Annotated in this window: 36 protein-coding genes and 4 pseudogenes (1 of these 40 cut by a window edge); 21 read left to right on the top strand and 19 right to left on the bottom strand. The window is 57.1% G+C overall.

Features of this window, described 5'->3' with window-relative positions; all coding sequences use genetic code 11:
• Positions 1-73: 73 nt before the first annotated feature.
• Both MAIT1_RS21345 and MAIT1_RS21340 read right to left on the bottom strand, forming a co-directional pair.
• A complete protein-coding gene (locus tag MAIT1_RS21345) occupies positions 74-370 on the bottom strand; it encodes a transposase (RefSeq protein ID WP_085447202.1) in 297 nt (98 codons plus the stop codon).
• A 44-nt stretch (positions 371-414) separates the two neighbouring features.
• Positions 415-1,182 (bottom strand): prepilin peptidase, encoded by a 768-nt coding sequence (locus MAIT1_RS21340; RefSeq protein WP_085447201.1) that lies wholly within the window; start codon positions 1,180-1,182, stop codon positions 415-417.
• 309 nt (positions 1,183-1,491) lie between these two features.
• Between MAIT1_RS21340 and MAIT1_RS22690 the strand changes: the two are divergent.
• A pseudogene (locus MAIT1_RS22690) lies at positions 1,492-2,252 on the top strand (YggS family pyridoxal phosphate-dependent enzyme).
• Between the two features lie 258 nt (positions 2,253-2,510).
• Here MAIT1_RS22690 and MAIT1_RS21330 read toward each other — a convergent pair.
• On the bottom strand, positions 2,511-2,783 hold the full coding sequence (locus tag MAIT1_RS21330; RefSeq protein ID WP_085447200.1) for a hypothetical protein: 273 nt from the start codon (positions 2,781-2,783) through the stop codon (positions 2,511-2,513).
• A 114-nt stretch (positions 2,784-2,897) separates the two neighbouring features.
• A complete protein-coding gene (locus tag MAIT1_RS21715; RefSeq protein ID WP_143814999.1) occupies positions 2,898-3,077 on the bottom strand; it encodes a hypothetical protein in 180 nt (59 codons plus the stop codon).
• Between the two features lie 245 nt (positions 3,078-3,322).
• Between MAIT1_RS21715 and hemE the strand changes: the two are divergent.
• The 4 genes and pseudogenes from hemE to MAIT1_RS21305 all read left to right on the top strand — a co-directional run bounded on the left by hemE (position 3,323) and on the right by MAIT1_RS21305 (position 8,795).
• Positions 3,323-4,386: pseudogene (gene hemE, locus MAIT1_RS22610) on the top strand (uroporphyrinogen decarboxylase).
• Entirely contained in the window at positions 4,383-5,789 is a 1,407-nt protein-coding gene (hemN, locus tag MAIT1_RS21320; RefSeq protein WP_085447198.1) for an oxygen-independent coproporphyrinogen III oxidase, read from the top strand. The pseudogene hemE and the gene hemN overlap by 4 nt, the downstream one beginning before the upstream one ends.
• Before the next feature lie 523 nt (positions 5,790-6,312).
• Positions 6,313-7,986, top strand: a complete 1,674-nt coding sequence (locus MAIT1_RS21315; protein ID WP_085447196.1) for a hypothetical protein — start codon at positions 6,313-6,315, stop codon at positions 7,984-7,986.
• A gap of 437 nt (positions 7,987-8,423) precedes the next feature.
• Positions 8,424-8,795, top strand: a complete 372-nt coding sequence (locus MAIT1_RS21305; RefSeq protein WP_143814998.1) for a hypothetical protein — start codon at positions 8,424-8,426, stop codon at positions 8,793-8,795.
• Positions 8,796-9,253: 458 nt separating this feature from the next.
• Here the strand turns inward: MAIT1_RS21305 and hemW are convergent, their stop codons facing one another.
• Both hemW and MAIT1_RS21295 read right to left on the bottom strand, forming a co-directional pair.
• Complete coding sequence (gene hemW / locus MAIT1_RS21300) at positions 9,254-10,438, bottom strand: radical SAM family heme chaperone HemW (RefSeq protein WP_085447190.1); 1,185 nt, start codon at positions 10,436-10,438, stop codon at positions 9,254-9,256.
• Between the two features lie 287 nt (positions 10,439-10,725).
• Complete coding sequence (locus MAIT1_RS21295) at positions 10,726-11,664, bottom strand: ankyrin repeat domain-containing protein (protein WP_158089676.1); 939 nt, start codon at positions 11,662-11,664, stop codon at positions 10,726-10,728.
• A 306-nt stretch (positions 11,665-11,970) separates the two neighbouring features.
• On the opposite strand from MAIT1_RS21295, the gene MAIT1_RS21290 reads away from it, so the two are divergent.
• Positions 11,971-12,402, top strand: coding sequence for a hypothetical protein (locus MAIT1_RS21290; RefSeq protein WP_085447186.1), 432 nt, complete (start codon positions 11,971-11,973; stop codon positions 12,400-12,402).
• 253 nt (positions 12,403-12,655) lie between these two features.
• On the opposite strand, the gene gyrB is transcribed toward MAIT1_RS21290, so the two are convergent.
• From gyrB to MAIT1_RS22360, 5 genes and pseudogenes are all read right to left on the bottom strand, one after another.
• On the bottom strand, positions 12,656-15,103 hold the full coding sequence (gene gyrB / locus MAIT1_RS21285; protein WP_085447185.1) for a DNA topoisomerase (ATP-hydrolyzing) subunit B: 2,448 nt from the start codon (positions 15,101-15,103) through the stop codon (positions 12,656-12,658).
• Between the two features lie 424 nt (positions 15,104-15,527).
• Complete coding sequence (gene recF, locus MAIT1_RS21280) at positions 15,528-16,655, bottom strand: DNA replication/repair protein RecF (RefSeq protein WP_085447183.1); 1,128 nt, start codon at positions 16,653-16,655, stop codon at positions 15,528-15,530.
• A 10-nt stretch (positions 16,656-16,665) separates the two neighbouring features.
• Positions 16,666-17,787 (bottom strand): DNA polymerase III subunit beta, encoded by a 1,122-nt coding sequence (dnaN, locus tag MAIT1_RS21275; RefSeq protein ID WP_085447182.1) that lies wholly within the window; start codon positions 17,785-17,787, stop codon positions 16,666-16,668.
• 26 nt (positions 17,788-17,813) lie between these two features.
• Complete coding sequence (gene dnaA, locus MAIT1_RS21270) at positions 17,814-18,782, bottom strand: chromosomal replication initiator protein DnaA (protein ID WP_414673653.1); 969 nt, start codon at positions 18,780-18,782, stop codon at positions 17,814-17,816.
• 235 nt (positions 18,783-19,017) lie between these two features.
• Positions 19,018-19,128: pseudogene (locus MAIT1_RS22360) on the bottom strand (hypothetical protein); the annotation flags it as partial.
• Positions 19,129-19,435: 307 nt separating this feature from the next.
• Here MAIT1_RS22360 and rpmH point away from each other — a divergent pair.
• The 10 genes and pseudogenes from rpmH (at position 19,436) to MAIT1_RS21220 (ending at position 27,527) form a co-directional block, all read left to right on the top strand.
• Positions 19,436-19,570: a 50S ribosomal protein L34 gene (gene rpmH / locus MAIT1_RS21265; RefSeq protein ID WP_085447180.1), complete on the top strand. Its 135-nt coding sequence runs from the start codon at positions 19,436-19,438 to the stop codon at positions 19,568-19,570.
• A 4-nt stretch (positions 19,571-19,574) separates the two neighbouring features.
• The gene (gene rnpA / locus MAIT1_RS21260; protein WP_085447178.1) at positions 19,575-20,021 is read left to right on the top strand and encodes a ribonuclease P protein component; all 447 of its coding nucleotides are present in this window, start codon (positions 19,575-19,577) and stop codon (positions 20,019-20,021) included.
• Positions 20,022-20,036: 15 nt separating this feature from the next.
• Positions 20,037-20,246, top strand: coding sequence for a membrane protein insertion efficiency factor YidD (yidD, locus tag MAIT1_RS21255; protein ID WP_085447176.1), 210 nt, complete (start codon positions 20,037-20,039; stop codon positions 20,244-20,246).
• 41 nt (positions 20,247-20,287) lie between these two features.
• Positions 20,288-20,635 (top strand): hypothetical protein, encoded by a 348-nt coding sequence (locus MAIT1_RS21250; RefSeq protein WP_085447174.1) that lies wholly within the window; start codon positions 20,288-20,290, stop codon positions 20,633-20,635.
• An 18-nt stretch (positions 20,636-20,653) separates the two neighbouring features.
• Positions 20,654-21,985: pseudogene (gene yidC, locus MAIT1_RS21245) on the top strand (membrane protein insertase YidC); the annotation flags it as partial.
• Between the two features lie 27 nt (positions 21,986-22,012).
• Positions 22,013-23,404, top strand: coding sequence for a tRNA uridine-5-carboxymethylaminomethyl(34) synthesis GTPase MnmE (gene mnmE / locus MAIT1_RS21240; RefSeq protein WP_085447171.1), 1,392 nt, complete (start codon positions 22,013-22,015; stop codon positions 23,402-23,404).
• Between the two features lie 111 nt (positions 23,405-23,515).
• A complete protein-coding gene (gene mnmG / locus MAIT1_RS21235; RefSeq protein ID WP_198947981.1) occupies positions 23,516-25,285 on the top strand; it encodes a tRNA uridine-5-carboxymethylaminomethyl(34) synthesis enzyme MnmG in 1,770 nt (589 codons plus the stop codon).
• Complete coding sequence (gene rsmG / locus MAIT1_RS21230; RefSeq protein WP_085447168.1) at positions 25,278-25,853, top strand: 16S rRNA (guanine(527)-N(7))-methyltransferase RsmG; 576 nt, start codon at positions 25,278-25,280, stop codon at positions 25,851-25,853. Before mnmG ends, rsmG begins: the two co-directional genes overlap by 8 nt.
• On the top strand, positions 25,850-26,608 hold the full coding sequence (locus tag MAIT1_RS21225) for a ParA family protein (protein WP_085447166.1): 759 nt from the start codon (positions 25,850-25,852) through the stop codon (positions 26,606-26,608). Before rsmG ends, MAIT1_RS21225 begins: the two co-directional genes overlap by 4 nt.
• A 22-nt stretch (positions 26,609-26,630) precedes the next feature.
• Positions 26,631-27,527, top strand: a complete 897-nt coding sequence (locus tag MAIT1_RS21220; protein WP_158089675.1) for a ParB/RepB/Spo0J family partition protein — start codon at positions 26,631-26,633, stop codon at positions 27,525-27,527.
• A gap of 75 nt (positions 27,528-27,602) precedes the next feature.
• Here MAIT1_RS21220 and MAIT1_RS21215 read toward each other — a convergent pair whose 3' ends face one another.
• From MAIT1_RS21215 to bioA, 6 genes are all read right to left on the bottom strand, one after another.
• Positions 27,603-28,676 (bottom strand): glycosyltransferase family 4 protein, encoded by a 1,074-nt coding sequence (locus MAIT1_RS21215; protein WP_085447246.1) that lies wholly within the window; start codon positions 28,674-28,676, stop codon positions 27,603-27,605.
• 498 nt (positions 28,677-29,174) lie between these two features.
• Entirely contained in the window at positions 29,175-29,534 is a 360-nt protein-coding gene (locus tag MAIT1_RS21710; protein WP_143814997.1) for a hypothetical protein, read from the bottom strand.
• A gap of 49 nt (positions 29,535-29,583) precedes the next feature.
• The gene (gene proC, locus MAIT1_RS21205; protein WP_198947980.1) at positions 29,584-30,405 is read right to left on the bottom strand and encodes a pyrroline-5-carboxylate reductase; all 822 of its coding nucleotides are present in this window, start codon (positions 30,403-30,405) and stop codon (positions 29,584-29,586) included.
• A 32-nt stretch (positions 30,406-30,437) separates the two neighbouring features.
• Positions 30,438-31,316 carry a shikimate dehydrogenase gene (aroE, locus tag MAIT1_RS21200; protein WP_085447157.1) on the bottom strand — a complete coding sequence of 293 codons (879 nt, stop codon included), beginning with the start codon at positions 31,314-31,316 and terminating at the stop codon, positions 30,438-30,440.
• Positions 31,317-31,526: 210 nt separating this feature from the next.
• Complete coding sequence (ald, locus tag MAIT1_RS21195) at positions 31,527-32,645, bottom strand: alanine dehydrogenase (protein ID WP_085447156.1); 1,119 nt, start codon at positions 32,643-32,645, stop codon at positions 31,527-31,529.
• Between the two features lie 52 nt (positions 32,646-32,697).
• A complete protein-coding gene (gene bioA / locus MAIT1_RS21190; protein ID WP_085447154.1) occupies positions 32,698-34,059 on the bottom strand; it encodes an adenosylmethionine--8-amino-7-oxononanoate transaminase in 1,362 nt (453 codons plus the stop codon).
• Between the two features lie 281 nt (positions 34,060-34,340).
• On the opposite strand from bioA, the gene MAIT1_RS21185 reads away from it, so the two are divergent.
• Positions 34,341-35,285, top strand: coding sequence for a PP2C family protein-serine/threonine phosphatase (locus MAIT1_RS21185; protein ID WP_158089674.1), 945 nt, complete (start codon positions 34,341-34,343; stop codon positions 35,283-35,285).
• Positions 35,286-35,786: 501 nt separating this feature from the next.
• On the opposite strand, the gene rpmE is transcribed toward MAIT1_RS21185, so the two are convergent.
• Positions 35,787-36,008 (bottom strand): 50S ribosomal protein L31, encoded by a 222-nt coding sequence (gene rpmE, locus MAIT1_RS21180; protein ID WP_085447151.1) that lies wholly within the window; start codon positions 36,006-36,008, stop codon positions 35,787-35,789.
• A gap of 126 nt (positions 36,009-36,134) precedes the next feature.
• Complete coding sequence (rho, locus tag MAIT1_RS21175; protein WP_085447149.1) at positions 36,135-37,388, bottom strand: transcription termination factor Rho; 1,254 nt, start codon at positions 37,386-37,388, stop codon at positions 36,135-36,137.
• A gap of 372 nt (positions 37,389-37,760) precedes the next feature.
• Between rho and truD the strand changes: the two genes are divergently transcribed.
• The 4 genes from truD to MAIT1_RS21155 form a co-directional block, all read left to right on the top strand.
• On the top strand, positions 37,761-38,879 hold the full coding sequence (gene truD / locus MAIT1_RS21170) for a tRNA pseudouridine(13) synthase TruD (RefSeq protein ID WP_085447147.1): 1,119 nt from the start codon (positions 37,761-37,763) through the stop codon (positions 38,877-38,879).
• 72 nt (positions 38,880-38,951) lie between these two features.
• On the top strand, positions 38,952-39,314 hold the full coding sequence (locus MAIT1_RS21165) for a hypothetical protein (protein WP_085447145.1): 363 nt from the start codon (positions 38,952-38,954) through the stop codon (positions 39,312-39,314).
• 233 nt (positions 39,315-39,547) lie between these two features.
• The gene (locus MAIT1_RS21160) at positions 39,548-40,183 is read left to right on the top strand and encodes a YggT family protein (protein ID WP_085447143.1); all 636 of its coding nucleotides are present in this window, start codon (positions 39,548-39,550) and stop codon (positions 40,181-40,183) included.
• Positions 40,183-40,397, top strand: partial view of a DUF167 domain-containing protein gene (locus MAIT1_RS21155; RefSeq protein ID WP_085447141.1) — the 5' portion only. The gene runs 91 nt beyond the window's last position; 215 of the gene's 306 nt are visible here — the first part of the coding sequence; it begins with the start codon at positions 40,183-40,185; the stop codon falls past the right edge of the window. Before MAIT1_RS21160 ends, MAIT1_RS21155 begins: the two co-directional genes overlap by 1 nt.

Below are 40,397 nucleotides of genomic sequence, written 5' to 3'. Positions count from 1 at the left end.
CTTGTCTGACCAAGACGCCACGAAATCCACCACCGAATCCCGTATGTCCGGCTCCACCCAGCAGCCGTTCAGCTCACCCCAAGACTTTTTTTAGCGCAACATGCGCCTCAAGAAGCTCGGACATAACCTCATTTTTGGTTGCCAACTTCGCTTCTAGTTCGGCAATCTGTCGATCACGAGCCTTTTGGCCGCGTTTGTCAGCCAAAGCCGCTTCGCCATTCTCAAACAAAGCCTTTTGCCAGCGATAGTACTGGCTGGGCTGAATGCCCGCCTCGTCACACAGATCCGAGAGAACCACCTTCTCGACCAGGTGACGGCGCACATAGCCTACCTTCTGCTCAGCCGTAAATCTCCGCTTCTTCCGTTCCATACAAACCTCCGCTTATTATCTACACATTATAAACGGCTTGTTTGTCATTTTCCAACTGAACCGAAACACCCGTAGAACAGATAGATCCAACCCATCACCGCCAGATAGGGGCCAAACGGAATAGGATGCTCACGTCCGCGCTTGGTGGCGGTGAGCCAGATAATCCCCACAATGCTGCCGATCAGCGCCGCGCCGAAAATGGTGAAGGGCAACCCCTCCCAGCCCAGCCAGGCGCCCAGCATCGCCACCAGCTTCACATCGCCAAAGCCCATGCCCACACGGCCGGTGATCTTCTCGAACAGCCAGGCGAATAGCCACAGTCCACCACCGCCCGCCACCACGCCAATCACAGCGTCCCGCCAGTGGGGAAACGGCTCGCCTACGGCAGGAATCACGCTGATGATCAACCCCGCCACAATGCCCGGCAGAGTGATCACATCAGGCAGGATGTAGTGATCAAAATCGATCATGGAGAGGGTGATCAATGCCATGCCCAGCGTTGCCACCAGCGCCATTTCCACTGTTAATCCAAAATGATACAGCGAGAACAGCGCGCACAGACCGCCTGTCAGCTCCACCAGAGGATAACGAATGCTGATGCGCTCTGCGCACTTGGCGCAGCGGCCTTTGAGCATCAACCATCCCAATAACGGCACATTGTGTTGAAACTTTATCGGCGTTTTACAATGAGGACAGTGGGATGATGGGAATATAATGCTCTCTTCATTGGGTAAACGGTGGATGCAGACATTGAGAAAACTACCAATGACCGCACCAAGTACGAAGACAAATAGGGCAACGACCGGATCCATGAAGATGCAAACCTCGTATTGTCAAAGGCCGGACGCCCAACAGAACGCGGGCGGAAGCAGAACAAATCCATCTTTTTTAGAGAATTGATAAAAAATCGTTGTAGCTTTTGTCTTTGAGGAATTGTGGATAATAACGACAATATACTGATTTTATTTATTTTTTTATTGTATAAATTGGGGATAAAGTACATTTGATCAAACGATTCTTTTGGGGAGAATCGTCCGATGAGCGCTACAAGGCAGGGTTATTCCCGCACTCTGTACAGCCTCCCCTCGCCACTTTCCACAAGGCGCCGTGGATAAATTCCGATGGAGCATACCCTGTCTGGGCCACGCGCGCCATGCGGCTTTCCTCTGTGCGCGCAAACCGCTAAACTCGCGCCTATGAGTGACATCGTTTCCAACTTCGCGACGATTCGCGCCCAGATCGCTGAGGCTTGTGACCGCGCGGGCCGTTCGGTGGCGTCCGCGCGTCTGGTGGCGGTCTCCAAAACCAAGCCCGCTGAGGCGGTCACCGCTGCGTTGACCACTGGCCAGACGCTGTTTGGCGAGAGCCGGGTGCAGGAGGCGCGCGATAAGATCCCCTTGGTCAACGATGCCCGTGCGCACTGGCATCTGATCGGTCCGTTGCAGAAGAACAAGGTCAAATACGCGGTCAACCTGTTTGAGATGATCCACAGCGTCGATTCGGTGGAGCTGGCCCAGGCCATTGGCGCGCGTATGCCCGAAGCGGCGCCCATGTCGATTCTGATTCAGGTCAATGTGGGACGGGAGCCGCAGAAGAGCGGCTTTTTGCCTGAGGATCTGCCTGAGGCGCTGCGACGCATGGCCGATGCGCCGGGGGTGCGATCAAAGGATTGATGACGGTGCCGCCTCGCTGCGCCGACCCGGAGCAGGCGCAGCCCTATTTTGCCCAACTGCGCCAATTGGCTGAACAGGCGGCGGGGTGGAATCTGCCCGGGGTGGAGATGAATGAACTCTCCATGGGCATGAGCGGGGATTTCGCCGTGGCCATTGCCGAGGGCGCGACGCTGATTCGTATCGGCAGCGCGCTGTTTGGTGGTCGTTAATCTACTGGGAGAAGCTCTAAACTTGGAAAAGTCGGACATTTATGGCCGACTTTTCCGGGGTCTGGGGTCCGCGACCCCAGCGGGGTGTGGGGCGGCGCCCCACGGTTTGGCTTTTGATCTTCAGGGGAGTTTGAGGGCGCAGCTCTCAATATCTTTCATCTCCCTCTTATTTCTCCAAATCCTCATCTCACTCTATGCTCAACGACAAAGCCCGCCAAATGGCGGGCTTTGTGTTTTATCGGATGAGAGCGCGGCGGATTAGTTGGCGCGAAACTCATCGGGCAGACAGCAACTGGGGACATAGACTGAGGAGAACACCTTCTCCTCATTAAGTTTGGGTTTGGGCGCCAAGGCGCGGGGCTGCGGCTTGAACGCTTTGCGCTTGCGCTCTTTGGCCACCACGAAGATCTCGCGGTCAAACCAATCGCCGCTGGCCGACCACTCATCAGCCATGCTAAAGGCGCTCGCATTGGCCGCGCCTGTCATCAGGCAAACGCCCAGCGCCATGACAAACAACGAAATCCGACGCATCCTGCTTCTCCTGCTGTTGGAACTGTTGACGCCGCAGCGTCATAAATCAGTATTTCCTTATATTGATATCGGGGAATATAGAATGTTCCCGGCCAGAAGGCCAGAGCGTTCATTTCAATGCGCACTATTTTCTTCGTTAATAGCAAACCCCTTTTGCAGACGTGGTTTTTTTATCCACAACGGGGTGTTGAAGAGTGCAAGAAATCCGGCGCCGCTGTGTGTGGGATTCGCCTGCTTTGCAGCGGCAATCGCAACTCCTCCCCAGACGGCGCCTGCAGGAACCAGACCATCCATCCCCGTCTGATGAGTGCATTCAACCGTGTATTATCAAATGGTTGTCAGGGTTACTCCCGTTATCCACAGGGACCAAAAACGTCTACAATCTTTTTCTTTCTCTAAAAACCCTGATAAATGAAACGTTCGCCACGCGGTTTGACACTCCGGCGCCCCCTTCCGTATAGTCCATGCATCGTAAGCGACATCCCTCTGAACGCTTTTCCCCATCGCCGCCTGCCCGACCGATTCGGTGAAGGAGCCCCATGACATCCGATCATCTGTTTTTGCGCGCCTGCTTCCGTCAACCCGTTGAGCGTACGCCGATCTGGTTGATGCGCCAGGCGGGCCGCTATCTGCCCGAATATCGTCAAACCCGCGCCAAGGCCGGGGACTTCATGAGCTTGTGCAAGTCCACCGATCTGGCTACGGAAGTGACGCTGCAGCCGCTGGAACGCTACAAGCTGGATGCGGCGATTCTCTTCTCCGACATTCTGGTGATCCCTGAAGCCATGGGCATGGGGGTGCGTTTCGCCACCGGCGAAGGGCCGATCCTGGAGCCGCCGCTGCGGCGCGCAGCGGATATCGACGCGCTGAAGATGACCGATCCGGAGGATTCGCTGGATTACGTCATGCGCGCGGTGGCGTCGATTCGCAAAGCGCTCAATGGCCGCGTGCCGCTGATCGGTTTTGCCGGCAGCCCGTGGACCCTGGCCACCTACATGGTGAGGGGGGCTCCAGCAAGACCTTCGGTCTGGTCAAAGGGATGCTCTACGACGATCCCGAGAGCATGCACAAGCTGTTGGATATGCTGGCGGATATGGTGGCGGCCTATCTCAATGCGCAGATTCGCCACGGCGCCCAGGCGGTGCAGATCTTCGACACCTGGGGCGGAACTCTGGCGCCGCCGCTGTTCAAGGAGTTCTCCTTGCGCTCCATGCAGCGCATCGTTGAACAGATCGAGCCGCCCGACGGCGCGCCGGTCCCCATCATCCTGTTCGCCAAAGGGTGCGGGCATATGCTCGACGATATCGCCGCCTCCGGCTGCGACGTGGTGGGCATGGATTGGACCGCCGATATCGGTGCGGCGCGGGAGCGTCTGGGCAATCGGGTGGCGCTGCAGGGCAATATGGATCCGGCGATTCTCTACGCTTCGCCCGAGCGCATCCGCGCCGAGGTCAAGAGTCTGCTGGAGAAGTTCGGCCCTAACCCCGGCCACATTTTCAATCTGGGTCACGGCATGGCGCCGGATATGGATCCGGAGCGGGTGGCGGTGCTGGTGGACGCGGTGCATGAGGAGTCGCGCCGCATCCATGGGGGCGGCGCATGAGCAGCGTCGTCTCCCAAGTGGTCAAATTCGATCGCGAACTGATCGACCGCTACAACGTCTCTGGGCCGCGCTACACCTCCTACCCCACGGCGCCGCACTTCAAGGAGGGGTTTACGCCGGACGACTTCCGCGCCGGGGTGGCGCGCTCCCAGGCGGCGGACCCGGATAAGCCGCTATCGCTCTACTTCCACATCCCGTTTTGCGACACGGTGTGCTACTACTGCGCCTGCAACAAGGTGATTACGCCGGTGCGGGAAAAGGCGGTTCCCTATCTGGAGAACCTGTTCAAAGAGATCGAGCGCATGGGGCGGCTGTTCGACCGCAAGCGCAAGGTCGCGCAGCTGCATCTGGGTGGCGGCACCCCCACCTATCTGGACAATGACCAGTTGCAGGCGTTGTGGGACAAGGTCGCGGAGAACTTCACCCTGGCGCCCGACGACGAGGGCGAATACAGCATCGAGTGCGACCCGCGCGAGTTGCCCGTTGGCGCCATCGCCAAACTGCGCAAAACCGGCTTCAATCGCCTCTCGGTGGGGTTGCAGGACCTCGATCCGGTGGTGCAGAAGGCGGTCAACCGGGTGCAATCCCTGGAGCTGACCAAGCGGGTGGTGGATGAGGCGCGCGAAGCGGGCTACGTCTCCATCAATCTAGATCTGATCTACGGCTTGCCATTCCAGACCGAGGCGGGTTTCGCCAACACTGTGGAAGCCTCTATTCGCGATCTGGATCCGGACCGGCTGGCGGTGTTCAACTACGCCCACCTGCCGCAGTACTTCATGCCCCAGCGGCGCATCAACGACGCAGATCTGCCGCATCCGGACGTAAAGCTGAAGATCCTGGAGAACACCATCAATCAGCTCACCGACGCCGGGCACGTCTACATCGGCATGGACCACTTCGCCAAACCCGACGACGAACTGGCCATGGCCCAGCGCAATGGCGTGTTGCATCGCAACTTCCAGGGCTACACCACCCATGCCGAGTGCGATCTGGTCTCCATGGGGGCCACCTCCATCAGTCAGATTGGCGATATCTACGCGCAGAACCGCAAGGAGCTGCCGGAGTATTATGAGCTGATCGAGGCGGGGGATCTGGCGATCTTCAAGGGCATGCGTCTGAGCGACGACGACATGATTCGCCGCGATGTGATCATGCGTCTGATCTGCGATTTCCACTTGGATCGGGCGGCGACTTCCGAGCGGTTGGGGATCGATTTCTCCGACTACTTCGGCGCCGAGGAGGCGGACGTCAAGCGCATGGTGGGCGAGGGTTTGCTGACCGACGATGGCAACCGCATTGAGGTGACGCCGGGCGGTCGCTTGTTGATTCGCAACATCTGCATGCCGTTTGACTGGCATCTGCGCAACGCCCAGCAGACCAAGACGTTCTCGAAGACGATCTAAAGTTCCGAATATATTTGGAATAGAAAAGGCGGCTTTCACTCGAAAGCCGCCTTTTTTTACGTGGTGAAGCCGAAACTGTACAGAACGGCCAATGTTTGCGTGACATAGGCGGAGCTAGCGCTGTCTCGTTGGCCGCCGACTGGTCGGCGGCGGGGTCTGGGGGCCGCTGCCCCCAGCGGGTGTGGGCGGCGCCCACGGTGTGGCAGTTGTCTTTGGCCGTTTCCCCATAGAACAGAGGTCGAGCCAGTAAGGAGTTAGGGGGTGCTGGGAGCGTCGAACCAGCAAGGAGGCCGTCGGGGAAACGGCAGTGAGCGATATGTCGGCAAAGCCGACAGGAGCGAATGCTCTAAAAGCCTCAAGCTCAGAAAAGCCAAAAAGTGTGTGCGGCAGGAGGTCTGAGAACCCACAGTGTGCATAACGATATCATATCAGTATCGACGTATACATACTATTATGATATTTTTATGCCGCATTCTGGTTCTCTTCAGTCCATCCCACCTCCATATCTGCGAGGCATTTCCCCATGAGCAACTGGTTCACCTCCCTTGGAGATCACTTCTCTTTTGAAAACCCCTACGATACCTGGGGCGTCGCCAATGACGAAAAGACGCGCCAATGGGATCAACAGAATCAATACGAAGCCGAACAGCGCTGGTCCTGGGAGAGCGACCAGGGCAACGCCATGAACGGCCCAGAAGACTACAAAGGCGGTGTAATCTCCGAGCGCATGGAGAACGACCCCATGGCCGCGCCGGGCTATCGTCCGGCAGCTGGGGAGGTTGATCCCCATCTGGTGGAGCCTGCGGCCAACCGTCTGGCGCGCAACACGGTGGATCAGGCGGTGAGCTATTTGAGTCAGCCCCGCGTGCGTGCGCCGCGCTCCATCAACGACGTTCTCACCAAGGAGAATCGCGAAAACTACATCGACATGCGACGTGAGGATCTCATGGCCAATGAGAACCGCTATGGGTTGATGCCCCACGACCGCATGAGCGCCGGTTCTAAAGCGCGCGAAGAGTGGTTCACCAACCAGTTCCACAGCCCCACGGTGAACGCCATGGCGCAGCGGCAGTCCGACTGGGCCATGCAGGATGATCAGCAGCGCACTCTGATCAGCAATACCTTCGGCCTGCACCCCGACACCGGCGCGTTGCTGGACCCCAGCTATATTCCCCGTAACATGCACGATCAGGGGACCGCCCCGCCCATTGCCGGAACCGAGGCGTTGGGCCTCATGCGCCCGTTTCTCCAACAAATTGGGGCCGCCACCTTCACCCCAGGCATCGCCCCGTCCGAAGCCAAGGCCCAGTTGCAGAGCGGCGGTTTTCATCTGCCGGATTACAGCAACGCCTTCGGGGGCAATATCGCGCAGCCCGGCGTTATGCAGGCCACGCAGCAAATGGCGCCCGCTGTGGGCGTGAGCCCGCATCAGGCGCACAAGCCGCCGTTGCCGTTTGAGTCGGTGTTGAACACGCAGCAACCGGCTATGCAGGATATGATGTACCGTCCCGATCCCAATGATCCCACCGGGATGAATTCCCGGCAGACCATGGAGTTTTACCCAGGGCGCGACAATCCGGGCGCGATGACGCCCTTGGCGGCCAACGCGCAAACACCTTTCGCTGCAAACTCCGCCATCGATCCAGACGCCATGGCGGCGCTGCAAGCCCAGGTTGGGCCGCGCGAGTCGCTCATTGCGCCCAACGGGCCGACTTATCAGGTTGCCGATGCTTCTGGGGGGCTCTTCCCGAGTGGTGCGGGCTATGCCAATGAAGCTGCTAAACGGTTAGGCTGGGAGGACACCAGCGAAAAGGAACGCCGGGAGAAAGCGGAGTGGGAGAAAAATGATCCAGCTTATCGCGCCGCTGAAAACAGATGCCCTGGCTCGCCGCCGCGTGGAAATTCCAGTTGGAAACCCTATGCAGGGCCATCCTCTGTATTCCATTGTGGATATGAGGGATATCACGAGCAGGGGTTTACGCCGACACCAGAGAAACCGACAGCAGAGTGTTTCTATGATGAAACTGGTAAATTGGTCAATCGCAATCATCCCTACGCTGGATGTGGAGGAACCCCCAATCAGTATCCTGATCTAGACCCAAGACACACAACACAGGACAGAGGTGGTGTTGTGAAAAAGGGGCCTACTGGTATTGCGACATCAATTGAGAAACAGTGGGATGATTTGTGGAAATAAGTCAGTAATGTGAGGCATAGGGCGCTCGCTCTATGCCTCACATTATTCCAAGATAGATAACAAGGTGAGTTTATGAAAACTATTAATAAAAATACAATATTTTATGGTGCCCGCATTGTAATCTATTGCCATTTCATGTATTTTATTGTACTAGCTACATTTATCATCATTTCTAATAAGTATTCTTTGGATATACAAAATAATATATCGATTCTTATTATATTTGGCTTCTCCATTGTGCAATTTATCTATGCAGCGCCACTGCTTTATTATTGGCAAGAAAAGAAGATGACCCGCTCAGTGATAGGTGGATGGATTGGCGTTGCGCTCATGATAATACTTAATCTTGTTTGGCTTGATATGGCAAGGTCATATTAATTTCATAAGCCGGCCAGAGATCATCCAAGATTTGACAGCTATGCGGATGACTATATTAAGTGAACAATGAGATGCTAAGAGATAAAATATTTGACTTTCTGTTCTCGGACTATACAGCCAAGGAGTGGCTCATTTTTTCAATCGTCATGATTATAATGGCGTTAGTATACTTTGTTATCGATGTTAGCAATAAAATCATGTATTTGGCTGGCTCAATAGGCATTCAACACTTTATTTTAATCTGGATCCAGTTTTTTCTCGGATGGCCTATTAAAATAAGAGGGAACACCATTATGCCAGATAGACCAATATTAAGAAAATTAACCCTACTGTACTCAATGATTTTTCTATTAATGGGTTTTGTGTTTATAGGAGAGGGAATTTCAGAGGGTTGGATAGAAAAAACTGTTATCCCTTATTTGTTTGGTTGATCGTTCATAGCTGAATTTCAGATGTGCGCATTATTATTTTTTCCACGCATCCAGCATCACTTGATGATGCGCTTGCTTGATCGCTTATAAAATATCCTTTCTCCCGCAAACACTTTTTGGCTTTCCCGGTTGGCGGGTTCTAGGGCATTCGCTCCTATCGGCTGCGCCGATATATCGCTCACTGCCGTTTCCCCGACGGCATTCGTGCGGGCTCGACGCTCCGACTGACTATGCAGCCCCGTGCAGGATCGACCTCCGTTCAATGGGGAAACGGCTGAAAGATTAAAGATATTGGGGCGCTGCCCCAAACCCCGGTCGGGCTCTGCCCGACACCCGGCAGGGCGCCGCCCTGCACCCGCTTAAGGGTCACAGACCCTTAAGAATCCCGCCAAATTGCCTTTGGCAATTTGTCACCTTACTTAGCGTGGGCTCCTCCTCTTTCCCGCAAACACTTTTACTTAGTCCATTAACGCCGATATCACCCCATCCGCGTGTAGGAATCCCCCTTCGCTCAAACGCACATGCGTTTCCGATCGCTCCAACAAACCCAGCTCCCCATACCGCGCAATCTCCCCGCCCCGCTTTACAATCAGATCCTCCCCACACAGCGCCCGATACGCCGCCAACGCCACCCCTTCGCCCATGCGCAGACCCAAAATCACACACTCATCCGCCGCTTCGTCGGTGCCAATCACCACATCGCGATTCAGCAGCGGCGCCCCGGCGCGCTCCATATGCGCCATATACGCCGCCGCATCCGCCCGCACCGCCGTGCGGGTCACCCGCAGTCGCGCCCCATCCCAATGGGAGATCTTGCCATGGGCCGCCGCCCCCAATCCCAGATAGTCGCCAAAACGCCACGTATTGAGATTGTGCCGACACCCCTGCCCCGGCGCGGCGAAATTGCTGATCTCGTACGCCGGGCGCCCCTCTGTGGCCAAAAAATGGCGCGTTTCCACGAAGAATTGCGCCTGGGCGCCCTCTTCCATGGCTGACCAAGCCCCCTGCCCCACCTGCTCGTAAAAGCGCGTTCCCGGCTCAATGGTGAGCGCATAGGCCGAAAGATGCGGCGGTTGATACGCCAACGCTTGGCTTAACTCCGCAAACCAACCGTCGAGGCTCTGGCCCGGGGTGGCGTAGATCAGATCCAGCCCCCAGGAGGCGAATCCCGCCTCGGCGATGGATTGCAGCGCCGTATGCGCCATGGCGGCGTCGTGAGGACGCTCCAGAAAGCGTAAACGGGCGTCGTCCAGGGCTTGAATGCCGACGCTCAACCGGGTGATTCCCGCCTGTTTGTATGCGGCGGCGGTGTGCTCCAGCAGCGACTCCGGGTTGGCCTCCAGGGTGATCTCGGCGCCGGGCTTGAGCGGCCAGATGGCGTGGATCCCGCTGAGGAGTTCGGCGATGGCGTCGGGGGCGAAGCGCGACGGCGTGCCGCCGCCCAGAAACAGCGAATCGAGGGGGCGTGGATCATTTCCCAAACGCGCGCGCCAATAGCGCAGATCCTGCAGCAGGGCGGCGATGTAACGCTGCTGCGGGACCACCTCCTCCACCCGCGAATGGAAGTCGCAATAGGGGCATTTGCTGGCGCACCAGGGCAGGTGGATATAGAGCGCCAAAGGCGGCAGGGGAAAAGGGTCCATATCGAGGCGCCAGATGGTTTAATAGGTATTGAGAACAACGTTTGAAATTAGCTGCATGTTACGTCGCAGAGATAGATCAAGCACGGGGATAAACTCACGAGGGTCCAGGGAAATCATTTCCCTGGTGGGTCCAGGGCAAAGCCCTGGCGGGTTGAGGGCGGCGCCCTCATGGGGTTTGGGGCAAAGCCCCAATATCTTTTATTTTCCATATTTTGGAAAAATTGAAAAAAAATCGGGCCGGGGCTTACGCCCCGGCCCGGATCCTTGCAGAACATTGCATTTGAGACTTACGACTCGCCTTTGGGCGCCGCCTGATCGGCTTGGTGCGCCAACAGCAGATTCAACGTCTGTTGATCGTTGGATTGGCTGGCCAACTGCACCGGCGTGAAGCCTTTCAGACTCCGCACGTTGATGTCAGCGCCCTGTTGCAGCAGGAAGGCGGTCAACTGCGCATCGCCTTGCTGGGCGGCCAGCATCAGCGGCGAACAACCGGTGCGGCTTTGCGCATTGATCCGCGCGCCCGCTTTCATCAATGCCTCGGTCACCCGCCCGGAGCCCTCTTTCACGGCGATCATCAGCGCGGTCATGCCCTCTAAGTCCTGCGCGTCCACGCGGGGATGGGCGCCCAGAATCAGACTGGTCACATGCAGATCGCCGGTGGCGGCGGCCTGCATCAAGGCGGTGCGCCCGGTGTGGTCCACCAGATCCACATTGGCCTCGTGCAGGGTGAGCAGCGCGGTGGTGTTCACCTGACGGTTGCGCGCCGCCAGCATCAGCGGGGTGACGCCGCGATTATCCTGAATGTTGATGTCGGCGTGGGCTTCCAGCAGACGCATCACGCTGCGCATATGGCCTTTGGCGGCGGCCAGATGCAGCGCGCTGGTTCCGTTGCGGTCGCGTTGATTCACATAGGCGCCCGCTTTGATCAATTGGTCGATGATGCGGTCCTGGCCGGATTGGGCGGCCCACATCAGCGCGCTGCGGCCCTGCTGGTCCACGGCGTTGGGGTTGATGCGACTGGCCAACATCTGTTGCACCGCGTCCATTTTGCCAGCGCTGGCGGCTTGGCTCAGCGCTGCTTGGGGGTTGCTGCGGGCGGCGGTGTTCGCTTGCGCCAGGGTCGGCGCCGACAGCAGAGCGGTCACGGCCAGCAGGGTCAGGGTATATTGGGGGTTGAGGCGCTGGCGCAAGCGGCCAGTCAGGGTCTGTGCAGTGGTATGAGACATGGGTCCATCCTCGTTGTGTGCAATCATTTTGTGTGTGTGCGATGCTGCTTGCCTGCGTTTTGCGTCGCGGCGTTGCAGGGTTTGACGAGATGGCTGCAGCATCCGTTCATTAGAAAATGCTAATTTAGTGGCTTCTGCAGCTAATTGCAGAAAATCATTAACTTTTAAATAGTTGCAAAACTGTAACAGTTTGTTCCGGAGTGATTGGTGTGCGAAATTGATATTGAATCTGTTGGGAATAAGTCGCTTGTTGAGCAATATCGCGTGGCGTGTGGCGCACTGGGACTTGGCACGGAACAGGGTGGGATGATGCTGACGTTGGACCAGATTCAGACGCTGTTGCAGCAAAAAATCGGCGCGCCGTTGGCGCGCCGGGAACAGACGCTCACTTGGTGCGCGTCTGCTGCTGATGGCTTTGACGTGGTTTTGACCCAGACCACTAAAAAGCTCATTCTCAGCTATGGCGAATGGAGCGATTGGTATCTGCCGGACAACGCGCAGATGGCGGCGCAGGACTTCCTGCAGGGATTGAGCGATCAGGTCCGTGTGGTGGTGACGTCGCGGGGCGGTGTGGATTACCAGTGGCGGCTGGAGTCGTGGGTGGAGGGGGAGTGGATGTGGGGCTCGACGGTGATGGTTCCGAACCTACGCTTGTGGCGCCGCAAGCAGATGCGGATTGTGCAGAACCGGCTGTTTCAGGGACCAGCGCCGCAGGTGGAGACGGTGTTGGAAGATTGAGAAGAGGGGATCCAACAAGCGCTATAGCCGCACGCAATCAACCTTGCTCAAAACAGGAAATGTTTGCGTGACGTAGATTGAGCTTGCGCTGACTATTGGCCTCCGGCTGGCCGGAGGCGGGGTCTGGGGGCCGCGCCCCCAGCGGGGTGTGGGGCGGCGCCCCACGGTTTGGCTGTTGATCTTGGGAGCTCGAGGGCGAAGCCCTCGATATCTTTCATTTTCCCAAGATTTTAGACTATTGAAACGAGTTTAATTAAACGTCCAGGTTGGCCACGTTCAGGGCGTTGTCCTGGATGAAGGCGCGGCGCGGCTCCACCACATCGCCCATGAGGGTGGTGAACACCTCGTCGGCGGCCACGGCGTCATCCACGCGCACCTGCAACAGGGTGCGAATGGAGGGGTCCATGGTGGTCTCCCACAACTGCTCGGGGTTCATCTCACCCAGACCTTTATAGCGTTGGATGCTCAAACCCCGCCGTCCTTCGCTCAGAATGCCGCTCAGGAACAGTTCAATGCCGCCGATGGGGTTCTGCTTCTCCCCTTTCACCAAAACCGCCTCAGCGCCCAATAATTCGTGGAACTGCTCGGCGATCTTCAGCATTTCGCGATACTCCGGCGAAGTCGCCAACGGGCGGTCGATGCGGGTGATCTGCTCAATGCCGTGCTGCATGCGCGCAATGGCGATGATCTCGCTGCTGGTCTCGGGGTCGTGTTCGGTGCGCACCTCCAGCCGCTCCTCTTCATTGCCCAGAGCGCGCAGGGTTTCGGTGTATTGCGGCAGCAGCGTCGCCACGGCGTCGGCGTCGGCCAGGGTGTCGGCGCTGATGCGGTAGCTCCCCGCCGCCGCGTCGATGGCCACGCGGTCGTGATGGCGCGCCAGACGGTCCAGCAGAATGCGGTAGCGTTTGGCGCGCGCTGCCAGGGTGGTCAACTCGCCATTGGCGATGATGCGCCCGTCGGCGGTGTGGGCCTCCACGCCGTCCAGACCGCTCTCCACCAGCAGGGCGGTGAGGGCGTCGTCATCCTTCAGATAGCGCTCGCTCTTGCCTTTGGCCACGCGATAGAGCGGCGGTTGGGCGATGTAGAGATGGCCGCGCTCGACGATCTCCGGCATCTGCCGGTAGAAGAAGGTGAGCAGCAGAGTGCGAATGTGGGCGCCGTCCACGTCGGCGTCGGTCATGATGATGATGCGGTGGTAGCGCAGCTTTTCGATGTCGTATTCGTCGCGACCGATGCCCGCGCCCAATGCGGTGATCAGCGTGCCCACCTCCTGCGAGGAGAGCATCTTGTCAAAGCGCGCCTTCTCCACGTTGAGGATCTTACCCTTGAGCGGCAGCACCGCCTGGTGCTTGCGGTCGCGGGCCTGTTTGGCGGAGCCGCCGGCGGAGTCGCCCTCCACCAGGTAGAGTTCGCACAGCGCCGGGTCTTTCTCCTGGCAGTCGGCCAGTTTGCCGGGCAGCGAGGAGATCTCCAACGCGCTCTTGCGTCGGGTCAGTTCACGCGCTTTGCGCGCCGCCTCGCGGGCGGTGGCCGCCTCCACGGTTTTGGCCACCACCGCGCGGGCTTCGTTGGGATGCTCTTCGAAGAAGGTGGCCAGCTTCTCGGCCACCACGCTCTCCACCACCGGACGCACTTCGGAGCTGACCAGTTTGTCTTTGGTCTGGGAGGAGAATTTGGGGTCGGGCACTTTGACCGAAATCACGGCGGTCAGACCCTCGCGGCAGTCATCGCCGGAGACCTGGACTTTCTCCTTTTTGAGAATGCCGCTCTCGGTGGCGTAGTTGTTGACCGTGCGCGTGAGCGCGGCGCGGAAGCCCGCCAAGTGGGTGCCGCCATCGCGCTGCGGGATGTTGTTGGTAAAGCAGAAGATGTTTTCCTGATAGCTGTCGGTCCACTGCAGGGCGATCTCGGCGGTGACGCCGTTCTTTTCGTCCTGGAAGGTGATGGGCGGCTCCAGCAGCGGCGTGCGTGCGCGGTTGAGGTGCTCCACAAACGAGCGGATGCCCCCTTCATAGTGGAAATTGTGCTCTTTGTCGGTGATTTCGTCGACGATGTGGATGCGCACCCCGGAGTTCAGGAACGACAGCTCACGCAGGCGTTGCGACAGGGTGTCGAAGGAGAACTCGGTGACCCCGGAAAAGGTCTTCAGGCTGGGGGTGAAGCGCACCTCGGTGCCGCTGGATTCGGTCTCGCCGATCACCTTGAGGGGGAAGTCCGGTTCGCCATGGGTGTAGCTCTGATGCCACACCTGCCCGCCGCGGCGGATGGTTAGTTCCAGCTTCTCCGACAGCGCGTTGACCACCGACACCCCCACCCCGTGCAGACCGCCGGAGATCTTGTAGGAGTTGTCGTCAAACTTACCGCCCGCGTGTAGCACGGTCATGATCACTTCCGCCGCCGAACGCCCCTCTTCGGCGTGGATATCGGTGGGGATGCCGCGCCCGTTGTCGCGCACGGTGACCGAGTTGTCGCTGTGAATCAGCACGTCGATGGTGTCGCAGTGCCCGGCCAGCGCCTCGTCGATGGCGTTGTCCACCACCTCGAACACCATGTGGTGCAGGCCGGTGCCGTCATCGGTGTCGCCGATGTACATGCCGGGCCGTTTGCGCACCGCCTCCAGCCCTTTGAGGACCTTGATGTTGCTGGAGTCGTAGTTTTCACCGCCGGTTTTTGGCGTTTTGGGGGCATCGCTTTGCGTCATGACGTTTCGTTTCTCAACTCAATAGCGGCGTTGTTGGCGCCTTGGTCGGCTTGGGGCGAGAGCCAGTTTTTTGGGTGTTGAAAGATATCGAGGGCTGCGCCCTCGAGCTCCCAACAGCCAAGTCGTGGGGCGCCGCCCCACACCCCGCTTAAGGGTCACAGACCCTTAAGAATCCCCGAAAAATCGCCTCTGGCGATTTTTCGCCTCGTCAGCGCAAGCTCGTCGTATCTTACGCAAACACTTATTCTTAGGGGTTTATTGGCAATTTAAGATATCGAGGGCTTTGCCCTCGAGCTCCCAACAGCCAAACCGTGGGGCGCCGCCCCACACCCCGCTTAAGGGTCATAGACCCTTAAGAATCCCGCCTCCGGCCAGCCGGAGGCCAATAGTCAGCGCAAGCTCAAAGTCTCTCACGCAAACACTTTTACTTCGGCGCCTGCTCTGCAAATGCGCCGTCTTGCACGGTCCAAGTTTGCTTGGGTCGATTTTCCGGCCACGGTATCTGCTCGGCGTTGCAGGCGGCCACGAACAACTGCCCCCCCTGCTCCGCCAACCAGCCCATCAGTCGCGCCACCCCGTCGCCATCCAACTCCGCCGCCGGATCGTCCAGCAAAAACAGCGGCGTTTCCCCCAATGTGGCGGCCAATAGCGCAGCCTCGGCCAACTTCAGCGCCAGCGCCATGCGCTTCTGCTGCCCCTGGGAGCCATACCGCGCCATGGGTTGGCCATCCCAGCCGATGCGCAGATCATCCCGATGCGGCCCCACGCTGGTGGCGCCCATGCGCTGATCCCCAGCCCGCGCCTGCGCCAGCAGATCGCGGTAGACCTGCGCCAGGGTCTCCACCTCAAACCCACGCCACTGCGGCACCGCGCGATCCAACTGGCACTGCAAGGCGACCTGCGCCCGCGTCGGCGGCAGATCCAGCCGCGTCTGAATCGTCTCCAGATGCGGCGCCAACGCCTGCAACGCTTCCGCGCGCGCGCGCGTAACCTGCGCCCCCAACACCGCCAGCCGATCCTCCCAGGCGTCCAACTCCTGGGCGTGGTCACCAGGGCGTTTCAGCAGCCGATTGCGCGCGCTCAGAGCCTGTTGATGCCCTCGCGCCGCCGCCGCATGGCCCCGCTGCAAGCCGAAGGCGGTCCAGTCCAGCCACGCGCGCCGCTCCGTGGGGCCGCCCTGCACCAACCGCAAGGCGTCCGGCGCGCACACCGTGGCCGCCAACGCCTCGCCCATGGCCGAAGCCGCCGCCGCCGGTTTGCCGTTCAACCGCGCCGCCAGCCGCTTGGGCTCGCCATGAAACACGATCTGCTGCGGCAACCCCCTGCCCTGCCCGCGTCCATCCAGACGAAACCAGGGTTCGTCGCGCCGCAACATCACCCCTGGCGCGGCGCGACGGAAGGAGCGGCCCATGGCCAGCAACCCCACCGCTTCGAGCAGATTGCTCTTGCCGTGGCCGTTGGGGCCGACAATGAGGTTCAACCCCGGCCCAAACGTGAGAGTCGCCGTGGGGATGTTGCGAAAACCCCGGATGGCGAGGCGCTCCAGCAGCATCGGCGGTCGATCACACCCGCATGGGCATCAGCACGTACATGCAGTCGTCGCGTCCGGCCTCGCGCATCAGCACCGGCGACTCTTCGTTCTTGAGCATGAAGCGCACCCGATCCCCCGCCATGGCGGTGACGATCTCCTGCAGATAGCGGGCGTTGAAGCCGATGGTCATGGCGTCGCCGTTGTAGTCGGCGACCATCTCCTCTTCGGCGGCTTCCTGCTCGGGGTTGTGGGCGCTCACGGCGATCTGTTCCGGCTCCACCAGCACGCGGATGCCGCGGGATTTCTCATGCGACAGCACCATCATGCGGCGCACCACCCCCAGCAACGCCTCTTTATCCACATCCATGGGGAACGGATTCTCCGCCGGAATCACCTTCTGGTAGCTGGGGAAGCGACCGCTCACCAGTTTGGCCGACAACGTCAGCCCCGGCTTGATGAACTGGATGAAGTGCTCGCCCAGGGCCAGCTCCACCGGCAGATCGTCTTCGTCCAGCAGCTTCTTGGCCTCCTGCACCGCCTTGCGGGGGAGGATCAGCTCCAGCGACTCGTCGATGGTCTCTTCGATGTCGCGGGTGGCCACCGCCAGACGGTGGGTGTCGGTGGCGGCCAGGCTCAGACGCCCGCCCTGCCCGCTCTCATGGGGTTGCAGATGCACCAGGATGCCGTTGAGGATGAAACGGGTCTCATCCTGGGACATGGCGAAGTGGGTGCGCGCGATCATATCCGCCAGTTGCGGCCCCGGCAGGGTGATGCGCCGCGCCGCATCGGCTTCGGGGATGGCGGGGAACTCGTCGGCGGGCAGCGACACCAGAGTGAAGCGGGCGCGGCCGCAGGCGATGGAGAGACGTCCCCCCTCCTCGGTGCGCGCGCGCAGGGTCTCGTCGGGCAGCTCGCGCACGATCTCGAACAGTTTGCGCGCGGAGACCGCCACCGCGCCGGGGGTCGTCACCTCCTCGACTGGGGTGATGGCGCGCAGGGAGACCTCCTCGTCGGTGGCCGACAGGGTCAACCCCTCTTCGGTCGCCTCCAGCAGGGCGTGGCCCAGAATGGGGCGCGTGGTGCGGCGCTCGGCCACCGATTGCAGACGGCTCAAAGCTCTGAGAAAGGGTTCCCGCTCAATGCGAAATTCCATGCTGTACACTCCCCCCGCCAAAATATTTAACGGCGCAACATATCGCTCAATGTCGCCAACGTCTCCGCCAATTCGGCGTCGTCGTTGCGTTTTTTATCAATCTTATCCACAGCGTAGAGCACCGTGGTGTGATCCCGCCCGCCGAAGCGGTGGCCAATCTCCGGGTAGGAGTGGCGGGTCAACTGCTTGCACAGGTACATGGCCACCTGTCTGGGATGGCTGTAGAGCCGCGACTTCTTGGTTCCGCGCAGATCCGCCTGCGTGATTTTGAAGTAGTTGGCCACCGTCTCCTGGATGCGCTCGATGGTGGCCGGTTTATCGCGCCCTTTGACGATATCCTTGAGCGACTCGCGCACCAGGGCCATGGTGATGGGCTTGCCGGTGAGCGAGGCGTAGGCGGAGACGCGAATCAACGCCCCCTCCAACTCGCGCACATTGGTCTGAATCGCCTCGGCCAGGAAGAAGGCCACCTCATCGGCCAGCTCCAGCCCCTCCCCCGACGCCTTGTTCTTGAGGATGGCGATGCGCGTCTCCAGCTCCGGCGGCTGCATATCCGCCACCAGACCCATGCCGAAGCGCGACCGCAGCCGCTCCTCCAGATGCTCGATCTCATGGGGGAAGCTGTCGGCGGTGAGGACGATCTGCTTCTTGGCCTCATACAGCGCGTTGAAGGTGTGGAAAAACTCCTCCTGCGTCGCTTTCTTGCCCGCAATGAACTGGATGTCATCCACCATCAGCACGTCCACTTTGCGGAAGGTGTCCTTGAAGTTGAACACCTGCTTCTGCCGCAGCGAGTTGATCAACTGCGTCATGAAGTTTTCCGACGAGGTATACAGCACCCGCAGATCGGGCCGCTCGGCCAGGATCTGATTGCCGATGGCCTGCATCACATGGGTCTTGCCCAAGCCCACCCGCCATGGATGAACAGCGGGTTGTAGGCGGCGGCGGGGGCTTCGGCCACCCGCGCGGCGGCGGCATGGACAAACTGGTTGCAGCCCCCACTACGAATGAGTCGAACGTATAACGTGGATCGAGCCCGGCGCGTTTGTGCGGGTCGCCCTCCTCCTCCAGCGCCACGGCGCGCGGGCCGCTGGCGGGCGCTTCCGGACGCGGCGCAGGCTGCGCGGCGGGATCCACCAAAAACTCAATGGCCACCGCCTCGCCCATCTCGGTCAGGATCTCTTCCAGCAGACCGCCAAAGCGGTTCTTCACCCGGTCCACCGCAAACGGGTTGGCGGCATACAGCAATAAGCGAGCGTTTTCGGCGTCGTGTTCGGCGCGCAACGGTTTAATGAACGTCTCAAAGGCCTGGTCCGAGACCTGGCCGCGCACCGCCTCCATGGCTTGTGTCCAAAGATCGCTCATAAACGCCGGTCATCCCCAGGCCGATTCTTTCTTGAGTTCGAACATTTCTGTATACCGTACTTACCCGCTCCTCTCAATGGATCGTGGCGTGAAAAACAGAGCAATGCGTAAAAAAATGCTTGACGCAACAGCGCCAGTGAGTATGATATTGCGTTTCCTTAGAACCCGGCTGGATGCGGCGCTTTTGGCGACGCTGCGCTGATGGTTATCGGCGCAGGGCTTTACGTCTATTCGAAGTCCGGGGATTGTCTGCAATTCGAACCATTTAGGAAAGGGGCGAGCCGTGAAACGGACTTTCCAGCCCAGCACCATTCGTCGTAGTCGCACCCATGGCTTCCGCGCCCGCATGGCCACCAAAAACGGTCGCAAAGTGTTGGCCCGTCGCCGCGCCCGTGGCCGTAAGAAGCTGATTCCGTAAGCGCTTGAACGATCTTAGCGGGGAGCGCGCGCCCTCGGGGCGCGCTTCTGGCGATCTCGCTGCGCCCGCGCGCAAACCCGCCGGATTTCCCAAGTCCGCGCGACTGCTCAAGTCGCGCGACTTCCAGCGCGTGATGGCGCGGCGTCAGCGGCGTCACTCCCCCTGCTTCGTCCTCTATTACGTATTTGCCCAACCCAACGAGTCCGCCCCAGGCGCCCGCATCGGCCTGACGGTGAGCCGCAAGGTGGGTAAAGCGCACGATCGCAATCGCATCAAGCGACTTGCGCGCGAATGGTTCCGCCTGCGCCGCGCACAGTTGACGCAACCGATGGATCTGGTTTTAATCGCCAAGCCCCCCGCGCGGCTCAGCGATAACGATCAACTGCGCGCGGAGTTGAACAGACTCATCAAGCCGTTTGCGCAGGGCGCCACGCCAGCGCCGCGCGGCTGAGAGGGAAGAGGCGCTATGCGTAGAGTGTTGATGGGCTTGGTGCGTGGTCATCAACTCTTCATTTCGCCGCTGCTGCCCCCTCGTTGCCGGTTCTATCCCAGCTGCTCACAGTACGCTTATGAAGCGCTCAGCCGTCATGGCGCGCTGAGAGGCTCCTGGCTGGCTGTGCGACGGGTGGCGCGCTGTCATCCGTTTCATCCGGGCGGCATAGATCCTGTTCCCTGACTCTCATTTATTCGTCACTGCGTTTACCGAAGGATATGAATATGGATCGGCGCACGCTTCTGGCCATCGTCCTGTCTGTCTTGCTGCTGGTTGGATTCCAGTTCTATATGGCGTGGAAATATCCGCCCAAAAAGACAGCTGCAACGCCTCCTCAGTCTCAGGTCACGACTGCAGCCGACGTCGCCAGCGCGCAGCCTGCCGCCACCCCTGTTGCGCCTGTTGCGTCCAACGTTGCGCCGGTGCCCACCGAGGGCATGAGCGGCGACGCACAGACCCCGCCGCCGATTCCCGGCGAGGCGATGCCGCAGGACGCCAGTCGGCAAGCAGGAGACCTTTATCACCGATGTCGCCCAGGGCGGCGTGCGTCTGCGACGGCGCGCGGCTGGTGAGTCTGGGACTTCAAGAAATTCCTCACCGAACTGGGGGACAAGGGCAAGCCCATCGACTTCCTCTCGCCCAAAAGCGATCGTCTGTTCTTTGAAGAGAGCGGTTTCATTCCCAGTCAGGCCACCCCGTTCACCGCCCCTGGCGCTGACTCCGAGTGGCGTCTCGCCGATCGTAAGGAGAGCGCGCAAAACATCGTGCTGACCCTGCAGTGGCGCAATGGCCAGAATGTTACTTTTGAAAAGCAGATCACCATACCCAAGCAGGGCTATCGCATTACGGTTGAGGATCGGGTTTTCAACAAGGGTGATAAGCCCCTCTCCTTCTACCATTTTGCTCAGTTCAAGCGGGTTCCGCATACCCTGCAAACCGAGGGCGGCCCGGTCTCCATGGATTTCGAAGGCCCTATGGCTTACCTGGATAACGAACGCCAACAGCATGAGTATGATGATCTACGCGAAGGTCAGGATGCGCGCCATGCCGCCAAGGTTGGCTGGGGCGGTTTCTCCGATAAGTATTTCCTCGCCGCTATTCTCCCCGGCGCCATGCCGGAGGGTCAGACTCAACGCTTCTATTTCGACTACGACGCCCCTACCTTCCGCACTGGCGTGGTCTCTCCAGCCAGTCAAGTCGCGGCGGGCGGCGCGTTTGTGAAGAAATATGACCTCTATATCGGCCCCAAGGAGATTCGCACCCTGGAAGCCGAAGGTGACAATCTCGAGCGCGCCATCGACTATGGTTGGTTCCACTTCCTGGCTGTGCCGCTGGTGGATACCCTGCTGTTTTTCAATGATTATCTCAGCAACTACGGTCTTGCCATCATCCTCCTGACGGTGTTGATTAAGCTGGCTTTCTTTCCCTTGGCGAACAAGAGCTACCGCTCCATGAACGCCATGAAGAAGCTGCAGCCAAAGATCGAAGACCTGAAAAAGCTCTACGGCAGCGATAAACAACGCCTGAATCAGGAGATGATGAAGCTGTACCAGGAGCACAAGGTGAACCCCTTGGGCGGCTGTCTGCCCATCCTGGTGCAGATCCCGGTCTTCTTTGCCCTGTATAAGACCCTGTTCCTCTCCATTGAGATGCGCCATGCGCCGTTTGCGCTGTGGATCCACGATCTTTCGGCCATGGATCCCTATTATGTGCTGCCGCTGCTCATGGGCGCCTCGATGTTCCTGCAGAGTCGTCTGAATCCGGCTCCCGCTGATCCCATTCAGGCGAAGATCATGATGTTCCTGCCGGTGATCTTCACTGTCATGTTCTTGAGTTTCCCCAGTGGATTGGTGCTCTATTGGTTCGTCAATAACGTGCTGTCCATTGCCCAGCAGTGGTACATTATGAAGAAGTACGCCTAACGATCCCCACACCGACAATGAGGCCGTATGTTCAGGCTTCGTGATGCCTCCCATGACGCCATCTGCGCGCTGGCGACCCCGCCCGGGGTCTCCGGCGTAGCGGTGGTGCGCATCAGCGGCGCCAATCCGTTATCCGCATTGGCGCCGCTTCTGTATCGTACCCTTTTCGAGCCCTACCCTCTGCATAAGCTCGAGCCGCGTAGACTTGAGCTGGCGCTGTTCTGTGACCCGGACGGCGCGCCAATCGACCGCTTGCTCGTTGCGCACTTTCCCGCGCCAAACAGCTATACCGGTGAAGATGTCATCGAGTTGCAGTGCCATGGCTCCCCTGTGATCGTCTCGCAGATCATCAAAACGTTGGGTCGTATTGGCATACGTTCGGCGGAACCTGGTGAATTCACGCGGCGCGCTGTGATTAACGGCAAAATGGACCTGGCTCAGGCTGAAGGGGTCAATCAACTCATCCATGCGCGCTCAGAAAGGGCCTCATTTGCGTTTTTCAAGCAGATGGAGGGGGGACTCTCCCAGCTGTATGAAAACATTCGCCAGAGCCTCATTACAGCCATTGCCGTGCTGGAAACCTATATCGACTTTGAAGAGGATGCAGACGAGGAATCGCCGCTGTTAGAGCGTGCAATCAATGAGCTTGAAACCGCCCAAACGAGAGTGGAGGAACTTTTGAGCTCACGGCGAATGGGCCAGTTGCTCCGCGAGGGGCTGCGGGTGATGTTGGTCGGTCGTCCGAACGTCGGTAAGTCGTCTTTGTTTAACGCCATCGCACAGCAAGATAAGGCGATCGTCACTGATATTGCCGGCACGACCCGAGACTGCTTGGAAAATATCATTGAGTTTCAGGGGATCCAGGTCGATTTTATCGACTCTGCTGGCATTCGTGAGAGCAGTGATCCCATTGAGAGAATTGGCATCGAAAAGGCGCGACGCGCTCTGGACAGTGTTGACGCCATACTCTTTGTTGCCGATGCAAGCACCGGCTGGACCGATGAAGATGACGCTGTGTTGCGCTCACTTCCCGCACGCAATATTCATTTAATTTGGAACAAAGCTGATCTTCAGCAGGCTAACCCAATTCAAATCAGAGAATTTGTCACAGTCAGTCAGACCTCGTGTCTAACAGGAGAGGGCATCGATGCGATGTTGGAGAGAACATTAACGCCCTGCATTGCAAACTCTTCTGATGACGTGTCATTGGCAGTAACGACAGTGCGTCAGGAAAATCTTCTGAATCGTATTCAGACCCATCTTGGGCATGCTGTCACTCAGCTCAAAGAGACCCAATTGCCTGAATTGGCAGGTGAGGAGCTCAGAGAGGCGCTTATTGCTTCACAGGAGCTTCTTGGACAGACAGATAGCGAAGAGATTTACGATAATATATTCAATAGCTTCTGTCTTGGCAAGTAGCAAATCGATACTACGTTTCACGTGAAACACACATCATTTCTAGGCTCCATGTTTCACGTGAAACACGAAAATCAGCTAAAATCGTGTTTCACGTGAAACATGGGGAAGAAAATGTACGAAGTGCTAGTAATTGGCGGCGGCCACGCAGGCGTTGAAGCTGCCCATGCAGCTGCCAAAATAGGCGCCAAAACCCTCCTTTTAACACAGTCAATCGACACTCTCGGGCAGCTCTCCTGCAACCCTGCTATAGGTGGTATTGGCAAGGGGCATTTGGTGCATGAAATAGATGCGCTGGGTGGGCTAATGGGGATCATGGCGGACGAATGCGCGATTAACTACCGTGTGCTGAACAGAAGAAAAGGGCCTGCTGTACAAGGCACAAGAGCGCAAATTGATAAACTGCTCTATCGACAAACAACACAAAAATATTTAGCTGTAACGAAGAACTTGACTATTAAACAAGGTGAAGCCGTAGAGGTATTGATAAAGAAAGATGTCTACTATGTGAAAGATCAGTTTGGAGAAGAGATAATCACCAAGACTGTGGTGATAACCAGCGGAACATTCCTCGACGGTAAAATACATGTCGGCCAACAAACATATGCAGGTGGTCGACTGGCAGAGCGAGGGGCTAACCAGCTGTCGAGCTGGCTCAACGAGCTTGGACATAAGCCAACCAGACTGAAAACAGGAACTCCTCCACGGGTTTCATGGCGATCGATAGATCGGTCAAAAATTGTGGAACAAGAACATGATGGTAATGATCCATGGTTCTCATTTCTTAAAATTAAGAACAACAATGAGAAAAAATCGTGCTGGATAACATATACGAGTGATGAGACAAAGCAGATAATCGAAGAGAATATCTACAAGTCAGCACTATATTCAGGTCAGATATCAGGAGTGGGGCCTCGTTACTGTCCATCTATTGAAGACAAAGTTGTGAAGTTTCCGCACAACAACCGGCACCAGATATTCATAGAGCCTGAGAGTTCTTACAATGAAGAGGTCTATCTTAACGGAATATCCACATCACTACCGATTGAAGTACAATATAAAATATTGAAGAGTATACCAGGCTTAGAGGATGCAGTAATGATGCGGCCTGCATACGCAATTGAATATACAGCATATGATTCAAACGACTTGCAACGCTCGCTCATGTCAAATTTTAAGGATGGATTGTTTTTTGCGGGACAAATCAATGGAACGACTGGATACGAAGAAGCTGCAGCACAAGGCATTATAGCTGGTATAAACGCGGCAAAATTTGCAATAGGTGAATCAATGCTAATACTGCAAAGGGAAAACTCATACATTGGAGTTATGATAGACGATTTAATAAGCCATAAAATTGTTGAACCCTACAGAATGTTTACATCTCGTGCTGAGTATAGAATTTTGTTGCGAGAGAAAAATGCAGATAAAAGATTAACTGAAATAGGAAGAGAGATTGGCATAGTAGATAATAATCGATGGGCGCAATATAATATATCTAGACAGAAACAAAATATGCTAAGAGAGGTATTAAAACAGAGTAAAGTGTCTGAAGGTAAACCGAGTGTTGGATTCGATAAGATCGGTGAGTTGGGTATCAGTGGCTCATTAATCCAGGAACTGGAAGCCGCAGCGAATAGTAGTCTCTATGAGAACTTTGAAAGGAAGATGTATAAGGAGATAGAAGAGTTGAAAAAAGCGCTGCACGTCCGAGTTCCACAAGAAATTATATGGGATGAAATACCAGGGCTTTCAAATGAGATGAAGGAAAAAATTAAGCAGGTGAGTGTATCGACTATTGGCGACATCGCCAACATAAACGGAATTTCAAACGGCGCCTTAAATGCAGTAGTGAACTACATCAGAGTAAAATCTAATGGCTAGCGAAACCCAACAAAAGCTTGATACGTATATCAGTCTTCTGCAGGAGTGGAATAAGTCCTTTAACCTAATTGGACGATCAACGGAAAATGAGATAAGAACAAGGCACATTGAGGAGAGCATATTCGTTGCTGAACATTTAGGGGAGGCTGAAGAGATAGTTGATTTTGGCAGTGGTGCGGGTATTCCTGGGATAGTAATTGCAATAATAAGATCACAAAACTCGCAAGTAACACTAATAGAAAAAGATAAAAATAAATGCACTTTTCTGAACTATTGCAAAAAAAAGCTTGATCTTGAAAATGTAATCATAGAGGAAAAAAATCTAAAAAATGACAGTGAGGAGAGATTTGATGTCGTTGTAAGCCGGGCAACTGCATCTATAGAAGACCTTGTGGAGATAGGCGGTATACTATTAAAGCCCAGTGGAAAACTTATTCTGTTGGTAAGTGAACAACAGGTAAACGATTATATCAAGGGTAGTGAAAGAGAGATTAATCAAGCACAAATCAAGCAAAAGAAGATTGCTGGAAGAGTATGCACCGTGCTGATGCTGGAAGGTGACCGATGAGCGAGATTATTGGATTTGTCAATCAAAAGGGTGGAGTTGGAAAAACGACGTCCTGTGTGAACCTGGCTGTAGCGTTGTCAGCAATTGGAAAAAAAATTCTAGTGGTGGATGCGGATCCACAAGGCAACGCCACAACATTCTTTGGAATAGATAAGGAAGCAGTAAAATTCAATTTGATGGACATAATGACAGACGAAGTAGAAATAGAAGATGCAATAGTGGAGGTAACTGAGAAACTTGATATCCTATGTGGCACACAGGAGTTGAATGGCACTGATATCGCATTGCAGAGTACGCGGACTAAGTTTACTCAAATAGGAGATCGGATAGCAGACATTGAAGAAAAATATGACTACATCTTAATTGATTCGCCCCCTTCAATCGGAACATTAACCATCAACGTTATGGCGGCAGCAGATAAGATCTTTATTGCAATGCAGCCCGAATTCTTGTCGCTGGAGGGAATATCACAATTGATCAAATCCATTAAGACAATTCAAGAGAAGATTAATCCAGAATTGTCGATCGGGAAGATTATTATTAATCGACTGCAACGAACAGAAAAGAGCCATAAATTAGTATTAGAGGAGATCAAATCTCACTTTCAACAAGAGTTTGAAGAGGAGATCGTAACCGAGGACATGAATATTGCTCTAAGCCCGAGCTTTGGTCGTTCTAGTGTGAATTTTAACCCATATTCAAGCTCATCTCTTGCGTATATGAAAATTGCCTGTAAAATGACGTCCTCTATCTGACCCAGACGCCATGGAGGATAAAATGGGTGATGAGCAAAAACTTGGTCGTGGTCTGGAATCACTCCTGAATAGTGATTCTGCGGAAGAAAAACAGAGGATTCGCTATATTCGGGTGGATTCCATTGCTCCGAACCCCTGGCAGCCGCGTAAACAGTTTGACTCAGAGTCACTCGCTGAGCTGGTCAGTTCAATTAAAGAGCAGGGCGTTTTGCAGCCGATCATTGTGCGCAAGGCCAATAGCTCGAAAAAATCTGATACACAATATGAGCTGATAGCTGGTGAACGACGTTGGCGAGCCTCATCAGAAGCTGGATTGGAAGAGATTCCAGCCATAGTCAAAGAGTGGGACGATAGCCGTACTTTGGAAGTCGCCTTGCTAGAGAATATTCAACGCCAAGACCTTAGTGCGTTAGAGACTGCACGGGGCTATGAAAGACTTATCCAGGAATTCAACTACAGCCATGCTGAAATAGCAGAACGCATTGGCTTGAGTCGTACCGCTGTGAGTAATCTACTTCGACTGCTCAAATTGCCATCAGCCGCAATTGAGTTATTGGAGGAGGGGATGATCAGCGCAGGCCACGCACGAGCGCTGCTCGGTTATGGCGAAGATTCGAGACGGATCATTGAAGTCGCAAACCAGATAGTCCAGGATGAGCTCTCTGTACGCGATGTTGAGCAGATTGTGAGAGAAGACCTGGAGAAAAACGCAGAAGAGAGTAGCGACAAAAAGGCTAAGACTAAGAAGAAGCCCAAGGAGTCTGGCCTCGATCCCTCCATTGCTTCTATTGTGGAAGAGATGACCAGCTATCTGGACAAAAGCGTCAAGCTGACTAAAAAACGAAATCAAATGGTGCTGGAAATATCGCTTAAGGACGAAGCTGAACTGCAGGAATTTCGAGAGAAACTAATCAAATAACCCTGCAAAGCTTTCTTGGAAATTAAAAAAGGTCTGCATACTAATGCAGACCTTTTTTTATAGAGCCGCTCAGAGTCACTCCTGAGTTGAAAGGAGTGGCTCGCTATCACTGGAATCCCGTTGCGCTTGGTCTGGAGCAACAGCCAAGAATGAGAGAAATTGCTGTGAAACACGTTCCCATGAGTATTGCAAAGCGTATTCACGACAAGCTTCAGGGTCGCCACTGATCAAGGCCTGTTGAATCGCAAGCTTTAAATCAGCATTCAAAGCGCCTAATGGACCTGCCATAGGCCCTTTCTGCTGCAACACATCCAGCGGACCAGTAACTGGATACGCCGCAACAGGCACACCGCAAGAGAGCGCTTCAAGAACCACTAATCCAAACGTATCTGTGAGGCTGGGGAAGACAAACACATCAGCGCTGCTAAATAGTCGCGCCAGTGTCTCATCTGTGTTGGTGTCAAAGAAGTGCGCCTGCGGATATTTTGCTTCGAGTTCATCTCTCTGGGGTCCACGGCCGACGATTACCTTTGAACCGCCATCCAATTCCAGATCCAGGAATGCAGTCAGATTTTTCTCAATAGCGATACGGCCCACATACATATGAACTGGACGAGGAAGGTCGAGGTACTCCTTGGGATAGGGCCGGAACACGTCGGAATTGACGCCATGCGCCCAAGGTTTGACGTTATCAAATCCTTTGGCTGAGAGCTCGCGAAAGACCGAAGGCGAAGGCGCCATGACGACATGCGAGTGTTTATGGAAAAAGCGGATCCCGGCATAGAGCCAATCCAACGGCAGCTTTGTGCGTGCATGGACATACTCAGGAAATTTCGTATGGTATGCGGTCGTGAAGGGTACTGAATTCTTCACGCACCATTTGCGCGCGGCCCACCCCAAAGGTCCCTCTGTAGCAATATGATAAGCGTCGGCTTGGGCATCTGACATCAGGCGTGACAATTTTCTGTAAGGGAATAACGAGAGAGGAATTTCAGGGTAGGTGGGGCATGGCGTCGTCTTGAAGTCTAGTGGCGTGATCATGATCACATCATGCTTCTGCTTGTGCAGTGACTCAATCAAACTTTCCAGAACACGAATTACGCCATTGCGTTGCGGACGCCAAGCGTCAGAGACGATAACTATACGCACGTTGCTCTCCGAAGATCGGGGGAGGCTCCTCATCGGCCAAATCATCGTAAGCAAATGATGTCCTGATGATAAGAGGAGCGTGATTGCACGATCTGTAGCGGATACGCAATCAATAGGCAAAGACCGCTTTGCAGCTTTACCTACAATTCACATTTTGTGTGCAAGTTGGTCACTGGAATGGACGTTGTATGATATTGAACGGCTAGAAGGATACGATCAGAGCAAAACAGCTATAGCGGTTTTGGTAAGGAAGGGGCTTGAGCCGAGTGCTTTAAGAGCATGTCTAAACGCGATAATGCAGTATGGAGTTCGACTAATAAATGCCGATCCGAGTCACCAGTGTTAGGACGAAGCGTGGGGAATTTGTCCAGACAGGAGATGGAAGTTTCGCTGTGTTGAGTCAAACGGTTCATAAATCGCGTCCTGCTAAGAGGTAAGATGGAAATCTTACCTTTGCAAGCCGCATGCAAAGCTTGCATAGCAGAAGAATCGATGGTGTTATGCAACGCGCCCACGCTTACTGGCGACGCCACAGCGGGATGCATGTTCCGCGGCATCGCGGATATGCTGAAGATGCTGCTGTTGTTGACGCGCCGCTTCTTTGAGTTCAGACAGGGCGATGCGCGCATTCTGAATCTCCGATGCGGGCAAGGTGCAAGACTCCTCGGCCCGGCGCAGAACACGTTCGACAGTATCGTCGGCAATCAATTCGGAAACGGATTTGAAAGTCGAAACATTGTGCATGCGCTTATCCTCAAAGCCCGATTGGCGATAACAGCTGCTAAAAACATCGGGTGCGAGAATGTCAAGGTTTAGCGATTGATTTAAAAAGGGGAAAAATAGTGCGGAAAAACGCACAAAAAAAGCGCCGACGATTCGGCGCTTTTTTTGTGTGAAGGGATGGCGGCTAACGCGCGCCTAATTCTTGAGACCTCTTCCAGGCGGCCTGAACTGCTTGCATTAAAGCGCCACGAACGCCGCTCTGTTCCAGAGTCATCACGCCAGCGATTGTTGTGCCGCCTGGCGAAGTGACTTGAGACTTTAGTACGGCAGGGTGTTCGCCGGTCTGTGACATTAACTGAGAAGAGCCAAGCAGTGTTTGGATCGCCAATTGATCGGCAAGTGGACGCGGCAAACCGCATGAGACCCCAGCGTCTGACAACGCCTCTGCAATGAGGAAGACATAAGCAGGTCCTGAGCCAGAGAGACCGGTGACCGCATCAAGGAGAGATTCATCTCGCACCGTAGCGGTTTGACCAACGGCATCGAGTATGCGCGTGGCCAAAGCCAGTTGAGCATCGGTTGTATGTGGCGCTGGGCAGAGAACAGACATGCCAGCTGCGACCAAGGCAGGAGTGTTGGGCATCACGCGAACCACAGGTTGCGATGCGCTAAGAAGACTCATCATGGCGTCAATGGTCACGCCAGCGGCTATGGAGATCACCACGGCATTGGGGAGAAGCGTGTCAGCAATTTGACTTAACACAGTTTCCACAATAGCAGGTTTCACTGCCAGGATAACCACACCGGCATCACACACCGCTGTGCTGGCGTCAGGGAAAGGCAAAACGCCAAACTGGTTGGTGAGCTCCTGACGTTTCTGCTTTAGCGGTTCTGCAACCAAGATACGATCAGGCTGCGCGCCTGAAGTGATCAAACCTTGGATAATGGCGGTGGCCATATTGCCGCCGCCGATAAAGGCGATACGCGGAAGCTCATTCATACTCATGAAGCCCGTCCAGAGTGAGTGTGTAAGAGGGGTTATTCAGCGCCATTGAGGCTACGAAGATACGGCTCCACGATATCTGTGGGCATGGTTTTACCGGTCCAAATTTCATACGCCTTGGCGCCTTGGTGAACCAACATACCCAATCCATCCTGACAGGGGATATTGAGCGCGCTGGCTTGTTGGAGCAAGGGGGTGGGTTCAGTACGATAGACGATATCGCTAACGAAAGCGCCGCTGGGCAGTCGGGATAAGTCCAATCCGTCAAAGGCGTCGCCATGGAGGCCAACACTGGAGCAATTGATCAAAAGATCACACTGCTCCAGGGGGAGATCGGCCATGCGCAGATAGAGCGCGTCGGTATTGGCGTTAGGAAAATGGACCGCCAAGCCATCGAGCAGGGCTTGCGCGCGGGCTTTGGTCCGATTCGCCACCACGATCCGTGATACGCCGGCTTCCAACAGAGTCAGGAGAATCGCGCGGGCGGCGCCGCCTGCGCCTAGCATCAGCACAGTAGCGCCTTTGGGGTCACGGCCCCACGCTTGTGTTAATGCAGTGAGATAGCCATAACCATCGGTGTTGTAGCCGATGAGTTCGCGATTATTATCGATCAGAACCGTATTGACGGCCCCAATGCGACCAGCGGAAGGATCCAGGCGATGCACCATGGAGACCAGAGACTCCTTGTGCGGAATGGTGGCGTTGAAGCCCACCATGCGCATGGCGCGAAAGCCTTGTATCGCATAGCTCAGGTCTTTAGGCGTAATGTGGAACGGAAGATAACGCATGTTCAAGCCATGATGCGCCAACGCCAGGTTGTGCATGGCTGGAGAGAGGGTGTGAGAGATGGGGTCGCCAATCACGCCTAGCAGCTGTGTTTCTCCGTCGATGGGCAGAGAGAAGGGGTCGGACATAGTAGGCTCCGGCTGAAACCAGTGTAGTAGATGTACGACTGAAAAATCCAAAAAAGAAGAACTGAAATATTAGAGTGTTAAACGGAATAGGTCCAGCCGTCGAGGAGCGCAGAAAAAGCACACGCACACTTGCGCGCACAGCGGCGAAACAATCTAGCGATTCAGGGGTGAGCAGAATGGAACAAGGTGAAATTGCTCATTGCCAAACCGCTAGTGAGATTGGAACAGCGACGCCACAGGACTCAGTGGCAACGCAAAGGTCTCGGCAACCCCGGGGCAAAAGAGCGCGTTGTCGGCGATGTTGAGCCCTTTGGCCAAACCTGCATCGGCGGCGATGGCGGCGCGCCAACCCATATCCGCCATGCGTAGGGCATAGGGGAGGGTGGCGTTGGTCAACGCCGCGGTGGAGGTGACGGGCACGGCGCCGGGCATGTTGGTTACACAGTAGTGGACCACCCCCTCTTCTTCATAGATTGGCGCATCATGGGTGGTGGGGCGCGAGGTTTCAAAACAGCCGCCCTGGTCGATGGCGGGGTCAACCGCTACCGCGCCCAGCTGCATCTGGCGCAGGAATTCACGATCCACCAGATGCGGCGCCTTGGCCCCACGCACCAGCACCGCGCCCACCACCACATCAGCGCTTTTGACTGCGCTGCGTATGTTCTCCGGATAGGAGGCCAGGGTGGTGACATTGGCCGGCATCACGTCGGCCAGATAGCGCAGACGCGGCAGGCTGATATCGATGATGGTGACGCGCGCTCCCAGACCAGCCGCCATGCGCGCGGCCTCGGTTCCCACTACGCCGCCGCCCAGCACCACAACCGATGCAGGGGTGACGCCGGGCACGCCGCCCAACAGCACGCCGCGTCCGCCCTGAGGGCGCTCCAGATATTTGGCGGCTTCTTGAATGGCCATACGTCCGGCCACTTCACTCATAGGGGTCAGTAGCGGCAGACGACCCGCAGCGTCCTCAACGGTTTCATAGGCGATGGCGGCGCAACCCGAATCCAGCACGGCGCGGGTCAGATCTTCATCGGCGGCGAAATGGAAGTAGGTGAACAGCGCAAGACCAGATCGAAGAAAAGGGAATTCAGAGGGTTGCGGTTCTTTGACTTTGAGCAGTAACTCCGCTTCGCCCCACACGGAAGCGGCGTCGGTGATCTGTGCGCCAGCTTGAACATAAGATTCATCATCATAGCCTGCGCCTATTCCTGCGCCGCGCGCCACCAACACACGATGACCATGGGCGCAAAGAACCTCCACCCCTGCAGGAACCAACGCCACGCGTGATTCCGCTGTGCGAATCTCTTTGACCACACCGACGATCATGACGCTTCTCCTTGAGAAATTCACAGGTTAAACGCTATTGGCCGTCGTGTGCCTACGCTTCTGATGCGTTGGTTGCACGGCGCTCGGCTTCCAGTTGCTCGATCAGTTCATCTATGGCGTCCCAGCCCCGATGCAACTGCTCCGGGGTCACACAGTAGGGCGGCAACAGGTAGAGCGTGTTGCCCAGGGGACGTATTAATAGATCCTTTTCACGGAAGAATCGTTTCATTCGATCGCCGATTTCCGCTTGATAACCCGCATCTTCAGCGACGATGTCCAGCGCCGCCATGGAGCCGACCACACGCGGACGCTGGGCAATGGGGTGTGGGCGTTTGCCAGTAGCGTAACGACGCATGCGCGATTGATGCAGAGAGGAGATATCCGACACTTTGCTCAGGGTGTTCTCCTGCTCGAAGAGTTGCAAAGAGGCGACGGCGGCGGCGCAACCGATGGGGTTGGCGGTGAAGGAGTGGCCATGGGCCAGAGCCTGGTTGAAGGAGTCGCCCAGGAACGCTTCATACAGAGACTGCTGGCAAACCGTGGCGGAGAGGGGCAGAAAGCCCCCTGTCAGCCCTTTTGACAGGCAGATGATGTCTGGGGTTACGCCACACTGTTGAAACGCAAACAGCGACCCTGTGCGGCCAAATCCGGTCATCACCTCATCGAAAATCAGCAGGATGCCCGCCTCTTTAAGGCGCTTGGCCAAGCGTTGCAGAAATTCAGGCCGACACACCCGCATGCCGCCGGCGCCCTGAATCAGCGGTTCGATAACGCAGGCGGCGAACGGCGTCTGGGCGTTGTGCAGCAGAATCTCCTCCAGTTGCAGCAGGCTGAGCGCCTCCTTCTCCTCTACAAACGGATCGCCCATCCAGGTGTGTGGATAGGGGATGAAGGCCACGTCCAGGCCATTGCGCAGGTAGGGCTCGAAGTAGCCCGAAGAGCCGCCCACCGACATCGCGCCCCAGGTGTCGCCGTGGTAGCCGCCTTCGAACGCAAGCAGACGCGGGCGCGGCTGGCCTTGGTTCTGATGGGCGTGCAGGGCCATTTTCAGGGCGACTTCCACCGCCGTGGAGCCGTCGTCGGAGAAGAACACGCGGGTCAGGCCATGGCCCAGCGCCGCGCCCAGTTGCTGCGCCAGATCAACGGCGGGTTGGTGGGTGAATCCGGCGAAAATCACCTGCTCAAGGGTGCGCGCCTGCTGGGCGATGGCCTCGGCGATGACCGGGTGACCATGGCCATGGGCGGTGACCCACCAGGAGCTGATCAGGTCCAGAATCTCGCGGCCATCCACTGTGGTGAGCGTCGCATCGCGGGCGCTGGCGATGGGGATCGGGTCCGGCGCGGTCTTCTCTTGGGTGTAGGGGTGCCACAGACAGCGGCGATCGGAGTCAATCAGATCGCGAGGGGTATGCATATCAACGCTCCAGACGGGGCGGAAAAGGGAACTCCTGGGCTTGATTATAGACAGATAGAGCGGTGTCACACACGGGCGGAACCAGGAAAATCGACGGGCAAATGGTCACAGTGAAGAGAGTTCAGCAGCCATATCAGTGAATCCGAATGTTGGTGGGATTGGGTTGGGCTTGGTACTATTCGGACGCAGCATGTGATGGAGTCATTAAGACCCCTGTAGGCGCGCGCTGCGTAAATGAGCGAACGAGTTTATTAAGCAAATCCTATACAAGAGCGCCAAGCATGACACACAAGAGCGATTCCAAAGGTCAAAACAGCGCTCATGCGCCGGAATTGGAGATCATTGCGCGGGCCGAAGAGCTGTTATCGCGACAGGATAGCGATGTGGGCGAACTGCGCACAGCGTTTGCCGAGCTGCTCAAGGACTATAAAAAGCTCGACCGCATGATCAGCCGACTCAACCGCATCAATGATCGCAACCAACTGGTGATGCGTAAACAGCAGGATAAACTGCTGACCGACCAGAATATGGTGGAGGAGATTCTCGACAAAATGCGCCAGCATGCGCCGGTGGACGAGAAGAGTATCCACAAAATTCTGCTGCCATTGGATAACACCGGCGGCGATCTGTTGCTCTCCATGGCGCGTCCCGACGGCGTGCGGCACATCCTGCTGGGGGATGTCACCGGCCATGGATTGCCTGCGGCCATCGTGGCCCCGGAGGTGTCGAAAATCTTTCACGCCATGACCGCCAAAGGCTTTGCTTCGGGGATGATCCTGCAGGAGCTGAATCAGCGTCTGCATGAGCAGCTGCCAACGGGTTTTTATATGGCGGCGCTGTTGTTGGAGGTGGATGAGCCCAATCAGAGGGTCTCGGTGTGGAATGGCGGTTTGCCCCCCAGTCTGTTGATTCGGGATGGCGCCGTGGAGAGTCGATGGAGCTCCGGCTGTTTTCCCTTGGGGATGGTCAAGAACGGCATGCAGATCTGGCGGCAGATGAGCTACGCCCTGCAAGCGGGCGATCGCATCGTGTTCTACACCGATGGCATTACCGAGAGCGCCAATGCTGAGGAGGAGCAGTTTGGCGTGGAGCGACTGGAACAGGCGCTGCTGGGGGTGATTCGGCGGGGCGAGGCGTTGGAGTCGATATTGGATGAGATCAGGGCGTTTATTGGCGGCAAAGGGGCGTTTGAGGACGATATCACCCTGATCGAACTGATAATCTGAGCCAGCTTGGCGCAACGCTATAGTCACCGCAAACCAAAATAAGACATTTGAAATCAGAAGATGTCGAGGGCTCCGCCCTCGAGCTCCCCAACGGCCAAACCTTGGGGCGCTGCCCCAAACCCCGCTGGGGGCACAGCCCCCAGACCCCGCCGCCGACCAGTCGGCGGCCAATAGTCAGCGCAAGATCAATCTATTGTCAGTTAAAATCAGAATCGGACAGTTTGGGTATTGGTCATGAAAGATATCGAGGGCTACGCCCTCGAGCTCCCAAGATCAACAACCAAACCGTGGGCTCCGCCCACACCCGCTGGGGGCGCGGCCCCCAGACCCCGCCGCCGACCAGTCGGCAGCCAATAGTCAGCGCAAGCTCAATCTATGTCACGCAAACATTGGCTGATCTGTGCAATTTTGGTTCTACATGGCTAAAAACAAAACGGGCGCTTGTGTTGATCACAAGCGCCCGTTTGATGTTCAAACCGTCGGCAAGACGGTCGGCGATGCTTAACCGTTGGAAGCGCTGGCGCGGTCGCCGTACTTGCGGCGGAAACGCTCCACGCGGCCGGCGGTGTCCACCAGCTTGTGCTTGCCGGTAAAGAACGGATGGCAGGCCGAGCACACGCCCAGGGTCAGATCCCCGGAGGTGGATTTGGTGTGGAATTCGGTGTTGCAGCTCACGCAGGTGAAGACCGCATCTTTGTACTCGGGATGAATGCCCTCTTTCATTTCCTTACGTCCCTTACGTTCTGTTCCCGACGGATTTTGCCGTCGTGGCTCCATGTGTGGCAAACGGATGATTTTGCATGCGTTTCACAGGAGGTGACCACCTGCTGGCGCGCGTGCGAAGTCACATCAATTGTTCATGCTGGCGAAAAACTCGTTATTATCCTTAGTGGCCTTGAGCTTGTCAAGCAGGAAACTCATGGAGTCCTGCGGGCCCATGGGCAGCAGAATGCGGCGCAACACCCAGAGTTTGGAGAGCTCGTCGCGACCGGTGAGCAGCTCCTCCTTGCGGGTGCCGGACTTGGCGATGTCGATGGCCGGGAAGGTGCGTTTTTCCACCAGCTTGCGATCCAGGTGCACCTCCATGTTGCCGGTGCCCTTGAACTCCTCGAAGATCACCTCGTCCATGCGCGAGCCGGTATCCACCAGCGCGGTGGCCATGATGGTGAGCGAGCCGCCCTCTTCCACATTCCGCGCGGCGCCGAAGAAGCGCTTGGGGCGCTGCAGGGCGTTGGCGTCGATACCGCCGGAGAGCACCTTGCCGGAGGAGGGGGCCACGGTGTTGTAGGCGCGCGCCAAACGGGTGATGGAGTCCAGCAGAATCACCACGTCGCGCTTGTGCTCGACCAGACGCTTGGCCTTTTCCAGCACCATTTCGGCCACTTGGATGTGACGGGTGGCCGGTTCGTCGAAGGTGGAGGAGACCACCTCGCCTTTGACCGAGCGCTTCATGTCGGTCACTTCCTCGGGGCGCTCGTCGATGAGCAGCACCAGCAGCACCACCTCGGGATGGTTCTTGGCGATGGAGTGGGCGATGCTCTGCATGAGCATGGTCTTACCGGTGCGCGGCTGCGCCACGATCAGGCCGCGTTGGCCCTTGCCGATGGGGCAGACCAGATCCAGAACCCGCGGCTCCAGATTGTTGGACTCGCCTTCAACCTCCATCTGCAGCCGCTCGTCGGGATAGAGCGGGGTGAGGTTGTCGAACAGAATCTTGTCGCGCGCTTTGGCGGGCTCTTCGTAGTTGATCTTCTCCACCCGCAGCAGGGCGAAGTAGCGCTCGCTCTCTTTGGGGGCGCGGATCTGACCCTCCACCACGTCGCCGGTGCGCAGACCGAAGCGGCGGATCTGCGAGGGGGAGACATAGATGTCGTCGGGGCCGGGCAGATAGTTGGTGTCAGGCGCGCGCAGGAAGCCGAAGCCGTCCTGGAGCACTTCAAGCACCCCTTCGCCGTAGATCTGGCCGTTGTTTTCGCTTTCCGATTTGAGCAGCGCGTAAATCAACTCCTGGCGACGCAAGCCGCTGGCGTTTTCCACGTTGCGCTCCACGGCCAGACCAGAGAGTTCGGCCACGCTTAGGGATTTCAGATCTTTGAGATTCATCGGCGTATATTTTGGGTGCGTTAGGGGTGACTTCGATTTGGGGGAATTGATTGGGATTGAGGCGCCGCCGGAGAGGCGATCGCAACGCGGTTTGGCCGTTTCTCTCACAAGCGCGCATCCGTGGCGGCGGGGAGAGGGTGGCCGAAGTTTAGCAACCGTTTCGCCAGGCCGGGATAACACGCCAAGCCGCGAACAAGGTTAAGCTCCAATACGTGGATGGGCTTTCATGCGGCAATCCGCTACAGAAATCACAAGAAGTGGCCTCACGTTGAGAAACGTGAAATTTTCCTGTGCGATTTTCTGCGGGGGAATCAATACTTGAGAGCATCCATATGAGCGGACTTTTTGCAACCTACTTGATCCTGCGTAGAAATGTCAAACGAAAATCGACAACCCACGGCGCCGCTTGAAAACCCGGCGGTTGCGCCCATTTTGGTTCCTCTGGCCGGACCCGCCGCCACGCTGGGCGGCATCGGCGGCTCCCTGAAACGGGAGTTGGAGGATTTTCAAGTCTTTGAGGTGCGCCCTCTGCGCGACGAGCCCGCTGGCGAGCACTGTGTGGTGACGCTGGAGAAGCGCGATCGCACCACGGATCAGGCGGCGCACGCCCTGGCGCGGGCGAGCGGCGTCAATCGCGGCGCCATCGGTTATGCCGGGCTCAAGGATCGCGAGGGGATCACCGTGCAGGCCTTCTCCATCCATGCGCCGCGCGGCCTGCCGGAGGATTGGACGGCGGGTTTGGAGAGCAATCTGCGGGTGCTGGATCAGGTTTGGCGGTCGCGAAAAATCAAGCCGGGACAGCTCACCGGCAACCGTTTTGTGATTCGACTACGCGACTGCGGGGATGCGCAAACGTCCGACGAGACGCTGCGCGAGCGGGTGCAGAGCATCGCCCAGTGGGTGAGTCAATATGGCTTCCCCAACGCCTTTGGCCAGCAGCGTTTTGGCCGCGGCGGCGGCAATTTGGAGAGTGGTCTGCAACTGCTGGCGGCGGGGCCGCGCGGGCGTCTGCCCCAGCGCATCAGCCGTCATCAGAAGGGGTTGATGCTCTCCTCGGTGCGCTCGGAGCTGTTCAATCGCACCCTGGCCCAACGGATTGAAGCGGGGGCCTATACCCAGTTGCTGGAAGGGGATATCGCGCAGTTGGCGGGCAGGAGCGCGTGTTTCCCGGTGGCGGATCTGGCCGCCGAGCAGGCGCGCTTTGCGGCGGGGGAGATCAACGCCACCGGGCCGCTGTTTGGCGAGAAAATGCTTACCCCCCACGGCCAGCCCGGCGCGTGGGAGGCCGAGGCGTTGGCGAGCCTGGGTGGCGAGGCGTTGATGGCGCAGTTGGTCGCCATGCGCATGGAGGGGCAGCGCCGCGCGCTGCGGGTGGTTCCCAAGGATCTGTGCATCGACTGGGAGGGGCGCGACGCGCTGTTCACCTTTGAATTGCCCAAAGGCGCTTATGCGACCACACTGTTACGGGAATTCATGGGAGAACTGGCTTGATGTGGGCGAGTGCGTCAAAATTAACGCACTGTCCGTCGCACTGGTTCTTTGACTGCACAATCCGAGGCGCCGATGTCTGAAGAGGTCTCCCTGCCGGGTTTAACCGTTGAACTGTTCGCCATCGCCATGGAGGCGCGACGGGAGAACCAACGTTTGCGCGATCAACTGAGTCAGCGTGAGGCGGAGTTGGTCGCCACCCGGCGCGCCCTGGCGGAAGTGCGCGAAAAGCAGACCCCCTTGCCCGACAAAGCCGAGTTGACCGAGTTGTGGGTGGAGGAGTGGCGCGAACAGATTCAACCGGATCTGGAGCGCCGCTGCGAACAGGCCGCCATGCGATTGGTGGCGCAGCGCATCGTGCGCGCGTTGGAGGGCAAAGAGGATCCCCATTGCGCCCACCTATTGGCCGCGCTCAAGCGGCTGGCCAACGTGAGATAAACTCGCAAAGCCCCGCCATTGCTGGCGCGCAGGGCGGTCATTGCGTTATGCTGTTGCGCTTTGAGTCGGCTGAAACCGCCCGGATAACACGCACTATTGCGTTATACTGTTACGCTTTGAGCAGGCTGAAACCGCCTGGATAACACGCACTATTGCGTTATACTGTTGCGCTTTGAGCGGGCTGAAACCGCCTGGATAACACTCACTTTTTCGTTCCCAAAGGAGCGCCGTTTATGGGCATCATGCAGTCGATTGGCGTGCTGCTGACCTTCGTGTTGCAGATCTACTTCTGGATGATTTTGATCCGCGTGCTGATGTCGTGGATCAATCCCGACCCGTATAACCCCATCGTGCAGTTTCTGGTGCGCGCCACCGACCCGGTGCTGGAGCCGTGCCGCCGCATTCTGCCCCCCATCGGCGGCCTGGATCTGTCGCCCATGTTGGCGCTGTTCGCGGTGTCGATGCTCTCCAATGTGATTCGCGGGCTCTTCTCCGGCGGCGACGTGGGCGGCACGATGTTCGCGCTGGGTCTGCAGCTGTTGGGATTTGTGCACATCGCCCTGACCCTCTACATGCTGCTGCTGTTGGCGCGCGGCGGGGTCAACATCTATCTGTGGATGCGCTATCGCCAAGGGCGGGCGTCGATGCTGGATCTGCGTCAGCCGCTCAACCGTTTCCTGTTCCAGGCCACCGAGCCGGTGACGCGGCGTCTGCGCGGGTTCACCCCCACGGTGTTTGGACTGGATATCACCCCCATCGTGGCGGCGCTGCTCACCGTGCTGTTGTTGACCCTGCTCGAGGGGCTGATGAACGGCGGCGCCGCCGTGGCCATGGGCAGTGGCGGCGGCATGGGCCACATGAGCTATTGATGGGGTCTGACGGCGCACAATGGAGCGATGACGGGGCGCTGATTCTGACGGTGCGCGCACAGCCGCGCGCCTCCAAGGAGCGGGTGATGGGCTGGCATGGCCAGCAGATTAAAATCGCCCTCAACGCGCCGCCGGTGGATGGCGCGGCCAATCAGGCGCTGTGTCACTTCCTGGCCAAGCAGTTGGGCGTCTCCAAAGGCGCCGCAGCGGTGAT

Source organism: Magnetofaba australis IT-1 (assembly GCF_002109495.1).
GTDB classification, from domain to species: domain Bacteria; phylum Pseudomonadota; class Magnetococcia; order Magnetococcales; family Magnetococcaceae; genus Magnetofaba; species Magnetofaba australis.
This window is presented reverse-complemented; position numbering and strand designations above follow the sequence as displayed.

Bases quoted from the DNA above. Each gene is read 5' to 3' on its own strand.
- ald (WP_085447156.1), bottom strand. From the start codon at position 32,645: ATGATCGTCGGTGTGGTCAAAGAGATTCGCACAGCGGAATCACGCGTG.
- MAIT1_RS21315 (WP_085447196.1), top strand. From the start codon at position 6,313: ATGAGCAACTGGTTCACCTCCCTTGGAGATCACTTCTCTTTTGAAAAC.
- MAIT1_RS21290 (WP_085447186.1), top strand. From the start codon at position 11,971: ATGATGCTGACGTTGGACCAGATTCAGACGCTGTTGCAGCAAAAAATC.
- MAIT1_RS21250 (WP_085447174.1), top strand. From the start codon at position 20,288: ATGGATCGGCGCACGCTTCTGGCCATCGTCCTGTCTGTCTTGCTGCTG.
- gyrB (WP_085447185.1), bottom strand. From the start codon at position 15,103: ATGACGCAAAGCGATGCCCCCAAAACGCCAAAAACCGGCGGTGAAAAC.
- proC (WP_198947980.1), bottom strand. From the start codon at position 30,405: ATGAGTATGAATGAGCTTCCGCGTATCGCCTTTATCGGCGGCGGCAAT.
- MAIT1_RS21715 (WP_143814999.1), bottom strand. From the start codon at position 3,077: ATGGATGGTCTGGTTCCTGCAGGCGCCGTCTGGGGAGGAGTTGCGATT.
- MAIT1_RS21295 (WP_158089676.1), bottom strand. From the start codon at position 11,664: ATGTCTCATACCACTGCACAGACCCTGACTGGCCGCTTGCGCCAGCGC.
- rho (WP_085447149.1), bottom strand. From the start codon at position 37,388: ATGAATCTCAAAGATCTGAAATCCCTAAGCGTGGCCGAACTCTCTGGT.
- mnmE (WP_085447171.1), top strand. From the start codon at position 22,013: ATGTTCAGGCTTCGTGATGCCTCCCATGACGCCATCTGCGCGCTGGCG.
- MAIT1_RS21160 (WP_085447143.1), top strand. From the start codon at position 39,548: ATGGGCATCATGCAGTCGATTGGCGTGCTGCTGACCTTCGTGTTGCAG.
- hemN (WP_085447198.1), top strand. From the start codon at position 4,383: ATGAGCAGCGTCGTCTCCCAAGTGGTCAAATTCGATCGCGAACTGATC.
- MAIT1_RS21165 (WP_085447145.1), top strand. From the start codon at position 38,952: ATGTCTGAAGAGGTCTCCCTGCCGGGTTTAACCGTTGAACTGTTCGCC.
- MAIT1_RS21220 (WP_158089675.1), top strand. From the start codon at position 26,631: ATGGGTGATGAGCAAAAACTTGGTCGTGGTCTGGAATCACTCCTGAAT.
- MAIT1_RS21185 (WP_158089674.1), top strand. From the start codon at position 34,341: ATGACACACAAGAGCGATTCCAAAGGTCAAAACAGCGCTCATGCGCCG.
- hemW (WP_085447190.1), bottom strand. From the start codon at position 10,438: ATGGACCCTTTTCCCCTGCCGCCTTTGGCGCTCTATATCCACCTGCCC.
- recF (WP_085447183.1), bottom strand. From the start codon at position 16,655: ATGCTGCTGGAGCGCCTCGCCATCCGGGGTTTTCGCAACATCCCCACG.
- aroE (WP_085447157.1), bottom strand. From the start codon at position 31,316: ATGTCCGACCCCTTCTCTCTGCCCATCGACGGAGAAACACAGCTGCTA.
- MAIT1_RS21225 (WP_085447166.1), top strand. From the start codon at position 25,850: ATGAGCGAGATTATTGGATTTGTCAATCAAAAGGGTGGAGTTGGAAAA.
- dnaN (WP_085447182.1), bottom strand. From the start codon at position 17,787: ATGGAATTTCGCATTGAGCGGGAACCCTTTCTCAGAGCTTTGAGCCGT.
- rpmE (WP_085447151.1), bottom strand. From the start codon at position 36,008: ATGAAAGAGGGCATTCATCCCGAGTACAAAGATGCGGTCTTCACCTGC.
- bioA (WP_085447154.1), bottom strand. From the start codon at position 34,059: ATGCATACCCCTCGCGATCTGATTGACTCCGATCGCCGCTGTCTGTGG.
- rsmG (WP_085447168.1), top strand. From the start codon at position 25,278: ATGGCTAGCGAAACCCAACAAAAGCTTGATACGTATATCAGTCTTCTG.
- truD (WP_085447147.1), top strand. From the start codon at position 37,761: ATGTCAAACGAAAATCGACAACCCACGGCGCCGCTTGAAAACCCGGCG.
- MAIT1_RS21330 (WP_085447200.1), bottom strand. From the start codon at position 2,783: ATGCGTCGGATTTCGTTGTTTGTCATGGCGCTGGGCGTTTGCCTGATG.
- MAIT1_RS21345 (WP_085447202.1), bottom strand. From the start codon at position 370: ATGGAACGGAAGAAGCGGAGATTTACGGCTGAGCAGAAGGTAGGCTAT.
- MAIT1_RS21340 (WP_085447201.1), bottom strand. From the start codon at position 1,182: ATGGATCCGGTCGTTGCCCTATTTGTCTTCGTACTTGGTGCGGTCATT.
- mnmG (WP_198947981.1), top strand. From the start codon at position 23,516: ATGTACGAAGTGCTAGTAATTGGCGGCGGCCACGCAGGCGTTGAAGCT.
- yidD (WP_085447176.1), top strand. From the start codon at position 20,037: ATGCGTAGAGTGTTGATGGGCTTGGTGCGTGGTCATCAACTCTTCATT.